Annotated in this window: 48 protein-coding genes, 1 other RNA gene and 2 pseudogenes (1 of these 51 cut by a window edge); 34 read left to right on the top strand and 17 right to left on the bottom strand. The window is 38.0% G+C overall.

Translation table 11 applies throughout. The annotated features are described in order from the left end of the window. Positions 1-25 precede the first annotated feature (25 nt). Entirely contained in the window at positions 26-838 is an 813-nt protein-coding gene (locus HT698_RS02655) for a Cof-type HAD-IIB family hydrolase (protein ID WP_173218040.1), read from the bottom strand. 189 nt (positions 839-1,027) lie between these two features. Here HT698_RS02655 and HT698_RS02660 point away from each other — a divergent pair, with 189 nt between their 5' ends. The 6 genes from HT698_RS02660 to folK all read left to right on the top strand — a co-directional run bounded on the left by HT698_RS02660 (position 1,028) and on the right by folK (position 7,267). Then, a complete protein-coding gene (locus HT698_RS02660) occupies positions 1,028-2,446 on the top strand; it encodes an NCS2 family permease (protein ID WP_050365257.1) in 1,419 nt (472 codons plus the stop codon). A 104-nt stretch (positions 2,447-2,550) separates the two neighbouring features. Next, entirely contained in the window at positions 2,551-3,258 is a 708-nt protein-coding gene (locus tag HT698_RS02665) for a type II CAAX endopeptidase family protein (RefSeq protein WP_173218038.1), read from the top strand. Between the two features lie 198 nt (positions 3,259-3,456). After that, positions 3,457-4,437: a dihydropteroate synthase gene (folP, locus tag HT698_RS02670; protein ID WP_173218036.1), complete on the top strand. Its 981-nt coding sequence runs from the start codon at positions 3,457-3,459 to the stop codon at positions 4,435-4,437. Position 4,438: 1 nt separating this feature from the next. Beyond that, a complete protein-coding gene (locus tag HT698_RS02675) occupies positions 4,439-5,761 on the top strand; it encodes a folylpolyglutamate synthase/dihydrofolate synthase family protein (RefSeq protein WP_173218034.1) in 1,323 nt (440 codons plus the stop codon). Beyond that, entirely contained in the window at positions 5,742-6,296 is a 555-nt protein-coding gene (folE, locus tag HT698_RS02680) for a GTP cyclohydrolase I FolE (RefSeq protein WP_061827444.1), read from the top strand. The genes HT698_RS02675 and folE overlap by 20 nt, the downstream gene beginning before the upstream one ends. Positions 6,297-6,454: 158 nt before the next feature. After that, positions 6,455-7,267: a 2-amino-4-hydroxy-6-hydroxymethyldihydropteridine diphosphokinase gene (gene folK / locus HT698_RS02685; protein WP_173218032.1), complete on the top strand. Its 813-nt coding sequence runs from the start codon at positions 6,455-6,457 to the stop codon at positions 7,265-7,267. Between the two features lie 45 nt (positions 7,268-7,312). Here the strand turns inward: folK and HT698_RS02690 are convergent, their stop codons facing one another. Further along, positions 7,313-7,630, bottom strand: coding sequence for a DUF960 domain-containing protein (locus HT698_RS02690; protein ID WP_000886037.1), 318 nt, complete (start codon positions 7,628-7,630; stop codon positions 7,313-7,315). Positions 7,631-7,820: 190 nt separating this feature from the next. Further along, positions 7,821-8,186 (bottom strand): annotated as a pseudogene (locus HT698_RS02695) (helix-turn-helix domain-containing protein); the annotation flags it as partial. 281 nt (positions 8,187-8,467) lie between these two features. On the opposite strand from HT698_RS02695, the gene rplM reads away from it, so the two are divergent. Then, a complete protein-coding gene (rplM, locus tag HT698_RS02700) occupies positions 8,468-8,914 on the top strand; it encodes a 50S ribosomal protein L13 (RefSeq protein WP_001044624.1) in 447 nt (148 codons plus the stop codon). 18 nt (positions 8,915-8,932) lie between these two features. Further along, the gene (rpsI, locus tag HT698_RS02705) at positions 8,933-9,325 is read left to right on the top strand and encodes a 30S ribosomal protein S9 (RefSeq protein ID WP_000075973.1); all 393 of its coding nucleotides are present in this window, start codon (positions 8,933-8,935) and stop codon (positions 9,323-9,325) included. A gap of 106 nt (positions 9,326-9,431) precedes the next feature. Here the strand turns inward: rpsI and HT698_RS02710 are convergent. Beyond that, positions 9,432-9,629 (bottom strand): annotated as a pseudogene (locus HT698_RS02710) (site-specific integrase); the annotation flags it as partial. Between the two features lie 222 nt (positions 9,630-9,851). Between HT698_RS02710 and HT698_RS02715 the strand changes: the two are divergent. After that, a complete protein-coding gene (locus HT698_RS02715; protein WP_173218030.1) occupies positions 9,852-10,967 on the top strand; it encodes a hypothetical protein in 1,116 nt (371 codons plus the stop codon). Positions 10,968-11,049: 82 nt separating this feature from the next. After that, the gene (locus HT698_RS02720; protein WP_173218028.1) at positions 11,050-12,492 is read left to right on the top strand and encodes a HEPN domain-containing protein; all 1,443 of its coding nucleotides are present in this window, start codon (positions 11,050-11,052) and stop codon (positions 12,490-12,492) included. A gap of 337 nt (positions 12,493-12,829) precedes the next feature. On the opposite strand, the gene HT698_RS02725 is transcribed toward HT698_RS02720, so the two are convergent. From HT698_RS02725 to HT698_RS02735, 3 genes are all read right to left on the bottom strand, one after another. Further along, on the bottom strand, positions 12,830-14,041 hold the full coding sequence (locus HT698_RS02725; RefSeq protein ID WP_173218026.1) for an ATP-binding protein: 1,212 nt from the start codon (positions 14,039-14,041) through the stop codon (positions 12,830-12,832). A 396-nt stretch (positions 14,042-14,437) separates the two neighbouring features. Next, positions 14,438-15,976 (bottom strand): helix-turn-helix domain-containing protein, encoded by a 1,539-nt coding sequence (locus HT698_RS02730; protein WP_173218024.1) that lies wholly within the window; start codon positions 15,974-15,976, stop codon positions 14,438-14,440. Then, positions 15,957-17,627, bottom strand: coding sequence for a histidine kinase (locus HT698_RS02735; protein ID WP_173218022.1), 1,671 nt, complete (start codon positions 17,625-17,627; stop codon positions 15,957-15,959). Before HT698_RS02735 ends, HT698_RS02730 begins: the two co-directional genes overlap by 20 nt. Before the next feature lie 202 nt (positions 17,628-17,829). On the opposite strand from HT698_RS02735, the gene HT698_RS02740 reads away from it, so the two are divergent. The 6 genes from HT698_RS02740 to HT698_RS02765 all read left to right on the top strand — a co-directional run bounded on the left by HT698_RS02740 (position 17,830) and on the right by HT698_RS02765 (position 26,270). Next, positions 17,830-18,747: an ABC transporter permease subunit gene (locus HT698_RS02740; RefSeq protein WP_000861540.1), complete on the top strand. Its 918-nt coding sequence runs from the start codon at positions 17,830-17,832 to the stop codon at positions 18,745-18,747. A gap of 17 nt (positions 18,748-18,764) precedes the next feature. Continuing rightward, positions 18,765-19,661 carry a carbohydrate ABC transporter permease gene (locus HT698_RS02745; protein ID WP_000870790.1) on the top strand — a complete coding sequence of 299 codons (897 nt, stop codon included), beginning with the start codon at positions 18,765-18,767 and terminating at the stop codon, positions 19,659-19,661. A gap of 9 nt (positions 19,662-19,670) precedes the next feature. Beyond that, positions 19,671-21,236 carry an extracellular solute-binding protein gene (locus tag HT698_RS02750; protein WP_173218019.1) on the top strand — a complete coding sequence of 522 codons (1,566 nt, stop codon included), beginning with the start codon at positions 19,671-19,673 and terminating at the stop codon, positions 21,234-21,236. 205 nt (positions 21,237-21,441) lie between these two features. Then, on the top strand, positions 21,442-22,086 hold the full coding sequence (locus tag HT698_RS02755; protein ID WP_173218017.1) for a YesL family protein: 645 nt from the start codon (positions 21,442-21,444) through the stop codon (positions 22,084-22,086). Next, a complete protein-coding gene (locus HT698_RS02760) occupies positions 22,083-24,296 on the top strand; it encodes a TIM-barrel domain-containing protein (RefSeq protein ID WP_173218016.1) in 2,214 nt (737 codons plus the stop codon). The genes HT698_RS02755 and HT698_RS02760 overlap by 4 nt, the downstream gene beginning before the upstream one ends. A 501-nt stretch (positions 24,297-24,797) precedes the next feature. Then, positions 24,798-26,270 carry a peptide MFS transporter gene (locus tag HT698_RS02765; RefSeq protein ID WP_173218014.1) on the top strand — a complete coding sequence of 491 codons (1,473 nt, stop codon included), beginning with the start codon at positions 24,798-24,800 and terminating at the stop codon, positions 26,268-26,270. Positions 26,271-26,614: 344 nt separating this feature from the next. Here the strand turns inward: HT698_RS02765 and HT698_RS02770 are convergent, their stop codons facing one another. The 6 genes from HT698_RS02770 to HT698_RS02795 are packed head-to-tail and all read right to left on the bottom strand — an operon-like array spanning position 26,615 to position 29,031. Then, positions 26,615-27,091, bottom strand: coding sequence for a glutathione peroxidase (locus tag HT698_RS02770; RefSeq protein ID WP_173218012.1), 477 nt, complete (start codon positions 27,089-27,091; stop codon positions 26,615-26,617). Beyond that, complete coding sequence (locus HT698_RS02775; RefSeq protein ID WP_173218010.1) at positions 27,088-27,666, bottom strand: DUF3278 domain-containing protein; 579 nt, start codon at positions 27,664-27,666, stop codon at positions 27,088-27,090. The genes HT698_RS02770 and HT698_RS02775 overlap by 4 nt, the downstream gene beginning before the upstream one ends. 26 nt (positions 27,667-27,692) lie before the next feature. After that, positions 27,693-28,016, bottom strand: coding sequence for a hypothetical protein (locus HT698_RS02780; protein WP_050203691.1), 324 nt, complete (start codon positions 28,014-28,016; stop codon positions 27,693-27,695). A gap of 10 nt (positions 28,017-28,026) precedes the next feature. Further along, entirely contained in the window at positions 28,027-28,269 is a 243-nt protein-coding gene (locus tag HT698_RS02785; RefSeq protein WP_000711739.1) for a hypothetical protein, read from the bottom strand. Between the two features lie 9 nt (positions 28,270-28,278). After that, positions 28,279-28,821, bottom strand: coding sequence for a DUF3278 domain-containing protein (locus HT698_RS02790; protein WP_173218008.1), 543 nt, complete (start codon positions 28,819-28,821; stop codon positions 28,279-28,281). A gap of 15 nt (positions 28,822-28,836) precedes the next feature. After that, a complete protein-coding gene (locus tag HT698_RS02795) occupies positions 28,837-29,031 on the bottom strand; it encodes a helix-turn-helix transcriptional regulator (RefSeq protein WP_001082472.1) in 195 nt (64 codons plus the stop codon). Between the two features lie 165 nt (positions 29,032-29,196). Here HT698_RS02795 and rsmH point away from each other — a divergent pair, with 165 nt between their 5' ends. The 5 genes from rsmH to HT698_RS02820 all read left to right on the top strand — a co-directional run bounded on the left by rsmH (position 29,197) and on the right by HT698_RS02820 (position 36,363). After that, the gene (gene rsmH, locus HT698_RS02800; RefSeq protein WP_050105838.1) at positions 29,197-30,147 is read left to right on the top strand and encodes a 16S rRNA (cytosine(1402)-N(4))-methyltransferase RsmH; all 951 of its coding nucleotides are present in this window, start codon (positions 29,197-29,199) and stop codon (positions 30,145-30,147) included. An 11-nt stretch (positions 30,148-30,158) separates the two neighbouring features. Continuing rightward, entirely contained in the window at positions 30,159-30,476 is a 318-nt protein-coding gene (ftsL, locus tag HT698_RS02805) for a cell division protein FtsL (RefSeq protein ID WP_000840840.1), read from the top strand. Positions 30,477-30,479: 3 nt separating this feature from the next. Beyond that, positions 30,480-32,732: a penicillin-binding protein PBP2X gene (pbp2X, locus tag HT698_RS02810; protein WP_173218006.1), complete on the top strand. Its 2,253-nt coding sequence runs from the start codon at positions 30,480-30,482 to the stop codon at positions 32,730-32,732. A 1-nt stretch (position 32,733) separates the two neighbouring features. Then, on the top strand, positions 32,734-33,714 hold the full coding sequence (gene mraY, locus HT698_RS02815; protein WP_173218004.1) for a phospho-N-acetylmuramoyl-pentapeptide-transferase: 981 nt from the start codon (positions 32,734-32,736) through the stop codon (positions 33,712-33,714). A gap of 543 nt (positions 33,715-34,257) precedes the next feature. After that, positions 34,258-36,363, top strand: coding sequence for an ATP-dependent Clp protease ATP-binding subunit (locus tag HT698_RS02820; protein WP_173218002.1), 2,106 nt, complete (start codon positions 34,258-34,260; stop codon positions 36,361-36,363). 61 nt (positions 36,364-36,424) lie between these two features. Here HT698_RS02820 and HT698_RS02825 read toward each other — a convergent pair whose 3' ends face one another. Then, complete coding sequence (locus tag HT698_RS02825) at positions 36,425-36,907, bottom strand: S-ribosylhomocysteine lyase (protein ID WP_173218000.1); 483 nt, start codon at positions 36,905-36,907, stop codon at positions 36,425-36,427. A 94-nt stretch (positions 36,908-37,001) separates the two neighbouring features. Beyond that, a complete protein-coding gene (locus HT698_RS02830) occupies positions 37,002-38,486 on the bottom strand; it encodes a DUF1846 domain-containing protein (protein ID WP_173217998.1) in 1,485 nt (494 codons plus the stop codon). A gap of 152 nt (positions 38,487-38,638) precedes the next feature. On the opposite strand from HT698_RS02830, the gene HT698_RS02835 reads away from it, so the two are divergent. From HT698_RS02835 to HT698_RS02855, 5 genes are all read left to right on the top strand, one after another. Further along, entirely contained in the window at positions 38,639-40,246 is a 1,608-nt protein-coding gene (locus HT698_RS02835) for an alpha-glucosidase (protein WP_173217996.1), read from the top strand. Between the two features lie 195 nt (positions 40,247-40,441). Further along, entirely contained in the window at positions 40,442-42,400 is a 1,959-nt protein-coding gene (locus HT698_RS02840; protein WP_173217994.1) for a peptide ABC transporter substrate-binding protein, read from the top strand. 332 nt (positions 42,401-42,732) lie between these two features. Then, complete coding sequence (glf, locus tag HT698_RS02845; RefSeq protein WP_173217992.1) at positions 42,733-43,833, top strand: UDP-galactopyranose mutase; 1,101 nt, start codon at positions 42,733-42,735, stop codon at positions 43,831-43,833. Positions 43,834-44,067: 234 nt separating this feature from the next. Further along, on the top strand, positions 44,068-46,047 hold the full coding sequence (locus HT698_RS02850) for a peptide ABC transporter substrate-binding protein (protein WP_173217990.1): 1,980 nt from the start codon (positions 44,068-44,070) through the stop codon (positions 46,045-46,047). 405 nt (positions 46,048-46,452) lie between these two features. Next, positions 46,453-47,709: an ISL3 family transposase gene (locus HT698_RS02855; RefSeq protein WP_173217988.1), complete on the top strand. Its 1,257-nt coding sequence runs from the start codon at positions 46,453-46,455 to the stop codon at positions 47,707-47,709. Positions 47,710-47,757: 48 nt separating this feature from the next. Here the strand turns inward: HT698_RS02855 and pbp1a are convergent, their stop codons facing one another. Beyond that, entirely contained in the window at positions 47,758-49,914 is a 2,157-nt protein-coding gene (pbp1a, locus tag HT698_RS02860; RefSeq protein WP_173217986.1) for a penicillin-binding protein PBP1A, read from the bottom strand. Continuing rightward, entirely contained in the window at positions 49,911-50,507 is a 597-nt protein-coding gene (gene recU / locus HT698_RS02865) for a Holliday junction resolvase RecU (RefSeq protein ID WP_000248774.1), read from the bottom strand. The genes pbp1a and recU overlap by 4 nt, the downstream gene beginning before the upstream one ends. A gap of 66 nt (positions 50,508-50,573) precedes the next feature. On the opposite strand from recU, the gene HT698_RS02870 reads away from it, so the two are divergent. The 8 genes from HT698_RS02870 to cbpF all read left to right on the top strand — a co-directional run. Beyond that, entirely contained in the window at positions 50,574-51,101 is a 528-nt protein-coding gene (locus HT698_RS02870; protein WP_173217984.1) for a DUF1273 domain-containing protein, read from the top strand. Between the two features lie 69 nt (positions 51,102-51,170). Then, positions 51,171-51,512 (top strand): cell division regulator GpsB, encoded by a 342-nt coding sequence (gpsB, locus tag HT698_RS02875; protein ID WP_173217982.1) that lies wholly within the window; start codon positions 51,171-51,173, stop codon positions 51,510-51,512. A 20-nt stretch (positions 51,513-51,532) separates the two neighbouring features. Further along, an RNA gene (gene rnpB / locus HT698_RS02880) (RNase P RNA component class B) lies at positions 51,533-51,913 on the top strand. Positions 51,914-51,997: 84 nt separating this feature from the next. Continuing rightward, positions 51,998-53,155 carry a class I SAM-dependent RNA methyltransferase gene (locus HT698_RS02885; RefSeq protein ID WP_000711397.1) on the top strand — a complete coding sequence of 386 codons (1,158 nt, stop codon included), beginning with the start codon at positions 51,998-52,000 and terminating at the stop codon, positions 53,153-53,155. A 12-nt stretch (positions 53,156-53,167) separates the two neighbouring features. After that, positions 53,168-54,580, top strand: a complete 1,413-nt coding sequence (gene mapZ / locus HT698_RS02890; RefSeq protein WP_173217980.1) for a mid-cell-anchored protein MapZ — start codon at positions 53,168-53,170, stop codon at positions 54,578-54,580. Positions 54,581-54,655: 75 nt separating this feature from the next. Then, positions 54,656-56,080, top strand: a complete 1,425-nt coding sequence (gene gndA, locus HT698_RS02895; RefSeq protein ID WP_173217978.1) for an NADP-dependent phosphogluconate dehydrogenase — start codon at positions 54,656-54,658, stop codon at positions 56,078-56,080. Positions 56,081-56,091: 11 nt separating this feature from the next. Next, positions 56,092-56,781 (top strand): response regulator transcription factor, encoded by a 690-nt coding sequence (locus HT698_RS02900; RefSeq protein ID WP_033689345.1) that lies wholly within the window; start codon positions 56,092-56,094, stop codon positions 56,779-56,781. A 99-nt stretch (positions 56,782-56,880) separates the two neighbouring features. Then, positions 56,881-57,671, top strand: the 5' portion of a protein-coding gene (gene cbpF, locus HT698_RS02905) for a choline-binding protein CbpF (protein ID WP_173217976.1). It continues 298 nt past the right edge of the window; the window shows 791 of its 1,089 coding nt (coding positions 1-791); it begins with the start codon at positions 56,881-56,883; its stop codon lies off the right edge, out of view.

Below are 57,671 nucleotides of genomic sequence, written 5' to 3' on the forward strand. Positions count from 1 at the left end.
GATTTTCATTGAGTATCAGTATAGGTTATAAGAATAAGTCTTGCAGGGTTTTGGCAACTCCGTCTTGGTCATTGGTCAAGGAAATTTGCTCATCTGCATAGGGGAGTAGCTCTGAGTTGGCATTTTTCATTGCATAACCTTTCCCGGCAAAAGCAAGCATTTCGGTATCATTGTGCTCATCTCCAAAAGCAATCAAATCTTTTTTGTCACGGTTCATTACCTTGAGCAAGTAGTCCAAAGCAAAGGCTTTGTTGACACCTTTTGGTGTACACTCAAGGATATTGAGCGGACCTCCCCAGGTATTGATAGACAGTTGATGCTGGTAGAAGGAGTTCATTTCTTTTGCCAAGGCATATTTGTCACTGGCTCTGGTCTGCAACAGAATACAGTTAGGATCCTTGGTCACCAATTCAGGCTGGAATTGATTTTCAGGCTGGAAAGCTTCTACACCAAATAGTTTGGGATTGGCAATTTCTTCATTAGGATTTGTAATGTAGAATTTTTTACGGTATTCTCCAGCGATAAAATCGGCTTGAATGTCCTCTGAACGTCGAACCATATCTAAAAGATATTTTTTGTCTACAGTAAAACACTTTTCAAAGTCCCAAACTTGGTCTGGCAAATGAGTAAGGGAGCCGTTGAAATTAATCATAGGAGTGTCTAAGCCTAGTTCACGGTAGAAATCTTTTGACATGCGGTAAGGGCGACCTGTCGTAATAATAACCTGATGGCCTTTTTCAGTAACTTTTTTAATGGTTTCTTTGGTAAAGTCAGAAATCTGACTGTCTGAGTTGAGCAGGGTTCCATCCAGGTCTAGTGCAATAATTTTTTTCGTCATATGAACCTTTCTAGTGTCTTTCCAGATAAGATGTCTTCTATTATAACAAAAAGCAGACAGAAAAGCAGATTCCAAACAAAAAATGAAATTCCATCAAATTCTTAAATAAATTAAACAAAGATATTGAAAAAGTGAATGATAAATGATATAATTCTGTTATTGTTCGTAAAAATTAAAAGGAGATTGATAATGGACAAATTATTTAAACTAAAAGAGAACGGTACAGACGTTCGTACAGAGGTTCTCGCTGGTTTAACGACTTTCTTTGCAATGAGTTATATTCTCTTTGTAAACCCACAAATTCTTTCGCAAACAGGGATGCCTGCTCAGGGTGTCTTCCTAGCAACGATTATTGGTGCAGTAGCGGGTACCTTGATGATGGCTTTTTATGCTAACTTGCCATACGCTCAAGCGCCAGGTATGGGGCTGAATGCCTTCTTTACCTTTACAGTTGTATTTGGACTTGGTTATTCTTGGCAAGAAGCCCTAGCTATGGTCTTCATCTGTGGGATTATTTCATTGATTATTACCTTGACAAATGTTCGTAAAATGATCATTGAATCGATTCCAAATGCCCTTCGCTCAGCTATTTCAGCTGGTATCGGTGTCTTCCTTGCCTATGTAGGAATTAAGAATGCTGGACTTTTGAAATTCACGATTGATCCAGGCAACTATACTGTTGTAGGAGAAGGGGCTGACAAAGCTCAAGCAACGATTGCGGCAAACTCTTCAGCAGTTCCAGGATTGGTCAGCTTTAATAATCCAGCTGTTTTGGTGGCTCTTGCAGGACTTGCCATTACTATCTTCTTTGTCATCAAAGGGATTAAAGGGGGAATTATCCTCTCTATCTTGACAACAACTGTTCTTGCTATTGCAGTTGGTTTGGTAGATTTGTCAAGCATCGATTTTGCTAATAACCATGTTGGTGCAGCTTTTGAAGATTTGAAGACAATCTTTGGTGCAGCTCTTGGTTCAGAAGGTTTGGGAGCTTTGATTTCAGATACAGCTCGCTTGCCTGAAACTCTGATGGCCATTCTTGCCTTCTCATTGACAGATATTTTTGATACAATTGGTACTTTGATCGGTACAGGTGAAAAAGTTGGTATCGTAGCGACAAATGGTGAAAATCACCAATCAGCTAAGTTAGACAAGGCTCTTTACTCTGACTTGATTGGTACTTCAATTGGTGCCATCGCAGGTACTTCGAACGTAACGACTTATGTTGAGTCTGCTGCTGGTATCGGTGCAGGTGGACGTACTGGTTTGACAGCCTTGGTTGTAGCTATCTGTTTTGCGATTTCAAGCTTCTTTAGCCCACTTCTAGCGATCGTACCAACAGCTGCTACGGCTCCAATCTTGATTATCGTTGGGATTATGATGTTGGCTAGCTTGAAAAATATCCATTGGGACGATATGTCTGAAGCGGTTCCTGCTTTCTTCACATCTATCTTTATGGGATTCAGCTACTCTATCACTCAAGGGATTGCAGTTGGTTTCTTGACTTACACTTTGACTAAGCTTGTCAAAGGTCAAGCTAAAGATGTTCATGTCATGATTTGGATTTTGGATGCCTTGTTTATCCTTAACTACATCAGCATGGCCCTATAAATGCTATAATATAAAAAGGGGTTCTCCCCTTTTTATATTATAGTTACTTGAAAATTGCTTCAAACTAGGTAGGTGATTTTGATTGAATGGTAGGAGTATAATTGATGATAAAAAAGAATATTTGGGATGAAGTATTAAACAGGGGGAAGTGGTTAATAATCTTTCTAGTAGGGCTTTTGTTTTCTCAGTTTCCTTTAGCTCTAGCAACTTTTCTAACTAGCAGAAAATTTCCACTGCTTCAAACTGGACTATTAGTAGGGACCTTATCTCTTGTGGTTTTAACTGTATTTATAATAGGTGCTAGGAAAACACAGTTGACTAGTTTTGGTTTATCGTTTTTCAAGGTTAAGGATTTGGCTAGATTGGCCTTAAGCTATCTAGTGATTCTTGCCTTTAATATTCTTGGTGTGGTCTTACTGCGTTTGATGAATGAAACAACAACCAGCAATCAATCAAATATTAATGATTTGGTCCAGAATAGTTCCTTAATTTCCAGTTTTTTCTTACTGGTTCTAATAGCTCCTATTTGTGAGGAGATTTTATGTCGAGGAGTGATTCCTAAAAAACTCTTTCGTGGTAAAGAAAATGTGGGTTATATAGTCGGTGCTATTATCTTTGCCTTGCTTCATTTACCGACAAATCTACCTTCTCTTCTTATCTATGGAGGAATGTCAACTGTGCTAACTTGGACAGTTTATAAAACCCAACGTTTGGAAATGTCTATCTTACTTCACATGATTGTGAATGGGGTTGTTTTCTGTTTGTTGACTCTCGTGGTAATTTTGAGTCGGACATTAGGGATTTCTGTTTAATACTCAATGAAAATCAAAGAGCAAACTAGGAAACTAGCCGCAGGCTGTACTTAAGTACGGCAAGGCGACGTTGACGCGGTTTGAAGAGATTTTCGAAGAGTATAAGATTATTGACAATTGCTTACTTGTTTCTACTGGGAAAAAGATGAATGCAATCGTGTCCATCTTTTTCTTTTTATGGTAAAATAGAGAAATAATATGGTGAAAAGCCTTGAGGGAGTGACCGATATGTCAACTAAAGTAAATCATGCAAAGACAGCTATTTGCGGAATTATCAATGTAACCCCAGATTCCTTTTCGGATGGTGGTCAATTTTTTGCGCTTGAGCAAGCGCTCCAGCAGGCTCGTAAATTGATAGCAGAAGGAGCCAGCATGCTAGATATCGGTGGAGAATCAACTCGGCCTCGGCCGGGAAGTAGCTATGTTGAGATAGAAGAGGAAATCCAGCGTGTTGTTCCAGTGATTAAAGCGATTCGCAAGGAAAGTGATGTCCTCATCTCCATTGATACTTGGAAGAGTCAAGTAGCAGAAGCTGCTTTGGCTGCTGGTGCCAATCTAGTTAATGATATCACGGGTCTCATGGGTGATGAAAAAATGGCCCATGTGGTTGCAAAGGCTGGAGCGAAAGTAGTCATTATGTTTAATCCAGTCATGGCGCGACCTCAGCATCCTAGCTCGCTCATATTTCCTCATTTTGGCTTTGGTCAAGCTTTTACAGAGGAAGAGTTAGCTGACTTTGAAACATTGCCAATCGAAGACTTGATGGAGGCTTTCTTTGACAGAGCCCTATCGAGAGCGAATCAAGCTGGGATCGCACAAGAAAATATCCTGTTGGATCCAGGGATTGGATTTGGTCTGACCAAGAAAGAAAGTCTGCTTCTTTTACGGGATCTGGATAAACTACATCAGAAGGGCTATCCAATCTTTCTTGGAGTATCGCGCAAGCGGTTTGTCATCAATATCCTTGAAGAAAATGGCTTTGAAGTCAATCCTGAGACAGAACTTGGTTTCCGCAATAGGGACACGGCTTCGGCTCATGTAACCAGTATCGCTGCGAGACAGGGTGTGGAAGTGGTGCGCGTGCATGACGTAGCCAGTCACAGGATGGCAGTTGAAATTGCCTCCGCCATTCGTCTGGCTGATGAAGCGGAAAATCTAGATTTAAAACAATATAAATAAGATGAAAGAAATTGAAAACAATCAGTGGATTGCCCACTATCGGACGGATCAACCGCATTTTGGCTTGGAACGAATGGTGGAACTGTTAGCTTTGCGTGGCAATCCCCATCTCAAACTCAAGGTTATCCATATCGGAGGGACCAATGGCAAGGGTTCGACCATTGCTTTTTTGAAAAATATGCTAGAAAAGATGGGGCTGAGAGTTGGGGTGTTCAGCTCGCCCTATCTCATTCATTACACAGACCAGATTAGCATCAATGGAGAATCTATCCCAGAAGCGAGGCTAGAAGCCCTCATGGCAGACTATCAGTCTTTGCTGGAGGGAGAAACGGCCGCCAATTTGCAGGGGACAACCGAGTTTGAGATTATCACAGCTATAGCCTATGATTACTTTGCCTCGGAGCAAGTAGACGTGGCTATCATGGAAGTCGGCATGGGTGGACTTTTAGATAGTACCAATGTCTGCCAGCCCATTTTGACAGGCATCACCACTATTGGACTGGATCATGTGGCCCTACTTGGTGACACCTTGGATGCCATAGCAGAGCAGAAAGCAGGTATTATCAAACAAGGGATTCCCTTGGTAACAGGGCGTATTGCTCCAGAAGCTTTGGCTATGATTGACTGCATTGCGGAAGGGAAAGATGCACTGAGATTTGCCTACGGGACAGATTATCAGGTCAGCCATCAAGAAAGTGTGGTGACAGGGGAAGTCTTTGACTATACAAGTGCTGTCAGACAAGGTCGCTTCCAGACTAGCCTGCTTGGCTTGCACCAGATAGAGAATGCTGGGATGGCCATAGCTTTACTTGATACTTTTTGTTTAGAAGATGGTCGAGAGCTAGCAAGCAATGACCTACTTGGTCAAGCCTTGGAAGAAGCAAGTTGGCCAGGGCGTTTGGAAGTTGTGTCGAGAGACCCCCTGATGATTTTGGATGGGGCCCACAATCCCCATGCTATCAAGGCCTTATTGGCAACCTTGCAAGAACGCTTTGCGGATTATCATAAGGAAATCCTCTTTACTTGTATCAAAACCAAGGCCTTGGAGGATATGTTGGACTTGCTGGGGACAATGCCAGATACCGAGCTTACTCTGACACATTTTGAAGATAGTCGGGCGACTGATGAAAGCGTGTTGGAAGAGGCAGCTAAGTCTAGGAATCTCAACTACCAAGGTTGGCAGGATTTTCTAGAGCAGAAATTGACAGATAAAAAAGAAGAGAAACAAACAGTTAGGATTGTCACGGGTTCCTTGTATTTCTTGAGCCAAGTGAGAGCCTATCTGATGGAGAGGAAGAATGAGAATGGATACACAAAAGATTGAAGCAGCTGTAAAAATGATTATCGAGGCTGTCGGAGAGGACGTTAATCGCGAGGGCTTGCAGGAAACACCTGCTCGTGTAGCCCGTATGTACCAAGAGATTTTTTCAGGTCTTGGTCAAACAGCGGAGGAACATTTGTCAAAATCCTTTGAGATTATTGACGATAATATGGTGGTAGAAAAGGATATTTTTTTCCATACCATGTGTGAACACCACTTCTTGCCATTTTATGGTAGAGCGCATATTGCCTATATTCCAGATGGCCGTGTGGCAGGTTTGTCTAAGCTAGCTCGTACGGTTGAAGTTTATTCTAAAAAGCCACAAATTCAAGAACGGTTGAATATCGAAGTGGCTGATGCCTTGATGGAGTATCTAGGCGCTAAAGGAGCCTTTGTTGTCATTGAGGCGGAACATATGTGTATGAGCATGCGTGGTGTCAGAAAACCGGGCACTGCCACCTTGACGACAGTAGCTCGTGGTCTATTTGAAACAGATAAGGACCTCCGAGATCAGGCTTATCGTTTAATGGGACTATAATACTCTTCGAAAATCAAATTCAAACCACGTCAGCTTCCATCTGCAACCTCAAAACAGTGTTTTGAGCAGCCTGCGGCTAGCTTCCTAGTTTGCACTTTGATTTTCATTGAGTATAAAAAGAATCCGCTTTGGGCGGATTTTTCTAGAAAGGAATCATTATGGATCAACTGCAGATTAAGGATTTGGAAATTTTTGCCTATCATGGTCTTTTTCCTAGTGAGAAGGAATTGGGGCAGAAGTTTGTCGTTTCAGCCATCCTATCCTATGATATGACCAAGGCGGCGACAGACTTGGATTTAACGGCTTCTGTCCATTATGGAGAACTGTGTCAGCAGTGGACGACTTGGTTTCAGGAAACAACTGAGGATTTGATTGAAACGGTAGCTTATAAACTGGTGGAACGTACTTTTGAGGCCTATCCTCTTGTCCAAGAAATGAAGCTGGAACTGAAAAAACCTTGGGCGCCAGTGCATTTGCCACTAGATACTTGCTCGGTAGCCATTCATCGCCGCAAGCAACGATCCTTTATCGCCCTAGGAAGCAATATGGGAGATAAACAAGCAAACTTGAGACAAGCCATTGAGAAAATGCGAAATCGAGGTATCCATATTCTCAAAGAGTCCAGTGTCTTGACGACGGAGCCTTGGGGTGGTGTGGAGCAAGATAGCTTTGCTAATCAAGTGGTTGAAGTAGAAACATGGTTGCCTGCCCCAGTGCTATTAGAAACCTTGTTAACCATTGAAGCAGAGATGGGACGGGTGAGAGAAGTGCATTGGGGACCTCGTTTGATTGATTTGGACTTGCTCTTTGTGGAGGACCAGATTCTTTATACAGACGACCTCATCTTGCCTCATCCTTACATAGCGGAACGCTTTTTTGTTCTTGAGTCTCTACAAGAAATTGCGCCTCATTTTATCCATCCGATATTAAAGCAACCTATTCGCAACTTGTATAATGCTTTGAAACAATAGAAAAAACTCTAGTTTTCAGTCACTTACAACTGAAGGCTAGAGTTTTTAAAATAGGTCATTTTCTTCTGGGAGGAGGATAGTCTCTCTACCATCCATATCTAAAACCAGAACTCTCGGGGGATAAAGAGGGTCGAAAGGGTGGTTAAAATCAAAATCAATGGCTGTAGGGAGGTGTTGACTTGAGAAGTGGAAGGTAATTTTTCCTTGGTTATTGAGCAATTGAAACTCAAGTTCTTCTTCCAATTCAAAGACATTTTTTAAGAAGTGGTCAATAATATACCAAAAAGAGTCAATGACATCATCAGGCAAGCTGGTAACAATGCCAAAACTAGCCGACCGCATCTGGGTATTGGTAAAAGCCATATTTCTGCCCCCTTTCTTTTCCCTTATCATACAGCAAATAGGATTAAAAATCAAGAAAAGGTGATTTTTTGAAAAGGATTTTAGCTACAGGGAGAAATAAGGAAAAAATCCCAAAAATCTCCCGAAGTTAATAGGTAAATTCCCAAATTAACTTGATTATATAACTTTCAGTTACTTTGAGAAGTTACGCATTAGAAATGACTTTGTCCATGTCCCAGAAGGTCTTGGAATTGAGGGGAGTTCCTTCACGAGATTCAACAAGAGTTTGTTCGTATTGTTTTTGAGCTTGTTTAGCAAGGTAGAAGATTTTCTGATAGCCACAATTCTGTCTTCTTTTAGGGCATCCATTACAGACAAAGGGAGCTTTGTCGAGTAGAGGGCAAGGAAGGTTATCACAAGTAGATTCTCTAACTTGTCTGTTTCGTTTGACTTCTTTAGAAACAGTAGTTGGGTCTTTTAGAATGGACTGTCCAATAGCTTTGAAGGTTTCACCGCGCTCTAAGCCTAATTGGATATCATTACGGTCTGAAAGGGCAAGGTGTTTATGTTTTGTCATAGTAGACCTCATTTCTAACTCAAACGTCTCACACTTAATTCCACCATAAAAATCCGTTTTAGACTAATTTCCACTTTGGTCAGGCAAGTGGAAGTTACTTTGAGAAGTTACGTTTAGAAAAATATTTTTCATATCTATTGACTTTTAGGGGTGAAATTTGGTATTATAGTAGGCGGTATTGTTTACCCCATTTGAAAGGCCCCGGAACCTTCCAAATACTTTTCGATGGGAAGGAACACCCATCACCGTAAACAAAAATCGAACTATATATAGGAGAAATCATGAACAAAACAACATTTATGGCTAAACCAGGCCAAGTTGAACGTAAATGGTACGTAGTTGACGCAACTGATGTACCACTTGGACGTCTTTCTGCAGTAGTTGCTAGCGTACTTCGCGGAAAAAACAAACCAACATTTACACCACACACTGATACAGGTGACTTTGTGATTGTTATCAATGCTGAAAAAGTTAAATTGACTGGTAAAAAAGCAACTGATAAAATCTACTACACTCACTCAAACCACCCAGGTGGATTGAAACAAATCTCTGCAGGTGAACTTCGTTCTAAAAATGCAGTACGTTTGATCGAGAAATCAGTTAAAGGTATGCTTCCACACAATACTCTTGGACGCGCTCAAGGTATGAAGTTGAAAGTATTTGTTGGAGCTGAGCACACTCACGCTGCACAACAACCAGAAGTTCTTGATATTTCAGGACTTATCTAAGGAAAGGAACAATAAAGTATGTCACAAGCACAATATGCAGGTACTGGACGTCGTAAAAACGCTGTTGCACGCGTTCGCCTTGTTCCAGGAACTGGTAAAATCACTGTTAACAAAAAAGATGTTGAAGAGTACATCCCACACGCTGACCTTCGTCTTGTCATCAACCAACCATTCGCAGTTACTTCAACTGTAGGTTCATACGACGTTTTCGTTAACGTTGTAGGTGGTGGATACGCTGGTCAATCAGGAGCTATCCGTCACGGTATCGCTCGTGCCCTTCTTCAAGTAGACCCAGACTTCCGCGATTCATTGAAACGCGCAGGACTTCTTACACGTGACTCACGTAAAGTTGAACGTAAGAAACCAGGTCTTAAGAAAGCTCGTAAAGCATCACAATTTAGTAAACGTTAATCAATACGATCATATCAACGTTTCAAAGCACTCAAAAGTTTACCTTATGGGTGCTTTTTTCGTATTTTTTTGAAAAGCTTACCTCAAAGTTTACCTTATTTTTACCTTATTGTTTTAGAGACTTTAAAGCAAATTCACCAACTGCCATAGGAACTACATTAGGAGTATTGACATAAATTTGAGTTGTACCTGTATGTCGTAGTTTATGAAGTGTAGCATGTGCCAGCTCTTTATGTCGCTTTCTAATGCTTTTCATTTTATTGTTCAGATAGTCAGCATGTAAAGGCTTGTTGGTGTTTCCTTTTGCTATATCGACACTATAATATGACTGGGAGGGCAAAGTCAGTTGCTTTAAAACGTTAATTGATACGATTATATCAATATTTCAAAGCTATTTGCAAAGTGCTTTTCTAGGTTTACACTTAAAATAATTGTTAAGTTATATAGGAACCTTCTAGATAAAGACTGAGTACTTTTAGAGTATAATATAGTTATGTAGAGTTAAAAAGAATTGAGGAAAGTAATATTGGCTAAATCTCACATATCAGAATTATTACCAACTAAGTATAGAAAACGTCATCAATTAATGCTATATTTGTATGATATACTAGTTGATATTTTAGTTAAAGCTGATAAATATCAATTATCCAGTCTATCTTTTAGATTTACTAATGAGATAAATGATGAAATTGACTTGTTTGATGAACTAGATAGACAAAAAGATTTAGATATTTCTGAATATGTATATATACCTCACATCTTTTTTTCAATTTTACGTGATTTAAATTACTACCTATTTGAATCTCTGAGTTGTATAGAGAGGGGAAAAGTTACTGTTGCATTTTCTCTTGCTAGGAAACCTTTTCAAGATAATTTATTTTATTTAAGTTGGATATTGGTTCAACCACATGATTTCTTAGAAAAAATACAATATGGAGAGCTTAGGGAATATGACGTAAGTGATTTGAAGGGTAAAAAAGAATTTGTTATTGACCTACTTTTAAAAGCAAAAGAATCGATTCAGTATGAAAATGGTTTTTTGGATTTTAGTAGAGAATTACTTGATCCTGAATTACTATATGACATTATATATAATCGAAAGGCAGAAAATAGTTTAACAAGTGTATTTGATCAATCTATTCATTTGGTGACAAAGAATAAAAATTATCCTACGGAAAAGCGAAATCTTAATTTTATATTTTCTGATGATAAGATTTGGGATGATTTTTGGCATTTGTTCTATGAGAAAACACCCTACATTCTCATTTATTTAGTAGAAGTAGCTATTGCTATATTTGAGAAATATTTTGATATTGATTTAGAAATAGTTACCCTTAACCGGTATATTAGAAATTTAAAGATAATTTTAGCTTTATCTGGAGAAGAAAATAAAGAATTAGAAAGTATTTTTGATTTCATATTTAATGGTGATAATCTTAGCATGACATGTGAAGAATGCGGGAGGATATATAAGTTCAATATCAATTTAGTGAGGGAAATAAAAGAAGATTATCTATATACTTGTCAGAATTGTGGTTTTGTAGAGAGACTAGGGCAATATTTTGTGAGTGATGAATTATTGAGTAATAAAAGAAATACTCTGATTGATAACTCGAATGATGAGAATTGGAAGCTGGTCTAATACAATTAAAAGGTAGTACCGACATAAAAATCATAGTTTAGAAAGTTGTGAAGATTTTTGAAAAGCAATCAGAAAGGATAATATGAAATTTAAAGATTACACTTGGAATAAAGAGTTTGAAATAAAAGGGTATTTTTCAGAACGTTCCGACGATATAGTTAGTAAGGATAACTTGAGCGGTATTTTACATTATTCTTCTAGTGAAATTGTATTAGAATTATTTGGTGGATTTGAAGAGGAATCAGGTATTTCATTCGGTTTTGGTAAGTGTTTGGAAAAGATATATGGTTTCTCCAGTAATGGTAATATTTTAATTTTAAATACTTATGGTGAACCAATGGTACATTCCTCATCTCCTGGATTTCCGATAACTAGATATAGAGTAAAAAATTTTAAAATTTACAGTGTATTTTATAATGAGCTTGGAAATTTTGATTATAGTTCTGAGGCCTTTAAAGATTTAATTAATGAATTAGATTCTGAAAAAATCAAGGAATATAATTTTAGCTTTGAACATATTGAGGAATGGATTGAAAAATCATTGGTAACTGTTAAATATAGAGACAATCAAACTATTTTTGAAAGTGCAGTAAGTGAATATCAACCAACAAAAGTGTCAATAAGATCACTAGGAATGAACTTTGAAGATGTGGCAATACTCCATTCTTCATATACAACTACGTCATTTACCAGTGATTATTTTATTAAACTTATTTCAGCTGATTTAAATATAAGATATTTTGATGAATTTTATCAAGCTTCACATAAGTTTAAGGAATTTATTGAGATTTTATCAAATATACCATTGTCTTTTACTAATATTGAATTTCTTGTTCTTTATAAAATGATAGATGGTAAGCGTATGCCACTTATAAAAGGCAAATTCTTTGTTCAGCATTCTAGAAAATCCCAAAAATGGAAATCGTATTCTCAGCAAGATATTTCTTTGAGGGCATTAGAAGATAATTTTGAACATATTTTAAATCATTGGTTTGATAAATCTGAGGAACTTGAATTTATAGTGAGACAATTTTCAAAAAATCTTCATGGTGATTTATATTTGGAAGATCAGTTGGTTGATGCTATTAGGAATTTGGAAGTTTACTCTAGAAATTTTAAGAATTTTAAAAATCCGAAATGTTTATCTGATGTTGAAGAAAAAGCTAGACAATCTTTGTTTGACTTTATAAACACACATCTTTTAGAAGAGGTAAGAAGAAAATTTAGAAATAAATTGAAATTTAATCAAAAAGAGCCTAACCTTGCCGAACGTTTAAAAAATTTATTCGATTCAATTGATGAGCTTAATCTGTCTAAAATTTTTTCGAATAGTGAGAGAGAATTACTAATAATAAAATTAATTCAAACACGAAATTACTATACTCATGGTGATTCGAAAGATAACTATCCAGAAATGATAACAGATATCAGGGAGATGTATGAAACAAAATTGTTTCTTCAAGAAGTGCTGAGATATTATATTTATCAAGAATTGGATATGAAATATAAATATAAAAAATTCTAAACCTCAAGCCATTAGCTCAATGATTTAGGATGTTTTCATGGAAATTGGAACAATTGACACAGTTGTTGAGACTTTAGTCGCTTATAAATGTGGCTGCAACCTGACAAGGTCAGTTGTCTGTAAACGTTAATCAATATGAGTATATTAACGTTTACAGACATTCAAGAATTTTCTCTTGGATGTCTTTTTTGTATAGAAATCAAGAGTTTCCATCATTGATTTTTAGTCTAGTATTAGTTTCTACTGAATAAGCTTTTTCGGCCATAACAAAACACTCCTGTTCATAGTTTCACTAGATTTTGACAGGAGTGTTTTTCTTGTGTATCAATTTATAGGTTCAGTATTTTTCTAGTAACCAATCTATGATATTTTTCTTTTCAATTCCATTGTAATTTGCTGTTGGCTGAATCGTATCCATTGTTAATAGATATTTTGGGAATTGATCTTTAATGGCTTCTAGTGGTCTAAGTTCTTTTTCTAGTGTTTCTGGAGCAAGTGTTGTTTCACTGACTTGATAATAAGCGTAGTGGCCAAGATCAGTTACAACAACAAAATCAACCTCATACTTATCTAAATTACCAACATATACTTGTGAATATCTACGTCTTAATTCCAAATATACAATATTTTCCAAGATATGCCCAATGTCTTCCTTGTGGTCTGGTAATAAGAGATGTCGTAAACCTAAATCAACGGGATAATATTTTTCTAAGCGTTGCAATAATGCTCTGCCTTTTACATCAAAACGTGGAACAGAATAAAAAAGTAAACTATCTGTCAAAGTTGTCAAATAATTTTCTAAAGTATTATGGGATATTGAAACATTTTGGCTGACCAAGGTATTGCGAATCTTATTTGTTGATATTAAGCTACCTGTACTACTGAGAAGGGTTCGGACAATGCGCTCAATAATAGTAGGATTTGGATTTCCCAATCTAGTGACAATATCATTTAACAGTATTGAGTTATATATTCCTCTGAGATAGTCAATTTTTTCAGCGTAAGATGATGTTTGCAATAAGTAAGGGAAAGCACTAAAGAGATAATTGTTAAAAATTTCTGTTGTATTCAGATTCTCTGAGAGAGATTGACCTGATAGGTATTCTTCAAATGACAAAGGAAGGACCTCTATCTCAACATACCGACCAGTCAAGTTTGTTGCTAATTGGCTGCTCATAAAGTAGGCGTTTGATCCAGTCAAATAGAGGTCAACATTTGGTAGGATGAATAGACTATCTGCTACCAGTTCAAATTTCTCAACATGTTGAATTTCATCTAAAAAGATATAGTATGTTTTCTCGCTAACTAATTGATCTTTTATATAAGCGTATAATGTTTGAAAATGTCGGAGGTCATAGTAACTCAGATCCTCAAAATTGATGGATATGATTTGATCCTCGTCTACCCCAGTTGCTAGTAACTCTTCTTTATAGAGTTGAAAGAGAACAGATTTACCAGCTCGTCTAACTCCACTCACAACCTTAATGATTTGTCGGTCACGATGTCTTCTTAAAAAGTCTAAATAATGTGGTCTTTTAATATAGTTCATAATAGATACCTCAAAGATAGTATAATACAAATAAAGATTATTTTCAAATATTTATAAATAATATTTAATTCGTTTGATTATTTCTAAGTATTTAGAAATAGTGTTTTTCTGCAATTAAAAAATAGTCCATTTTGGTATGGCATGATAGTAAATCTTGTGAGGTTTTGTAGCAAGTATTCAAATAAAAAGCGCATACTATCAGGCGTGTAAAAGCTTGATAGTATACGTTTCATCCTAGAAATATTTACGGGCTGTTTTTCTCAAACTGACTTTTTAAGAAGTTACCTTATTAGCAATTTCAAATAAGTTTATGGGGCTATCTTTGGAAAAACTGTAGAATTTCAAAAATTACTACAGACCTTGAATTTTACTTATCATTTCAATGATTTAGATTGCTTACATTTTGTTTTGATAAGTTTTACGGTAATCTCCAGGAGAAAGTCCAGTCCTTTGTTTAAAAATTTTAGTAAAGTAAGAATAATTATCATACCCTACTTGACAGGATACTTGTGATATCGAGATATCTGTTTGAGATAGGAGAGATTTAGCAGCATTAATGCGCTTATCCGTTATATATTTAACAAGAGTTTCTCCAGTTTCTTTTTTAAAAATTCTAGCCAAATGATCTGCGCTGAGATAAACCATATCTGCTAATATAGAACGATTTATATCTTCATAGTAGTGATGATCTATGTATTCGACAATGCGTTGAATACTATTTTTCTGGTTTTCAATGTTTGTTGCAAATTTCTTAGCATGCGACCAGTAATAATCAAAGTAATCCTGAAAAGATTCAATTGAATGAAAGCGTCGTTGGAATAAGAAATCATGAGTGCTGTTTTGGAATAATTTATGTGCCGAGATTCCATTTTGATCTAGATATATTCCTATTTGTTGAATCCAATCTAGTAAAATTTGCTGTAGTGTGAAAGTAGGAATTTGAGAATTATAGGCAAGTGAATTAATTTTTTCTCTTAATTCGTATTCACTTAAGCTATCTAAAAAAGTAATTGAAAGAGTTTCTGTTTTAAAGGAAGTTGGAAAACTATGTGGAACACATGTAATAGTATTCCAATAAGAAACATATTGTTCATTATAAGTGTAGAGTTCTTTGGTATGAAATAAAATATCGGATAGTTTGTGGCAGCTTTTATATATAATGTTTGAGTATTTACTAAAATTATTAGAAATTTGAGAATGAATTTCATATGCCAATTTGTCACTACGTTTGGATGAGTCTACTCTAAAGAGACAAACATATTGATCAACCTGGCTTTCCATCTTGAACAAACTTATCAGCTTATAAGAAGGTTGTGAAATTCTTTGAAGTTCTCTTTTTAGTTGAGAAGTCCATGATGGAGTTTCTGCAGAATAATCTTCTTCATTAAGATTGATTGTTAAAACTGCAAGGAAAAAATATTGGTGTTTTTTAAGAATAAAACCTTGTTTGCTTGCTATGTTTTCTAGCTCATCAATGCGAGAAATTTGAGGTTTTCTAAGGTAATCATACCAGAAATTATCTTCTATTTGTAAAAGTGCATCATTTTTCCCGTTTGAGTTATGATTCTCAATTTTACTAATGGCTTTTTGAATAATAAATTCTAATTTTTCAAAGTTAATGGGTTTTAGATAGTATTCGAAGCTTTGTAATTCAATTGCTTTTTGAGCATAGTTGAAGTCGGCGTAATTGGTTAAAAAAATTGTTTTTATATCATATTTTTCATTTCTAATCCAAGATAAGAGTTCGAGGCCACTACCTTGAGGCATTTCTATATCGCTTATCATGAGATCAATAGGATTCTCTCTAATAATATTTTGAGCTTGAGTGAGGCTATAGGCAACATAAACAGTGTCAATGTGTAGTTTAGCCCAATTTATTTTCTCTCGTAAAGCTTCAATGATAAAACGATCGTCATCAACTAATAAGATGTTCATTATAACCTCCGTCTATAATCTTGTATGGAATAAGTAAAAGAATTTTAGCCCCACCTTCTTCATTATTTTCAAATGCAATACTATAGTCATTAGGATAGAGAAGATTTAAACGTTCGATGGTGTTTGTGATCCCAATATGATGTCCATCTTCTGTTATTAGAGACTGTTTCTGATTTAGTTTTGATAAAATTTCTTCAGAGAAACCTGGACCATTATCCTCGATACAAATCTGAATATAATCTGAGTTCTCAGTTTTTACTTTTTTTATCGATAGCAAAATTGTAAATAAATCCTGAAATGAAAAACCGTGTTTGATTGTGTTTTCAATAAATGTTTGTAAAAGTAATGATGGGATAAGAGTATTTTGTAGGTCATCATTGTAGTTTAGTGAAAAGTAGATGCTATTTCCATATCGAATTTGTTGTATTTCTAAATAATCTTTAATATGCTGAACTTCATCTTTAAGTTCTGAAAAATCTTGATTAGCCATAAATAAATGACGGAGATAATTTGAAGTTAGGATAGTTAACTCTTCAATTTCTTTATAGTTTTTTGTTTGAAGCATACTATGAATCATTGATAACATATTTAAGTAGAAATGCGGACGAATTTGGTTCTTAAGATAATTAAGCTCAATCTTCTTAAGTTCTAGTTGTGAATGGTATTCTCGTATTTTTAATTCTTGCATGTCAAATATTACTTTATTAAGTTTATCATTTGCCTTATCAATTTCTAGTATACCTTCAGATATAAAAAATTCAGAAGGGGGGATGGAGCCCCCAAGTTGAGAGAGCCGTTCAGTGAGTCTTGTTATTGGTTTAATCATCCATTGACGAATATACAGGATAATGATGATTGATAAAATGGTGATAATGATAGGAACAGCTGATAAAAATACTTCTAAGAGTGTGATATTTCTAAAGACTTCGACATAATCGACTAAAACATAAATATCGAAAGGTAAATGCGTTTTTTCATTTTGAGCATGAATCAGGTAGTTTTCGGAGGGTATATTGTTAGGCTCTTTTAGGGAAAGTTTACCATTATTTCCAATATTGAGTTTTTTGAGAGGTTTTAGGATATCTTCTGAAGATATGACGGCATAAATGATTTTTCCTTCGTAATGAACAGATTTAACTAAGTATTCGCTGTTTTTAGTAGTTACATTTTTCCATTTACGGTCACTTATATCACTACGCAATGATTTTAGATTTGATTTTAACAGTAGATAATCTTCATATGGAATATAAAGATTGGAGACATTTATAAAATAATCAGTACTATCGGTTTCTAATAAGAATGTCATATGAGTTTCATTTTGATATTCAAACTCTGCAAAGCTAGTTTGAACTTTTTTAAGATTTTCTTGATACTCAAGAAACGTTTGTACATGATTTAAGTTCTCTAAAGATTCATTATGCGTTATTGTTGAGTACATAAAGCGTTCTACAGAATGTAATTTCTCATTAACAGAATCAGCATAAATTTCAATTGAACTACGTAAGTGTACTATATTTTGGTTTTTAATAAAATTTCTGGTTATGTTACTCATAGCAATATTGATTAAAATATTTATCAATAGTAGTACAAGTAGGAGTTTAAAGAAAAAATGAATGGAATGTTTTTTTGATAAGTCGTGATTTAATTTCATATACTATTCTCCTCTTAAAATTATAGCACTTTGAAAATACGATATCATGTAACAAAACAGATATGTTTTATCAAGATGTCGGAAAAGTAATAGTTTTTAAAATTAAAAAACTGAAAAATTGATAAACCTAGTCCAAAAAGTTCTATTAAGGGAATTCTATATGGTGTAAAATAATCGTAGAAAATCAAATAGGAGGAAAAACATGAAAGTAGCATCTCAACTTCATAAAATAAAATTAAAGCATAGTATTCCGTTATATATATTACTTTTTCCTTCAATATTGCTATTGATTTTATTTTCCTATATTCCCATGTTGGGACTAATTATTGCATTTAAAGACTATTCACCAGCCAATGGTATCTTTGCTAGTCAGTGGGTAGGATTTAAGTACTTTACTCAATTTTTCTCATCATTCCAATTCGGGACAACTATGTTCAATACATTAAAAATTTCACTTTATAGTATTGTAGTAGGATTCCCCTTACCTATTATACTAGCTATCATTAGTAATCAGTTAAGAGTTGGGAAATTTAGAAAAATATTTCAAGTGACAACTTACTTACCTCATTTTATCTCTACAATGGTTATGTGTGGGATGATTATCTTATTTTTATCTCCTACTAGTGGTTTGTTAGCGAATGTATTTAAGTCTGTTGGAATCACTATTCCAGATTTTTTATCAAAACCTAGTCATTTTGCAGGTGTTTATGTTTGGAGTGATGTATGGCAACATATTGGTTGGGATAGTATTATTTATCTGGCGGCGCTTTCTGCAATTGATCCTACATATTATGAGGCTGCAACTATGGATGGTGCCTCTAGGTTACAAAAAATTCGGCATATAGAATTACCATTGCTTTTGCCGACTGCTATGATTTTATTAATATTAAGAGCAGGTAGTTTATTAAGTGTAGGGTTTGAGAAAGTGTTACTACTACAGAATCCTCTTAATTTAGCAGGAAGTGAGATAATTTCGACCTATGTTTATAAAGTTGGTATGGTGAACTTTCAGTATAGTTATTCGACAGCTATAGGGTTATTTAACACGGTAGTTAATCTAATAATTTTGTTATCTGTTAACTGGTTCTCAAAAAGATATACTAGAACGGGTCTTTTTTAAAGGAAGGAGTGCTCAAGGTGAAATGGTTTCATAAATCAAGAAAAACAAACTCTGAATTATTATTTGATATAGTTACCTATGGTTTAGCAATTTTCCTTATCCTGTTAATTGTTTATCCGTTATGGTTTGTAGTGATTGCATCTTTTAGTAATCCTTCAGATGTTGCAAACGGGAAGGTATGGTTTATTCCAAGAGAATGGAAATTAGATGGATATTTACGTCTTATTCAACAACCTTTATTTTTGCGTAGCTATCTAAATACAATTTTATATACTGTTGTTGGTACCTTGGTTGCTTTAGTAGTCAATATTCCAGCTGGTTATGCTTTATCTAGAAAAGAATTAGTTGGTAGAAAGTGGATGAGTATTCTATACATAATCCCTATGTTCGTATCAGGTGGCTTGATTCCTACCTACTTAACAGTAAAGAATGTAGGCTTGATTGATACATTTTGGGTAATGGTAATACCTTTTGCGGTTTCATCATACAATATTATTGTTGCTAGAACTTTCTTTAATAATAGTATTCCAGACGGGATGTGGGAGGCTGCGCAAATTGATGGATGTGGTACAATTCGTTATTTTATTAAGATAGTCGTTCCTTTATCAAAAGCTATTATAGCAGTTATTGGACTTTGGACTGCAGTTGGTATTTGGAATTCGTGGTTTAATGCTTTAATTTATTTAACGAATGAAAATTTACAACCATTGCAATTAATTTTACGACGTTTACTAATTAGTAATCAAATGTTACAATCGCAAGCAACAGGAGAAGTTGCATCAGATCTTCGTATCAAAGCCGATATGATGAAATATGCAGCAATTGTTATTTCAACTGCTCCGATTATGTTGTTGTATCCCTTTGTTCAAAAATATTTTAATCAAGGCGTAATGATTGGCGCCTTGAAAGAATAGGAGAAAAACATGAAAAATAAATCATTTACATATTTGTTCTTAGGAACAGTTACACTTGCTGGCTTAACAGCCTGTGCAAATTCCAATAATGCGAATAAGGACGATAAGTCTGGAGAAGATTCTTATAAAATCACAACTGTTCGTTGGTCTGACTGGGGAGAAGATTATCATAAAGGTTTTCTAACAGATTCTGCCAAGGAAGCAGGTATTGATGTTAAATGGGATACACTTGTAGCCGCAGATTGGGCAGATAAGAAATCTGTTTTGGTTGCTAGCGGAGATTTACCAGATGCATTTTTGGGTTCAAATGCATTTACAGATTCAGAAATTGCTCAGAACCAATCTTTGTTTATTCCATTGGAAGATTTAATCAAGGAAAACATGCCTAATTTAACTAAGGCTATGGAGAAAGAACCTAAGATTAAAGCTATGATTACTGCACCAGATGGTCATATCTACAGTCTACCTAAAAAATTACCGATGCGTCCTACTGTAGCTAATCAGCTATTTATTAATAAAAAGTGGCTGGATAATTTAGGATTAAAGGTTCCAGAAACGTATGATGATTTAGTAAAAGTACTACAAGAATTTAAGGATAAAGATGCGAACGGAAATGGAGACGCTTCTGATGAAATTCCATTCGGAGCAGGAAACTTTGATCCAACATTCTCATATATTCTTCCGTTCAATAATCGTTTAGGGGCAGATAATACATATGAAATGTCTGTAAAAGATGGGAAACCAGTCTACCTTCGTACAGAAGAAAGTTATAAACAAGGGATTGCAGCAATGCACGAATCTTATAAAAAAGGTTTGATTGATCCGGAAATCTTTACAGAAGATACCTCTATGAGTGTTGCGAAACGTATGGATAAGGGAGTATCTAGAGTAGGTGTTTCTAGTGGTTGGACAGCAGATGCAACGTTTGGCTTACATTCAAGTGAATATATTGCTCTACCTGCTTTAAAAGGTATGGATGGTAAACAATATGTCTTTTCTGATCCAGATCATTACAACTATGGTCGAAATGAAATTTTGATTACAAATAAGAGCAAAAACCCTGCTAAATTATTGAAATGGTTGGATAAATTATATACAGATGAAGCAAGTATTCAGAATTTCTATGGATCATTTGGAATAGCTACTGAAAAGAATGGTGATAAGTTTAAAGTGTTACCTCCTAAAGATGGTAAATCAGCTGATGAATGGGCATGGATTAATTCACTTCGAGATTTTGGTCCTAAATACGTAAGCGATGATATCAATAGTCGCGTAGAAATCGATCAAACACAAGGTGATGGATTGAAATTGAAGATGGACCAAGATTTGAAACAATTTGCGTTGCCAGCTTACCCTAATGTGATTTATTCACAAGAAGAACTTAACAAATTATCATCAATCTATGTGAGTATTGAATCTTATGTCAAACAACAAGCATCTAAATGGGTAGTTGAAGGTGGCATAGAAAAAGAATGGGACTCATACAAAGAAACTCTTAAGAATATGGGATTGGACGAATTTATGAAGATTCAACAGGAAGCATATAATCGTTACCAAAAAGAAGTAAAAGAGTAATATTTTATATGAACTCTTGGTTGTATGAACAAGGGACTAGCTAATTATAGGAAGCGAGACTGATAACATCAAATTATCTCGCTTCCTTTATTCTAATTTTTAAAGAAATTTGGAAATGTTTTTTAAATAATTTAGGTAATATTTTTGTGCAACTGACATTCTAAAATATAGAGTTAAGACGATTGATTTTATGGAGATATCTATTATGCAAAAATTATTTTCATTAGATGGAAAAGTGGTTAGAATTTTAACTTTTTTGACAGATTTAATTATTTTAAATACTCTATTTATTGTTAGTTGTATTCCAATAGTTACAATTGGGGCATCACTAACTTCTCTTACGACAATGTGGTATCGTATTTTAAAAGGTAAAGATACCGATATTGCTTATCATTATTTTCGGATCTTTAGACAAAATTTTAAACAATCAACTTTTATTTGGTTGTTTATCCTCCTAATAGAATTACTTTTATATGTGAACTATTGTCTTTGGGGCTATTCAAGTTTACTTTCAGAGTATAGTTTATTGTTAGTGTTGCCCTTTTTATTTGTTATAATACTTTTTATGAGTGTTGTTTTTCCCTATATTGGTCTATTTAAAGATAATCTAAAAAATAGTATTGTAAATAGCGTATTAATTTGTATTTTAAATCCAATACAAGCTATCATGTTGGTTTTATTTAATATTTCTGTACTGTATATGAGTTTTAGTAGTCCAGAACGAGTTTTAACAGCTATTTACGTATTTACATTTGGGGGATTTGCTTTTTGCGGATTGATGAATGTAACGATAACAAATAAAATGTTTGATAAGGTAAAGAAATTTACTAAAAGGAGGAAACCAAATTGAAAATTTTTAAGGGAGAGTTTTATCGAATCTCTGTATTAACAGACAAGTTAGTAAGGTTAGAATACTCTCAAACTGGAAGTTTTGAGGATAGAACGACACAACTTATCTATAATAGAGATTTTGGTCAAGTTTCGTTAGATTATATCGAGACATCAAATGTACTAGATATTATGACGGACTATTTTCATCTGCACTTTAATAAAGGAGAATTTAACGCCGAAAATCTATTTATAGAATTAAAAGGAAATTTTGCCGTATATGGTAGTCGCTGGTATTTTGGTGAATCTATTGAAACATTAAAAGGAACAGCTCGGACTCTGGATGAGGCAGATGGAGCAATCTCGTTAGAAGATGGAATTATTAGCCGAAATGGTATAGCCTTATTGGATGATTCTAAAGGATTTATTTGGGATGAACAGTCTGGTTATATTGAGAGAGAAAATCAAATTGACCTCTATTTCTTTGCCTATGGGCATGATTATAGAGGAGCAATCAGAGACTTTTACCATTTGACTGGTTCGACACCCTTGTTGCCACGATATGCTTTAGGCAATTGGTGGAGTAGATATTGGCCTTATACGTCGGATGAATACTTGAATTTAATAGACAGATTTGAAACAGAGAACATTCCATTATCTATCGGTGTTTTAGATATGGATTGGCATATAACTGACATTCCAGCTCGTTTTGGAAGTGGCTGGACAGGATATAGTTGGAATAAAAACTTAATACCTAATCCAGAACAGTTATTGCAACAACTTCATGATAGAAAGTTAAAACTCTCCTTAAATGTCCATCCTGCTGATGGTATACGGGCTTATGAAGAAGCTTATCCTCGAGTTGCCAAACGATTAGGGTTAAATGTAGAACTAGAAGAACCTGCCATTTTTGATTTTTTTAATCCTTCTTTTAGGGAAGCTTACTTTAAAGATGTTCATTATGAGCTAGAAAAGCAGGGAGTAGATTTTTGGTGGATTGACTGGCAACAAGGGACTCAAGGTATGTTGGATCCACTGTGGCTTTTAAACCATTATCACTATCAGGATAGTTGTAAAAATGCAGAAGGTGGCTTAATTTTATCAAGGTATGCAGGTCCTGGTAGTCATCGCTACCCTGTTGGTTTTTCAGGGGATACTATTATTAGTTGGAATTCCTTAAGATTTCAACCTTATTTTACAGCGACAGCATCAAATATCGGTTATAGTTGGTGGAGCCATGATATTGGTGGGCACATGCTGGGGGATTATGACGAAGAGCTACAAACTAGATGGCTACAGTTTGGTGTTTTTAGTCCGATTACTCGCTTACATAGTTCAAGAAGTCCCTTTAATAGTAAAGAACCTTGGTTTTTTTCAGAAACAACATCTAAGATTATGAAGAAATACCTTCGTTTGAGACATCAGATGATTCCATATCTATATACCATGAATGTAAAGACACACGAGGAAGGTACCCCTTTAATCAGCCCAATGTATTATTTCTACCCAGAGAATGATGAGAGTTATAATGTTCCAAATCAATACTTTTTTGGAACAGAACTGATGGTGGCTCCCATTGTAGAAAAGATGGATTTGGCATTCCAATCTGCAAAAGTGGATGTATGGTTCCCTGAAGGTGAATGGTATGACTTCTTTTCAGAGAAAAAATATACAGGTGGTGTGAAGTTGAGTGTTTATAGAGATATTTCGACGATACCTGTGTTCGCAAAAAGTGGTGCAATCATTCCCTTGGTTGGTTCTGAGATAGATATGGGTGTTGATTTACCTGAAGTTGTAGATTGGTATGTATTCCCAGGCAAGCAACATTCTTTTGAAATGATTGAAGATCAAAATGGTCAAAGATATAAAACAAGATTATCAATCGATTGGGAAATGGGAATGGTAGAGTTGGCATTACAAGGAGATTCTAGTATCGTTCCAAGCAATAGAAAACATAGAATTCATTTTAAAGGAACGAATGTGTCTATGATTGAATTGCCAAATAAGAATGATACAGCTAGATTTGAATGGAAAGATAATAAAACAATATCTTTAAATGATGAAGTTTTTAGACTACTAAAGACGGCCTCTCTTCCATATGAATTAAAAGATAGATTGTTAAATCAATTCATTAATGCCAAAAATTCTCATGAGTTAATGAATATCTTGCATCATCAGGATAAGGAATTGAGAGGGCGTTTGTTGGAAATGATATTTACTAGCGAAAACTAATTGAGACATTTCGTACACAATTTCTATTCTTTAATTACTAATTATTTATTTTTTAATGTGTAATAGTTTTACATCTCTATGCTTATTGATACTCTTCGAAAATCAAATTCAAACCACGTCAACGTCGCCTTGCCGTACTCAAGTACAGCCTGCGGCTAGTTTCCTAGTTTGCTCTTTGATTTTCATTGAGTATGACTTGTATTTTAGTAATTACAAGTTTGTCATAGGGATTTTTTGTTTATTGAAGAGAAAAGGATAAATATATTTCAAGGTTTAAAACATTTTTCAACTAAATAAGAGCAAATTTTTAGAGGTGATTTTTCAAAGTAACTTCCACTTGCCTGACCGAAGTGGAAGTTAGTCTGAAATGGATTTTTATGGTGGAATTAAGTATGAGACGTTAGATTTTTTCAAAAAATTTTCTAAAACAAACAGGATTTGTTTGACATTTATTTGAAAATTCTGTAAAATGAATTATTATATCGTTAAAGGAGAATATATATGGAAAAACAGAAAACATTTTTTGGACATCCTATTGGTTTGTCCACCCTCTTCTTCACAGAGATGTGGGAGCGCTTTTCTTACTATGGGATGCGAGCTATCCTACTTTACTATATGTACTATAGTGTGCAAGATGGTGGGTTGGGGATGGATAAGACCACGGCTGCATCGATTATGGCGATTTATGGCTCGCTGGTATTTTTGTCCGCGGTTATCGGTGGTTTTGTCAGTGACCGTATTTTAGGAAGCCGTAAGACCGTCTTTTACGGTGGGATTCTGATTATGCTAGGGCATATTGCTTTGGCAACACCTTTTGGACAAGTGGCTCTCTATCTTTCTATTGCCTTGATTATCTTAGGAACTGGATTTTTAAAACCCAATATCTCAGATATGGTTGGGGGAATTTATGAGAAAGAGGATGATAGACGGGATGCAGGTTTTAGTATCTTTGTCTTTGGTATTAACTTAGGTGCCTTCGTTGCCCCTTATCTAGTGGGTTATCTAGGTCAGGAAGTCAATTTCCATCTAGGTTTCTCATTAGCTGCCGTTGGGATGTTCTTTGGTCTGGTGAAGTATGTTTTAGATGGGAAGAAATACCTGCCTGAATCAAGTCTTTACCCTACTGATCCACTTTCACAGAAGGACCAGCAGACCTTGATTAAACGCTTGCTGATTACACTTGTCATAGTTATTCTCGTGGTTATAGGCTTAGTCTTAATTCACCAGTTTAACGTGGATATGATTGTTAATATCTTTACAGTGATTGCGGTAATCATTCCAATCTACTATTTCTTTAAGATTTTATCTAGTCAGAAAATAACTGCTACTGAGAGATCCCGAGTATTTGCCTACATTCCTCTATTTATCGCTGGAGTACTCTTCTGGTCGATTGAGGAGCAGGGTTCTGTTGTTCTCGCTCTATTTGCGGATGATCAAACTCGACTTTACATTAATGTATTTGGGAATCAGATTCATTTCCCATCTAGCTTTTTCCAAAGTATCAATCCACTTTTCATTATGATTTATGTGCCAATTTTTGCGTGGTTGTGGGGGAAAATGGGTAAAAAGCAACCGTCCTCTTCTAAGAAATTTGCTTACGGTTTATTTGCGGCAGGTTTATCTTTCTTGTGGATGATGTTACCAGGGATGTTCTTTGGGACAGATGCTAAGGTCAGTCCTTTCTGGTTGATTATGAGTTGGGCTATTGTGATTGTGGGTGAAATGTTGATTTCGCCGATTGGTCTATCAGTCACTAATAAGCTAGCACCAAAGTCCTTTCAAGCACAAATGATGTCTATCTGGTTCTTGAGCGATGCTGCTGCCCAAGCTATCAATGCTCAAATTGTAAAATTTTATACAAGCGAAACTGAAGTTGCTTACTATGGAATTGTTGGAGGAATTACGATTGTATTCAGTATTATCTTACTCTTCTACGTTCCACGTATTGAAAAACTAATGTCTGGTATCAAATAGAGAAAAACTGGAATTTCTGTAGGGATTCTAAAAGTTAGATCAATTATTTATTCAAAGGATTTAGTTCTGTATTGTACAGGGCTAAGTCCTTTTAGTTTGATTAAAACTCACGATGTTTATGATATTCCTAGTAGACATTTGTCCACTTTTCTATTTAATACTCAATGAAAATCAAAAATCAAACTAGGAAACTAGCCGCANNTTGTAGATGAAACTGACGAAATATATATGGCAAGGCAACGTTGACGCGGTTTGAAGAGATTTTCGAAGAGTATAAGTCAAAGCCAATCAAAAAATCTCACTATTCTTAGGCTAAAGAAACCTAATCATAGTGAGATTGTGAATTATAGTAGTTTTTGTATTGCCTCTTCAATTTGTTTTGGGTCTGTTTTTGAAGAGAAGCGTTCAAAGACTTGCCCATCACGACCGATGAGAAATTTAGCGAAATTCCATTCAATTCGTTTTCCTAGTGGGCCAGATTTCTGGTCTTTCAACCAAACATAGAGGGGATCTGCCTCCTTACCGTTGACCTTGATCTTGGCAAAACGTGGGAAAGTGGTTTGATAGTGTAGGCTACAGAAGGCGTTGATTTCCTCTGCGCTACCTGGTGCTTGTCCCATAAACTGATTGCAAGGGAAGTCTAAAATCTCAAAACCTTGTTCTTGATAGCGATCATAGAGTTCTTGAAGTCCTTGGTACTGGGGCGTTAAACCACATCCAGTAGCAGTATTGACAACCAAGAGAACTTTCTCACGATAGCTCTCCAAGGGAGTTGATTGGTTGTTTTGGTCTAAAACGGAAAAATCATAAAGTGAAGTCATTGCTTGCTTTTCTCCTTCTGTTTGGTATTTTTAGGAGTTTTCTCCTCCTGTAGGGATAGAAAGCCGTAGGTCAGGGTTCCGAAAATGCTACCGATAATCAGGCCATACATTAGGAAAGGACCACTTTTATCAAATTGCATGAGGAGCTTCACAAAATCTGAAAAGGACATCTGCTGAACGAAGACTTTATGAAAGATGAGTAGGGTAAAGAAGCCAATCTGAAGACCGATAAACACAACCCAGCTTCGAAATTTGATTTGGGCTTTGCTGTAGGTTTTGAGGATGATTTCTGACTTGTCATCTTTTTCAAGATGGAGTTCTTTGACGGCTCTTTGAGTTTTTAAAGTAATGAAAAAAATGAGTCCAGAGTAAAGGTAGGGCATGGCATAGCGAACGGCCTCTATGAAGCGTCCAAATAACAGATAAAACAAGAAGAGGAAGAAGGAAGAATAAACGATTTGAACCATAGAACGGGCACAAGCTTTGTAGATAATCTCTTGTCTGCATTCATCAAAAGGGCCTTGGATGTGAAAGAGATTTCGAAGTAAGCGAGTGGTTAAGTCATCTTTTTTCATACTAGTAACCTCCTAAATGAGCAGTTTTACTGATTTTCTTTTACGAATTGATAGAGATAATAAAGATAAGTGATAGAAGAAAGGCTAGCGATAGTCAGCAGTAAATAATATTTCCAATCGCTTGAGATGAGCATCAGTTGTGGTAAAGATAGAATCATAAAGCATAGTGCTAAGTTGAGTATGCGTGTTTTTTGGGAGTCAATCTTTAGATAAGTCAGTCCTTTGTTAAGGGCTGGAACAAAGACTAGCACGAGGAATATCTCTCTGATTAAGTTCCCTGAAACGATGATGAAGATGAGCAGAGAACTGAACAAAAGATGATAGGTAAGTAAAGTTAGTAATGATTTCATAGGGCACCTCTTAATCCTGGTCTTTTTTAGCTCTTGCAATACGAAGTGAGTCGACAATATGTATCATCACTCCGAAAAAGAAAGCTCCCAGTATAGTTTTAAAAATATGTTTTGTATTTAGAAGAGAACTGATAAAATTTGGATTTTCACTTGTTAGGGTATCAATGAGTGGAATTATAAAAAATATCACTGTTCCATAAATCGAACCTGCTTTCAGACCAGGATAACGTAACTGTTTCTTTTCTTTTTTCATAGTTTCCTCCTAATCCTCATCCGGATCTTTCTTAGTTTTTGCAATGCGACGGGAGATGATAATTTGTATAATCACTCCGAAGAAGAAAGACTGGAGAATACTTGAAAAAATATTTTTAAAAGCGAGAAGTGACTGAAGATAGTCCTGACTCTCACCTAGCAGTATATGGAGAAGAGGGGTTGTAAAAAAACTCATTAATCCATAGACTATTCCAGCTTTCAGACCAGGGTAATGTAGTTGCTTACTTTCTTTCTCACTCAGCATATCTGGATCAATAGCTGTAATCCCTGTTTTTTTGGTTTGGGAGAGCACATAGAGAGCAGAAATCATCGAAATGCCGAATACCACAATAGGATAGCCGATAGCGATAATTTGCGGGTATTTATAAGCGAGGACAAAGGGGATGAGATTTCCAAATGTCATCAGATAAAAGAGGATGATAAAGACTTGATTGCCGATACGATCAGCCTCGCGTCGTTTGTGTTCATCAAGTGGTCCTGAAATGCCATAAATGCGTTTGATCAGTTTTTCCGTGAAGGTTTCTTTTTTCATGAGTTTGCTCCTTTTTTAAAAATCTTCCTCCCAAAAGAGACTGTTGAGGTCAGTTTGGAGGCTGCGGGCGAGATTGAGACAGAGTTCCAGGGTTGGATTGTACTTGTCGTTCTCAATCATATTGATGGTCTGTCTCGAGACACCGATATCCTTGGCTAGCTCTAGCTGGGAAATACCCAATTCCTTGCGAAATTCTTTCACACGATTCATCTGGTCTCCTTTCTGATTTGTGTCGTATATATTTGACTATATTATAGTCTTTTAAATATGAAGTGTCAAGTATTTTTGACATATTTTTTGAAGAAATAGTAGTCTCCTTGTCCGATTTGTCTGACTAGTGCAAGCTGGTCGGATTTGTGGTAAAATAGATAAGATATGACAAAAGAATTTCATCATGTAACGGTCTTACTCCACGAAACGATTGATATGCTTGACGTAAAGCCCGACGGTATCTACGTTGATGCGACTTTGGGTGGAGCAGGCCATAGCGAGTATTTATTAAGTAAATTAAGTGAAAAAGGTCATCTCTATGCCTTTGACCAGGACCAGAATGCCATTGACAATGCGCAAAAACGCTTGGCACCTTACATTGAAAAGGGAATGGTGACCTTTATCAAGGATAATTTCCGTCATTTACAGGCACGTTTGCGCGAAGCTGGTGTTCAGGAAATTGATGGAATTTGTTATGACTTGGGAGTGTCTAGTCCTCAATTGGACCAGCGTGAGCGTGGTTTTTCTTATAAAAAGGATGCGCCACTGGACATGCGCATGAATCAGGATGCTAGTCTGACAGCCTATGAAGTGGTTAACAGTTATGACTATCATGACTTGGTTCGTATTTTCTTCAAGTATGGAGAGGACAAATTCTCTAAACAGATTGCGCGTAAGATTGAACAAACTCGGGAAGTCAAGCCAATCGAGACAACGACTGAGCTGGCAGAAATTATCAAGTCGGCCAAACCTGCCAAGGAGCTCAAGAAGAAGGGCCATCCTGCCAAGCAGATTTTCCAGGCTATTCGAATTGAAGTCAATGATGAACTGGGAGCGGCAGATGAGTCCGTCCAGCAGGCTATGGATATGTTGGCTCTGGATGGTAGAATTTCAGTGATTACCTTTCATTCCTTAGAAGACCGCTTGACCAAGCAATTGTTCAAGGAAGCTTCAACGGTTGAAGTTCCCAAAGGTTTGCCCTTCATCCCAGATGATCTCAAGCCTAAGATGGAATTGGTGTCCCGTAAGCCAATCTTGCCAAGTGCAGAAGAATTAGAAGCCAATAACCGCTCGCACTCAGCCAAGTTGCGCGTGGCCAGAAAAATTCACAAGTAAGAGGGAAAAAGATGGCAGAAAGAATGGAAAAAACAGGTCAAATACTACAGATGCAACTTAAACGGTTTTCGCGTGTGGAAAAAGCTTTTTACTTTTCCATTGCTGTAACCACTCTTATTGTAGCCATTAGTATTATTTTTATGCAGACCAAGCTCTTGCAAGTGCAGAATGATTTGACAAAAATCAATGCGCAGATAGAGGAAAAGAAGACCGAATTGGACGATGCCAAGCAAGAGGTCAATGAACTATTACGTGCAGAACGTTTGAAAGAGATTGCCAATTCACACGATTTGCAATTAAACAATGAAAATATTCGAATAGCGGAGTAAGATATGAAGTGGACAAAAAGAGTAATCCGTTATGCGACGAAAAATCGGAAATCGCCGGCTGAAAACAGACGCAGAGTTGGAAAAAGTCTGAGTTTATTATCTGTCTTTGTTTTTGCCGTTTTTTTAGTCAATTTTGCAGTCATTATTGGGACGGGCACTCGCTTTGGAACAGATTTAGCGAAGGAAGCTAAGAAGGTTCATCAAACCACCCGTATAGTTCCTGCCAAACGTGGGACTATTTATGACCGAAATGGAGTCCCAATTGCTGAGGATGCAACCTCCTATAATGTCTATGCGGTTATTGATGAGAACTATAAGTCAGCAACGGGTAAGATTCTTTACGTAGAAAAAACACAATTTAACAAGGTTGCAGAGGTCTTTCATAAGTATCTGGACATGGAAGAATCCTATGTAAGAGAGCAACTCTCGCAACCTAATCTCAAGCAAGTTTCCTTTGGAGCAAAGGGCAATGGGATTACCTATGCCAATATGATGTCTATCAAAAAAGAGTTGGAAACTGCAGAGGTCAAGGGGATTGATTTTACAACCAGTCCCAATCGTAGTTACCCAAACGGACAATTTGCTTCTAGTTTTATCGGACTAGCTCAGCTCCATGAAAATGAAGATGGCAGCAAGAGCTTGCTGGGAACCTCTGGGATGGAGAGTTCCTTGAACAGTATTCTTGCAGGGAAAGATGGTATTATTACCTATGAAAAGGATCGTCTGGGTAATATTGTACCTGGAACAGAACAAGTTTCCCAACAGACGGTGGATGGCAAGGATGTTTATACAACATTGTCTAGTCCGCTCCAATCTTTCATGGAAACTCAGATGGATGCCTTTCTAGAAAAAGTAAAAGGTAAGTATATGACCGCGACTTTGGTTAGTGCTAAAACGGGGGAAATTCTTGCAACGACGCAGAGACCAACCTTTGATGCCGATACTAAGGAAGGACTTACCAAGGACTTTGTTTGGCGTGATATTCTTTATCAAAGTAACTATGAACCAGGATCAGCCATGAAGGTTATGACGTTAGCTTCTTCTATTGATAATAATACCTTCCCAAGTGGAGAATACTTCAATAGCAGTGAATTCAAAATAGCGGATGCGACGACTCGAGATTGGGATGTTAATGAGGGTTTGACTACTGGTGGGATGATGACTTTCTTACAAGGTTTCGCTCACTCCAGTAATGTTGGAATGAGTCTACTTGAACAAAAAATGGGAGATGCTACTTGGTTGGATTATCTAAAACGCTTTAAATTTGGGGTTCCAACTCGCTTTGGCTTGACAGATGAATACGCTGGTCAACTTCCAGCTGATAATATTGTTAGTATTGCTCAAAGCTCATTTGGGCAAGGAATTTCAGTGACACAAACACAAATGCTTCGTGCCTTTACAGCTATTGCTAATGATGGAGTTATGCTGGAGCCAAAATTTATAAGTGCTATTTATGATACTAACAATCAGTCTGTACGTAAGTCACAAAAAGAAATAGTAGGAAATCCTGTTTCCAAAGAGGCAGCAAGCACAACTCGAAATCACATGATCTTAGTTGGGACGGACCCTCTATATGGAACTATGTATAATCACTACACAGGAAAGCCAATTATAACAGTTCCTGGACAAAATGTAGCAGTTAAATCCGGTACGGCTCAAATCGCTGATGAGAAAAATGGAGGATACTTGGTTGGTTCTACCAATTATATTTTCTCAGCTGTGACTATGAATCCTGCTGAAAATCCTGATTTTATCTTGTATGTAACGGTTCAACAGCCTGAGCATTATTCAGGTATCCAGTTGGGAGAATTTGCCACCCCAATCTTGGAGCGGGCTTCAGCTATGAAAGAATCTCTCAATCTTCAATCTCCAGCCAAAAATTTAGATAAAGTTACGACAGAATCTTCTTATGCAATGCCTAGCATCAAGGATATTTCACCTGGTGAGTTGGCGGAAGCCTTACGCCGAAATATTGTGCAACCAATCGTTGTAGGTACTGGAACAAAGATTAAAGAGACTTCTGTAGAAGAAGGGACCAATCTTGCACCAAACCAACAAGTTCTCCTTTTATCGGATAAGGTAGAAGAAATTCCAGACATGTATGGCTGGAAAAAAGAGACTGCCGAGACCTTTGCTAAATGGTTGGATATTGAACTGGAATTTGAAGGTTCAGGTTCCGTTGTTCAGAAGCAAGATGTTCGGACTAATACAGCTATCAAAAACATTAAAAAAATTAAATTAACTTTAGGAGACTAATATGTTTATTTCTATTAGTGCTGGAATTGTGACATTTTTACTAACTTTAGTAGGAATTCCGGCCTTTATCCAATTTTATAGAAAGGCGCAAATTACAGGCCAACAGATGCATGAGGATGTTAAACAGCACCAAGCAAAAGCTGGGACTCCTACAATGGGAGGTTTGGTTTTCTTAATTACTTCTGTTTTGGTTGCTTTCTTTTTTGCCCTATTTAGTAGCCAATTCAGCAATAATGTAGGAATGATTTTGTTTATCTTGGTCTTGTATGGCTTGGTCGGATTTTTAGATGACTTCCTTAAGGTCTTTCGTAAAATCAATGAGGGGCTGAATCCCAAGCAAAAATTGGCTCTTCAGCTTCTAGGCGGAGTTATCTTCTATCTTTTCTATGAGCGTGGGGGCGATATGCTTTCAGTATTTGGTTACCAAGTGCATCTAGGGATTTTCTATATTTTCTTCGCTCTTTTCTGGCTAGTCGGTTTTTCAAATGCAGTCAACTTGACAGATGGTATTGACGGTCTGGCTAGTATTTCCGTTGTGATTAGTTTGTCTGCCTATGGCGTTATTGCCTATGTGCAAGGTCAGATGGATATTCTTCTAGTGATTCTTGCCATGATTGGTGGTTTGCTCGGTTTCTTCGTCTTTAACCATAAGCCTGCTAAGGTCTTTATGGGGGATGTAGGAAGTTTGGCTCTCGGTGGGATGTTGGCAGCAATCTCTATGGCCCTCCACCAAGAATGGACTCTCTTGATTATTGGAATTGTTTATGTCTTTGAAACAAGTTCAGTTATGATGCAAGTCAGTTATTTCAAAATGACTGGTGGCAAACGTATTTTTCGTATGACACCTGTCCATCACCATTTTGAGCTTGGAGGATTGTCTGGTAAAGGAAATCCTTGGAGCGAGTGGAAGGTTGACTTCTTCTTTTGGGGAGTGGGACTTCTAGCAAGTCTCCTGACACTAGCAATTTTATATTTGATGTAAGAACGGCACCCTGATTTTTCAGGGTGTTTTTGCTTTTTAAAAAATATTGGTCAATTAAAGTCAAAATCCTTGACCTTTTCTGACTAATGTAGTATATTATGAACGTAAGGTAAATGAAAACCTTACGTGAACACTTATACTCAATGAAAATCAAGAACAAACTAGGAAGCTAGCTTTAGGCTGCTCAAAACACGGTTTTGAGGTTGCAGATAGAGCTGACGTGGTTTGAAGAGGTTTTTGAAGAGTATAAAAAATATTGGTCAGTCAAAGTCAAAATCCTTGACCTTTTCTGACTAATGTAGTATATTATGAACGTAAGGTAAATGAAAGCCTTACTAGAACGCTTATTTAAAGTAAAAAAGAAAGAGGTGGGTCTATGTTTCATCTAGAAATCTTTAGAAGTAAAGATAGTCTACTCCTGCTTGAAAAAGAAAAACCAGAAATAGTACCTAGAGTAGCGATTTAGCTAGTCTAAATTTTTTAAAACAAAGGTCAAAGATAGTCAATATCAGTAATAATAAATAACAAAAAGAGGTAAAGAATATGAACAACAACTTTAATAATTTTAACAACATGGATGATTTATTTAACCAATTGATGGGTGGTATGCGCGGATACAGTTCTGAAAATCGTCGTTACTTGATTAATGGACGTGAAGTCACACCTGAGGAATTTGCTCACTATCGTGCAACTGGTCAATTACCAGGAAATGTAGAAGTTGATGGCAAAATGCCACAACAGGCTTCAGGTATGAAACAAGATGGTGTCCTTGCTAAACTAGGGCGAAACTTGACAGCAGAAGCTCGCGAGGGCAAGCTGGATCCTGTTATCGGACGAAACAAGGAAATTCAAGAAACATCTGAGATCCTCTCACGTCGTACCAAGAACAATCCTGTTCTGGTCGGAGATGCAGGTGTTGGTAAGACAGCTGTTGTCGAAGGTCTTGCTCAAGCAATTGTGAACGGCGATGTTCCAGCTGCTATTAAGAATAAGGAAATTATTTCCATTGATATTTCAGGTCTTGAGGCTGGGACTCAATACCGTGGTAGTTTTGAAGAAAACGTTCAAAATTTAGTCAATGAAGTGAAAGAAGCAGGGAATATTATCCTCTTCTTTGATGAAATTCACCAAATTCTCGGTGCTGGTAGCACTGGTGGAGATAGTGGATCTAAGGGACTTGCAGACATTCTCAAGCCAGCCCTCTCTCGTGGTGAATTGACAGTGATTGGGGCAACAACTCAAGACGAATACCGTAACACCATCTTGAAGAATGCAGCTCTTGCTCGTCGTTTCAACGAAGTGAAAGTAAATGCTCCTTCAGCAGAGGATACCTTTAAAATCCTTCAAGGAATTCGTGACCTTTATCAACAACACCACAATGTCATCTTGCCAGACGAAGTCTTGAAAGCAGCGGTGGATTATTCTGTTCAGTATATTCCTCAACGTAGTTTGCCCGATAAGGCTATCGACCTTGTCGATGTAACGGCAGCTCACTTGGCAGCTCAGCATCCAGTAACAGATGTTCATGCTGTTGAACGTGAAATTGAGGTAGAAAAAGACAAGCAAGAAAAAGCTGTTGAGGCAGAAGATTTTGAAGCAGCTCTAAACTATAAAACACGTATCGCAGAATTGGAAAAGAAAATCGAAAACCACACAGAAGATATGAAAGTGACTGCAAGTGTCAACGATGTGGCTGAATCTGTAGAACGAATGACCGGTATTCCAGTGTCACAAATGGGAGCATCAGACATCGAGCGTTTGAAAGATATGGCTCATCGTCTGCAAGACAAGGTGATTGGTCAAGATAAAGCCGTAGAAGCTGTTGCTCGTGCTATCCGTCGTAACCGTGCTGGTTTTGATGAAGGCAATCGCCCAATTGGTAGCTTCCTCTTTGTAGGTCCAACTGGAGTTGGTAAGACAGAACTTGCTAAACAATTGGCGCTTGATATGTTTGGAACTAAGGACGCAATCATCCGTTTGGATATGTCTGAATACAGTGACCGCACAGCTGTTTCTAAGTTAATTGGTACAACAGCAGGATATGTGGGTTATGATGATAATAGCAATACCTTGACAGAACGTGTTCGCCGCAATCCATACTCTATCATTCTCTTGGATGAAATTGAAAAGGCTGATCCTCAAGTCATTACCCTTCTCCTCCAAGTTCTAGATGATGGTCGTTTGACAGATGGTCAAGGAAATACAGTAAACTTCAAGAACACTGTCATTATCGCAACATCAAATGCTGGTTTTGGCTATGAAGCCAACTTGACGGAAGATGCGGACAAACCAAAATTGATGGACCGTTTGAAACCATTCTTCCGTCCAGAGTTCCTAAACCGCTTTAATGCAGTTATCGAGTTCTCACACTTGACCAAGGAAGACCTTTCTAAGATTGTGGATTTGATGTTAGCTGAAGTCAACCAAACCTTGGCCAAGAAAGAGATTGATTTGGTAGTCAGTCAAGCAGCTAAGGACTATATCACAGAAGAAGGTTACGATGAAGTCATGGGTGTTCGTCCTCTCCGTCGCGTGGTTGAACAAGAAATTCGTGATAAGGTGACAGACTTCCATTTGGATCACCTAGATGCCAAACACCTAGAAGCAGATATGGAAGATGGTGGTTTGGTTATTAGTGAGAAAGCTTAACTAGAGATTTTGAGAATAAAAAAAGAAGGAACCAGCTGAAAAACTGGTTCCTTTTTTGTGTTTAGATCACATGACGTTCAAAAGCATCGTCTGAAATCCCTTGTTCTAGGATGAGTTTAGCCCATTCTTTAGCAGAAAAGAGGCTGTGATCCTTGTAGTTTCCGCAAGATTCGATTGTTGTTCCAGGGACATCTTCCCAAGTAATAGTCTCAGCGATTTCCTTGAGCGAATCCTTGATAACTGCTGCAATATCAGCGCTAGTATGACGTCCCCACATAATCATGTGGAAGCCTGTGCGGCAGCCAAATGGTGAACAGTCAATCATACCGTCGATGCGGGTACGGATGAGTTTGGCTAAGAGGTGCTCGATAGTGTGAAGGCCAGCGGTAGGGATCGAATCTTCATTGGGTTGCACTAAACGAATATCATAATTGGAGATGATGTCTCCCTTTGGCCCTATTTCTTCCCCAATCAAGCGAACATAGGGTGCTTTAACAATGGTGTGGTCAAGTTCAAAACTTTCGACAATAACTTCTTTTGACATGGTAAATCCTTTCAGTTTTCTTCCTTCATTATATCATAAAGGTTGCTCCTGAGACAGAGAGAAAACCTCTCCGAGAGTGGAGAGGTTCAAATCTTTATTTACGATACAAGCGGTCGTATTGGTAGTAAGGGTCAAAGGTTACGTTGATACCCAATTTACGAAGGACATTCTTGTCTTCATCTGTCAAGATGATAGTTGAGTGGGCTTCGCTTCCTTTGAGGTTACCAAGCTCTTCCATAGCGCGGGCAGCATCAGGATTTTCTGTAGCTGTGATAGCAAGTGCAATCAGGATTTCATTTGAATGAAGGCGTGGATTGAGGCTACCCAGATGATCGATTTTAAGACCTTGGATTGGCTTAACAACTTCAGGTTCGATTAGTTTTACTTCTTTAGCAATGTCAGCTGATTTCTTGATAGCGTTGATAAGAGCAGCTGCTGTAGGGCCAAAGAGTTCTGAGTTCTTACCAGTGACAATTTCCCCGCTAGGCAATTCAAGGGCTAGGGCTGGTCCGCCAGTTTCTTCTGCTTTTTGACGGGCAACGACAGTAACCTTGCGGTCTGCAGGTGTGATACCGAGGTCGTTCATAAGCAACTCGATTTTCTTGACAGCAGCTTGGCTAACTTTTTCGGCTTTGAAATCAAGAACAGTCTGATAGTAGCGACGGATGATTTCTTGTTTAGAGGCTTCAATAGCTGCTTCATTGTCTGTAATAGCAAAACCAACCATGTTGACACCCATGTCTGTTGGTGAAGCGTATGGAGATTCACCAAGGATACGTTCTAACATGCGTTTGAGAACTGGGAAAATTTCAATATCACGGTTGTAGTTGACAGTGGTTTCTCCATAGGTTTGAAGATGGAAAGGGTCAATCATGTTGACATCATCAAGGTCAGCTGTGGCAGCCTCGTAGGCCAAATTGACTGGGTGATGAAGGGGAAGATTCCAAACTGGGAAGGTTTCAAATTTAGCGTAGCCAGACTTGATGCCATTGATTTGGTCGTGGTACATATTGGACATACAGGTTGCCAATTTTCCAGAACCAGGTCCAGGAGCGGTTACGACAATCAAGTTGCGACTGGTTTTAATGTAGTCATTTTTCCCCATACCTTCTGGTGAAATGATGTGATCCATATCTGTCGGATATCCTTTGATTGGATAATGAAGATAAGAATCAATTCCGTTTTTTTCAAGTTGATTTCGGAAGGCATCTGCAGCTGGTTGGCCAGCGTACTGTGTGATGACAACGGAACCAACAAAAATCCCTAATTCATTAAATTTGTCAATCAAACGAAGAACTTCTTGGTCATAAGAAATGCCCAAGTCACCACGTGCTTTGGAATGCTCGATATTACTTGCATTAATAGCAATCACAACCTCAACCTGCTCTTTCAATTCTTGCAAGAGCTTGATTTTGTTGTCAGGCTCATAACCAGGAAGGACACGAGCAGCATGGAAATCTTCTAACATTTTACCACCAAACTCCAAGTAGAGCTTGCCGTCAAATTGATTAATGCGCTCCAAGATGTGGTCGCGTTGTAGATTCAAATAGTTTTCAGAACTAAAAGCTTGTTTTTTCATTTTTTTACCTCTGACCTCTATTATAATAAAAAATTGGAAGTTAGGAAACTATGGAGTCAAAAAAGAAATTAAAAAGATTAGGCAAACGCTTGCACAAAATTCTAAAAAGCGCTATCATAGACTATAGATTATTAAAATAATGAGGTAAGAAGATGCAAGAAAAATGGTGGCACAATGCCGTAGTCTATCAAGTTTATCCTAAGAGCTTTATGGATAGCAACGGAGATGGAATTGGTGATTTGCCAGGTATTACCAGTAAGTTAGACTATCTAGCTAAGTTAGGAATCACAGCGATTTGGCTTTCTCCCGTTTATGACAGCCCTATGGATGATAATGGCTACGATATTGCTGATTATCAAGCAATTGCAGCTATTTTCGGAACCATGGAGGATATGGACCAACTGATCGCAGAAGCCAAGAAGCGTGATATTCGTATCATCATGGACTTGGTGGTCAATCATACCTCAGATGAACATGCTTGGTTTGTCGAGGCCTGTGAAAATCCTGATAGTCCTGAGAGAGACTACTATATTTGGCGGGATGAACCCAATGATTTGGATTCTATCTTTAGTGGTTCTGCTTGGGAATACGATGAAAAGTCAGGTCAATATTATCTCCACTTTTTCAGTAAGAAACAGCCCGATCTCAACTGGGAAAATGAAAAACTTCGTCAGAAAATTTATGAGATGATGAACTTCTGGATTGATAAAGGCATTGGTGGTTTCCGCATGGATGTCATTGACATGATTGGCAAAATTCCTGACGAGAAAGTAGTCAATAATGGTCCTATGCTCCATCCCTATCTCAAGGAGATGAATCAGGCGACCTTTGGAGATAAGAATCTCTTGACAGTAGGGGAGACTTGGGGAGCAACGCCAGAGATTGCCAAGCTCTACTCGGATCCAAAGGGGCAAGAATTGTCTATGGTCTTCCATTTTGAACATATCGGTCTTCAGTATCAGGAAGGTCAGCCTAAGTGGCACTATCAAAAAGAGTTGAATATTGCTAAGTTAAAAGAGATTTTCAACAAATGGCAGACAGAGTTAGGAGTTGAGGATGGCTGGAATTCGCTCTTCTGGAACAATCATGACCTTCCTCGTATCGTCTCAATTTGGGGAAATGACCAAGAATACCGCGAAAAATCTGCCAAAGCCTTTGCCATTTTGCTTCATTTGATGAGAGGGACACCTTATATCTACCAGGGTGAGGAGATTGGGATGACCAATTATCCATTTGAAACACTGGACCAAGTAGAAGATATTGAATCCCTCAACTATGCGCGTGAGGCTCTTGAAAAAGGTATTCCGATGGAAGAAATTATGGACAGTATTCGTGTCATTAGTCGCGACAATGCCCGTACTCCAATGCAATGGGATAATAGTAAAAACGCTGGTTTCTCAACAGGTCAACCTTGGTTGGCAGTTAATCCAAACTATCAAGCAATTAATGTTCAAGAAGCGCTGGCAAATCCAGATTCTATTTTCTATACTTATCAGAAGTTGGTCCAAATACGTAAGGAAAACAGCTGGCTGATTCGAGCTGACTTTGAACTCTTGGAAACAACTGACAAGGTCTTCGCCTATATCCGTAAGGACGGTGCCCGCCGTTTCCTAGTTGTGGCTAACTTGTCCAATGAAGAGCAAGACTTGACCGTAGAAGGAAACGTCAAATCTGTCTTGATTGAAAACACCACGGCTCAGGAAGCCTTTGAAAAACAAGTCTTAGCTCCATGGGATGCTTTCTGTGTGGAATTACTATAAATATTTTTTACAGAAAAATCTAAAATTGAAATCGCATAAAAACAAGGGAGGACTGTATGAAAGGCAGAAATCCTTTGTTTTTTTATGACTAAAGTTTATAAACTTTCATTCTCAAAATTCAATTAGCTTTACAAATTCCCACTATTTTGGTAAAATAAACTTATGTTATAAAAACTAACATAAAGGAGAGAGAAGATGAATACAAAAAAGCGTGTCCTTAGTGCAGGCCTGACTTTTGCGGCTACCTTGCTTTTAGCTGCTTGCGGACAATCAGGTTCAGATACAAAAACTTACTCATCAACCTTTAGTGGAAATCCAACTACATTTAACTACTTGTTAGACTACTATGCTGATAATACAGCCATCATTACTAATCTAGTTGATGGTCTGCTTGAAAATGACAATCATGGAAACCTAGTTCCATCTTTGGCAGAGGACTGGTCTGTTTCAAGCGATGGTCTGACTTATACCTATAAATTAAGAAAAGATGCCAAATGGTTCACGGCTGACGGGGAAGAGTACTCCCCAGTCAAGGCACAAGATTTTGTGACAGGTATCAAGTACGCAGTGGATAATAAATCACAGGCCATTGATTTGATTCAAAACTCGATCAAGGGCTTGAATGATTATATTACAGGAGCGGATTCTGACTTTTCTAAGGTTGGAGTGAAAGCCATTGACGACCAGACTGTTGAGTATACTTTGGCACGCCCAGAACCTTACTGGAATTCAAAAACAACCAACAGTATTCTTTTCCCAGTAAACGAAGAGTTTTTAAATTCAAAAGGCAAAGATTTTGGGACCCTATCTCCAGATAGCATTCTCTACAGCGGACCTTATTTGTTAAAAGATTTCACATCGAAATCATCAATCGAGTATGTGAAGAATCCGCATTACTATGATCATGACAAAGTATCAATTGAACATGTGAAATTGGCTTACTTTGATGGTTCAGACCAAGAATTGACTATCCGTAACTTTGAAAGTGGAGCTTATTCTATCGCTGGGGTTTATCCAAATAGTTCTAACTTTGCTAAGACCAAGGAGAAATATAAGGATAATATCGTCTATAGCTTGCAGGACAAGACTTCTTGGTACTTCAATTTCAACGTCAACCGTAAGGCCTACAATCACACTGCTAAAACGACAGATGAGCAGAAGAAGTCAACTGAGACAGCTGTCTTGAACAAAAACTTCCGCCAAGCGGTGAACTTTGCCTTGGACCGTACAGCCTATTCTGCCCAGTCAAATGGGGAAGAGGCGGCTAGCAAGACCCTTCGTAACACCTTGGTGCCTCCTACATTTGTCCAAGTTGGAGACAAGACCTTTGGAGAAGTAGTCGCTTCTAAATTGGTCAACTATGGTACAGAATGGTCAGGTATTAACTTGGCAGATGCTCAGGATGCCTATTTCAACAAAGAAAAAGCCCAAGCAAAATTTGCGGAAGCTAAAAAAGAATTGACAAGTCAAGGTGTGACCTTCCCAATTCACTTGGATGTGGCTGTTGATCAGACAAGTAAAAATGCTGTGACAGGCATGAACTCAGTTAAGCAGACCCTTGAGTCAGTTTTGGGTGCTGATAACATTGTCATTGATGTTCAGCAACTTTCAACAGATGATTTTAATAATGTAGCCTTCTTAGCGCCAACAGCAGCTGATCGAGACTACGATTTGAACTTTGATGGTTGGGTAGGTGACTATCAGGATCCATCAACTTATCTCAATCCTTTCAATGCAGAGGATGGCTTCTATCTCAAGATTTTTGGACTAGATGTCAAGGAAGATAAGGAAAAAATCACTAGCCTAGGTCTGGATACCTACACTAAGATGCTCAAAGATGCAGATAGTGAAAACAAAGATGTAGCCAAACGCTATGAAAAATATGCTGAAGCACAGGCTTGGATGATTGACAACTCTCTGATTATGTCAGCTATGTCAAGTGGTGGAACAGCATCTGTAACCAAAGTAACGCCATTTACAAGAGGCTATTCATTGGTTGGTATCAAGGGTGATGGCAATAACTACAAGTACATGAAACTGCAAAAAGACACTGTGACGACCAAACAGTTTGAAGAAGCTAAAAGTAAATGGGAACAAGAAAGCAAAAAAGCAATTGAAAAAGCTCAAAAAGAAGCAGAAAAACATGTTAAATAGTTAGAAATAGCCTTTTCAAGCAAAATCATAAAGACAAACATCAGTTTTGGTGCTTGTCTTTTTAAATCACTCGGCTATTGAAAACTAAGAAATGATTTGTTTTGTGCTAAAATAGATTGAAACGAATACTCAATAAAAATTAAAGCGTAACTGGGAAGTCAGCTCAAAGTACAGCTTTGAGGTGGTAGATAGAACTGATGAAGTCAGCTCAAAATACTGTTCTGAGGTTGTAGATGGACGCTGACGTGCTTTGAAGAGATTTTCGAAGAGTATAAGATTCTCTCTTTTACTATAGTTAAGGAGATGTAAAGATAAGTGATAAGGAAGAGACTATGTACGACTATCTAATCGTTGGTGCTGGTTTGTCGGGAGCAATTTTTGCTTATGAAGCAACCAAGCGTGGGAAAAAAGTAAAAGTTATTGATAAACGTGACCACATTGGTGGGAATATCTACTGTGAGAATGTAGAAGGAGTTAATGTTCATAAATACGGTGCCCATATCTTCCATACTTCTAACAAGAAAGTTTGGGATTATGTGAATCAATTTGCTGAGTTTAACAACTATATCAATTCGCCTCTAGCTAATTACAAGGGTAGTCTTTATAATCTACCTTTTAATATGAATACTTTCTATGCTATGTGGGGGACAAAAACTCCTCAAGAGGTCAAAGATAAGATTGCTGAGCAAACGGCTCACATGAAGGACGTTGAACCTGAAAACTTGGAAGAACAAGCTATCAAGTTGATCGGTCCAGATATTTATGAAAAGTTGATTAAAGGATATACTGAAAAGCAATGGGGACGTTCTGCGACTGACCTTCCACCCTTTATCATCAAACGCTTACCAGTTCGTTTAACCTTTGATAATAACTACTTCAATGACCGTTACCAAGGAATTCCAATCGGTGGCTATAATGTCATTATCGAAAATATGCTCAAGGATGTGGAAGTAGAACTTGGAGTTGACTTTTTTGCTAATCGTCAGGAATTAGAAGCTTCTGCTGAAAAGGTTGTCTTCACAGGGATGATTGACCAATACTTTGATTATAAACATGGTGAGTTAGAATACCGTAGTCTTCGTTTTGAGCATGAAGTTCTTGATGAAGAAAACTATCAAGGAAATGCTGTTGTCAACTATACAGAACGAGAAATTCCTTATACTCGCATTATTGAGCATAAACACTTTGAGTATGGTACACAAGCTAAAACGGTCATTACTCGTGAATACCCAGCTGATTGGAAACGTGGAGATGAACCTTATTATCCAATCAATGATGAGAGAAACAATGCTATATTTGCCAAATATCAGGAAGAAGCGGCAACAAATGATAAGGTTATTTTCTGTGGTCGTTTAGCAGATTATAAATACTATGACATGCATGTGGTCATTGAACGGGCTTTGGAAGTGGTCGAGGAAGAGTTGGGACAATAATGCAAGGATTCCGTTATTTTAGAATCTTTGCTACTTAAGATTTTTAGAAGTAAGGTCAACAAGATTCTTTTCTGCTTATCAGAAGAGAACCTATGTTGGCTTTTTTAGCATAAATGAACAATTTTATTTTTCAGAATATATCAAATATAACAAATAACTCTTAAAATTCAGAAAATTCTATTGACAGGACTTGAAAAAGAGTCTATAATGAATAAAAAAACAAAGGAGAATACTATGAAAACAAGAAAAGTATTGGCTCTTGCGGGAGTAACCTTATTAGCAGCTGGTGTTTTAGCTGCTTGTTCTGGGGGTTCAGGCGCTCAAGGTGAAAAGACCTTTGCATTTACCTACGAGACACATCCAGATAATCTCAACTATTTGACAACTGGTAAGGCAGCAACTTCTGAGATTACTAGTAATGTGATTGATGGACTACTTGAAAATGATAAATACGGGAACCTTGTTCCTTCATTGGCAGAAGACTGGTCAGTCTCTAAGGATGGCTTGACTTATACTTATAAGATTCGTCAGGATGCCAAGTGGTATACATCTGAGGGAGAAGAGTACGCTCCTGTTAAGGCTCAGGACTTTGTAACAGGACTTAAATATGCAACAGATAAGAAAGCAGAAGCCCTTTACTTGGTACAGGATTCAATCAAAGGTCTGGATGCCTATGCCAAAGGTGAAATCACAGACTTCGCTCAAGTCGGGATTAAAGCGCTTGATGACCAAACAATCCAATACACCTTGAACAAACCTGAAACTTTTTGGAACTCAAAAACAACCATGGGTGTGCTTGCGCCAGTCAATGAAGAGTTTTTGAATTCAAAAGGGGATGATTTTGCCAAAGCTACGGATCCAAGTAGTCTCTTGTATAACGGCCCTTATTTGCTGAAATCCATTGTGACCAAATCCTCTGTTGAATTTGCGAAAAATCCGAACTACTGGGATAAGGACAATGTGCATATTGACAAAGTTAAATTGTCATTCTGGGACGGGCAAGATACCAGCAAACCAGCAGAAAACTTTAAAGATGGTAGCCTTACAGCAGCTCGTCTTTATCCAACAAGTGCAAGTTTCGCAGAGCTTGAGAAGAGTATGAAAGACAATATCGTCTATACGCAACAAGACTCTACGACTTATCTAGTAGGGACAAATATTGACCGTCAATCTTATAAGCACACATCTAAGACTAGCGAAGAACAAAAGACATCAACTAAAAAGGCTCTCTTAAACAAGGATTTCCGTCAGGCTATTGCCTTTGGTTTTGACCGTACAGCCTATGCCTCTCAGTTGAATGGAGAAACTGGAGCAAGCAAAATCTTGCGTAATCTCTTTGTGCCACCAACATTTGTTCAAGCAGATGGGAAGAACTTTGGCGATATAGTCAAAGAAAAATTAGTGACTTATGGGGATGAATGGAAGGATGTCAATCTTGCAGATTCACAAGATGGTCTTTACAATCCAGAAAAAGCTAAAGCAGAATTTGCCAAAGCCAAATCAGCCCTACAAGCTGAGGGAGTACAATTCCCAATTCACCTAGATATGCCTGTTGACCAGACAGCAACTACAAAAGTTCAACGTGTCCAATCTATGAAACAATCCTTGGAAGCAACTTTAGGAACTGATAATGTCGTTATTGATATCCAACAATTGCAAAAAGATGAATTGCTTAATGTAACTCTATTTGCCGAAAATGCTGCTGGCGAAGACTGGGATTTATCAGATAATGTCGGTTGGGGTCCAGACTTTGCCGATCCATCAACCTACCTTGATATTATCAAACCTTCTGTAGGAGAAAGTACTAAAACATATTTAGGATTTGACTCAGGGGAAGATAATGTAGCTGCTAAAAAAGTAGGTCTATATGACTACGAAAAATTGGTTACTGAAGCTGGTGATGAGGCTACAGATGTTGCTAAACGCTATGATAAATACGCTGCTGCCCAAGCTTGGTTGACCGACAGTGCTTTGATCATCCCAACAACTTCTAAAACTGGTCGTCCAATCTTGTCTAAGATGGTACCATTTACAATACCATTTGCATTGTCAGGAAACAAAGGCACAAGTGACCCAGTCTTATATAAATACTTGGAACTTCAAGACAAGGCAGTTACTGCAGATGAATACCAAAAAGCTCAAGATAAATGGATGAAAGAAAAAGCAGAATCCAATAAAAAAGCGCAAGAAGAACTTGCCAAACATGTCAAATAAAGGTAAGGGAGTTGGTTTGTAGCCGACTCCTTTATATTCTTCGAAAATCTATTCATACTCTTCGAAAATCTCTTCAAACCACGTCAGCTTCCATCTGCAACCTCAAAACAGTGTTTTGAGCAAGCTGCAGCTAGCTTCCTAGTTTGCTTTTTGATTTTCATTGAGTATGATTTGAATTTCCCAATCAATTTGCTTAGTTTTTATTTCAATCTACTTTACTTGATTTCTGTATTTTATTTTGAAAATGAAAAAATCCTGAGTTTAGAGTTCTCAGGATTTTCGGCTCTATAATATTTGTAGTGGGTAAATCCCCTATAGATATTATGGAGCCTATTTTGTTGTAGAAAAAAAGTCCCATATGACCTATAATGAAAAGCGACAAAACAACTCATTAGAAAGAATCATATGGAACAATTACATTTTATCACAAAATTACTAGACATTAAAGACCCTAATATCCAAATTATGGATGTTGTTAATATGGATACCCACAAAGAAATCATTGCTAAACTAGATTGTGAGGCCCCATCTTGCCCTGAGTGCGGAAGTCAAATGAAGAAATATGATTTTCAAAAACCTTCTAAAATTCCTTATCTTGAAACGACTGGTATGCCTACTAGAATTCTCCTTAGAAAGCGTCGATTCAAGTGCTATCACTGTTCAAAAATGATGGTCGCCGAAACCTCTCTCGTCAAGAAAAATCACCAAATCCCTCGTATTATCAACCAAAAAATTGCGCAAAAATTGATTGAAAAGTCTTCTATGACCGATATTGCTCATCAGCTGGCTATTTCAACTTCAACTGTCATTCGTAAGCTCAATGATTTCCGTTTTAAGTCTGATTTTTCTTACCTCCCTGAGATTATGTCCTGGGACGAGTACGCCTTTACAAAGGGAAAGATGAGCTTTATTGCGCAAGATTTTGACAAGCTCAATATCATCACTGTTCTTGAGGGGAGAACACAAGCTATCATCCGAAATCACTTTCTGCGCTACGATAGAGCCGTTCGTTGTCAGGTGAAAATCATTACTATGGATATGTTTAACCCCTACTATGACTTGGCTAAACAGCTTTTTCCAAACGCTAAAATCGTGTTGGATCGTTTCCATATTGTCCAACACATGAGCCGTGCTATGAGTCGTATGCGTGTCCAAATCATGAATCAGTTTCATCGAAAATCCCATGAATACAAGGCTATCAAACGCTACTGGAAACTCATCCAACAAGATAGTCGGAAACTCAGCTATAAACGTTTTTATCGCCCTACTTTTCGCATGCACTTGACGAATAAAGAAATTCTAGACAAGCTTTTGAGCTATTCAGAAGACTTGAAACATCACTACCATCTCTATCAACTCTTGCTTTTTCACTTTCAGAATAAGGAACCGGATAAATTTTTCGGGCTCATTGAGGACAATCTAAAGCAGGTTCATCCTCTTTTTCAGACTGTCTTTAAAACCTTCCTCAAGGATAAAGAGAAAATTGCCAACGCCCTTCAACTACCCTATTCCAACGCCAAACTGGAAGCCACCAATAATCTCATCAAACTTATCAAGCGCAATGCCTTTGGATTTCGGAACTTTGAAAACTTCAAAAAACGGATTTTTATCGCTCTGAATATCAAAAAAGAAAGGACGAAATTTGTCCTTTCTCGAGCTTAGCTTTTCTTCAACCCACTACAGTTGACAAAGAGCCGGATTTTCTTCATCTTACTGTTGTGGTTGTTGTTGGACTTGAGGAGTCTGTGGAGCTGGATTTTGATTGGCTCCTGGTGCATTTGGTGCTTGATTTTGACCATTAGTACTAGCATCAGGACTTGTTACTGGTGCTTGACTAGTAGAGCTTTCTGCACTTGTTGATGAGCTTTCGGTTGAAGATGATTGGGATGTCGTTTCAGTCCAAGTCGGTCTTGCTCCATTTTGGAAAACAAACTGCCCATTTCGATAGATGCCATCTGGCATATTCCAATCCTCTGGATTGTTTCCTTCAGACAGGTAGGTCATCATAGAGCGATAAACCTTAGCAGCAACTAGGAAACCATCTCCAACAATTGGAGTTAAACGATTTGAGTAACCAGTCCATACAGCCATAGAATACTTACGAGTATAACCTACAAACATTTCATCTGGAGCTACGTAACCAGTGTTCTTGATATACTTTTCAATTTCTTCGTCAGTATAGTTAGAAGTACCTGTTTTACCTGCTTGTGGAAGCCAAGGTAGGTAGGCTCCACGTCCGATTCCGTATACTAAGACAGTTTTCATCATGTCGGTCATCATATAGGCTGTCGTTTCCTTCATGGCACGAGTTCCGACATTAGAGAACTCTTTTTCACTCCCATCACTAAAGACGACTTTATGGATATACATTGGTTTATAGTAAGTTCCACCATTTGCAAAGGCAGCGTAAGCAGCAGCCATCTTTTCACTACTTGCTCCATATTTTTTGTCTGACTCGGTTGTGTTACTTGAAATGGCATTTGAGTAGTGAAGACTTGGGTAGTCGATTCCGAGACCATTTAGGAAAGTCTTGGCACGGTTGAGTCCGACCTTGTTTAGCGTTTCCACGGCTGGGACGTTTCGCGATTGTTGCAGGGCGTATTGCAAGGTGATATTGCCAAAGTAGCCCCTATCCCAGTTGTAGAGTGGAGTATCAGTGCCAGGATAGTTATAAGGGACATCATGTACAATAGAAGCAGTAGAGTCATAGACTCCATATTCTAAAGCGGGAGCATAGTCAGTGATTGGTTTCATTGATGATCCCCAGTCACGATTGGTTTCTACGGCCTGGTTGGTACCGAATGAAACATTACTTGACTGATGGCGTGCTCCTAGCTGGGCAATGACTTTACCGTTAGAAACATCAACAATGGTAGAAGCGACTTGCAATTCATCGTCTGGATAGGCAACGTATTCGTCTGTATTGTAAATATCCCACAGATGTTTTTGAGCTTCTTGGTCTACATTTGTGTAGACGTCCATTCCAGTTGTGAGCAGGTTATAGCCTGTTTCTTCTTCAACTTGATTGATGACCTCCTTGAGGTAATTATCCATGTAAGCAGGGTAATTACTTGCTGATTTGAGACTTTGTAGTCCATCAGTAATTGGTGTGTTGACTGCTTTCTCATACTGTTCAGCAGAGATGTAGCCTTGATTTTTCATTTCAGATAAGACCAAGTTTCGGCGGTCTTGGGCTGCTTCTGGATGTGAATAGGGGTCATATTGGTTTGGTGCCTGAGGCATTCCAGCCAGCAAGGCTAACTGAGGTAAATTTAAATTATTGAGGTCTTTACCATAGTAGTTTTGAGCTGCTGTCTGCATTCCATAGTTCCCATTAGACATGTAGACCTTATTTATATAGTAGGTCAAGATTTCTTGCTTGGTTGCTTTTTGTTCTAACTGAATCGCTAACCAAGCTTCCTGAGCCTTACGAGAAATAGTCTGGTCGGAAGTCGAGGTTGAAAAGTAAGTCAACTTAATCAACTGTTGGGTGAGAGTTGATCCACCTTGGAGGGAATTGCTTTGCAGATTGCGCAAGAAAGCTCCCAGGATACGGATGGTATCAATCCCCCTGTGGTCGAAGAAGCGATGGTCTTCGATAGAAACGATTGCCTTAACCAAATCTGTGGGAATATCATTAGCTTGGGCATTGACGCGGCGTTCAGAACCCAAGTCAGCAATGAGTTGATTTTTATTGTCGTAGATTTTACTAGAGGTTGTTGCAACTAGTTTACTCTCGGATAGGCTAGGAGCCTTGCTAACATAGTAGAAAAAAACTCCTCCGCCTAAGACAATGGCTGCGATAACCAAGCTTAAGAAGCTAATGCTCAGATACTTGATTAGGCGCAGAATCGTTGGTTTGTTCATCTTGTTTTACCACCTAATAAATGTTCTTTGATAACATTGAGATAAGGAATTTGAGGGAAGGCACCAGCCTTGATTTCATATCCATATTCTCGAATATATCCAAGTGGCATTGATTTTTGTCCCTTATCTTGATGATAGAAGCGAATCAAATCGAATGCCGGCAATAAGTAGGTTTCTTGCTGAGAAGAAAAGTGAAGAAGGACAAAGCAGATTCCTTGTTGGGCAAGGACTTGTTCCATATGCTGAATCTGATGTGGATGAAAATTTTTCATCGGAATCGCACGTTTTTGTTTTGTTTCCTTGGCTTCAAAGTCGATGTAATATCCATTATAAACGCCAGAATAGTCCGTCGTTGAAGCTTGTCGAAAATAGGCCTCAACAATCTTGGCACGACTTCGTTGTGGATAGTCCACTCGTACAATTTGAATAGGGGTTGGTTTCTTGTGTATAACAGCCAAGCCCTGAGACAAATAGTAGTCGTTGGTAGCATTGATCATCTTTTCAAAAGACATTCCTCGATTTGCGAAATTTTTGGGTTGAGAAAGAGATGGTTGTCTTTTTTGTGATGAAAGTTTATGTGGATAGTTGACCATAATTCTCCTTATTGGTACAATAACATCACTCTATTATACCATAAATTTGCACAGAAAGGGTTAAAAATGGCTACAGCTTTGGTTTTAGGCTATTCTGCTTTTGATTTGGGTTTATTTTCTGATAAGGATCCTCGTCTTAAACTGATTAAAAAAGCGATACGTAAAGATTTAGAGGCTATGGCAGCAGATGGGGTGACTTGGCTTGTATTTACAGGAAGTTTGGGCTTTGAATGTTGGGTTTTAGAGGTTGCTCAGGAGATGAAAACCGAGTACGGTTTCCAGTTGGCTACCATTTTTGCTTTTGAAACCCATGGGGAAAATTGGAATGAAAGCAATCAGATGAAACTGAGCCGCTTTAAGCAGGTAGACTTTGTCAAATATGCCTATCCTCGCTATGAACACAAGGGGCAGTTAAGAGATTACCAGCAGTTTTTGCTGGAAAATACGAACAGTTCCTATCTTTTTTATGATGAAGAAAATGAAACGAAACTAGCTTATTTTTACCAAAAGATGAAAAATCAAGAGGACTATTTTATAAAGAGATTAACATTTGATCAATTAAATGAACTTGCTGAAAATTTTTCCGAAAATTGAAGCTTTGACCTTGATTTTTGTTTGCCTTTTTTTATATAATAATACTAGCAAGCGAGAATGGAGAGAGACATGGCAAGTATTATTTTTTCAGCGAAAGATATTTTTGAACAAGAGTTTGGACGTGAAGTCCGTGGCTATAGTAAAGTAGAAGTTGACGAGTTTTTAGACGATGTCATCAAGGACTATGAAACCTATGCTGCCTTGGTCAAGTCACTTCGTCAGGAGATTGCGGATTTGAAGGAAGAATTAACTCGTAAACCGCAAGTGAGTTCGGCTCCAAGTCCTAGTCACCCAGAACCAATTGATGTGGCAGCTTCATCTTCTATGACGAATTTTGATATTTTGAAACGCTTGAATCGTCTTGAAAAAGAAGTATTCGGTAAACAAATTTTAGACAATACTGATTTGTAATTCAGGTCTTGTTACATGCAATTTTTGGATAATCGCGTGAGGAGAGTTGCTTCTCATGAGGAAAGTCCATGCTAGCACAGGCTGTGATGCCTGTAGTGTTTGTGCTAGGCGAAACCATAAGCCTAGGGACGAGAAATCGTTACGGCAGTTGAAATGGCTAAGTCCTTGGATAGGCCAGAGTAGGCTTGAAAGTGCCACAGTGACGGAGTCTTTCTGGAAACAGAGAGAGTGGAACGCGGTAAACCCCTCAAGCTAGCAACCCAAATTTTGGTCGGGGCATGGAGTACGCGGAAACGAACGTAGTATTCTGACTGCTATCAGCTAGAGCTGCTAGTGGTAGACAGATGATTATCGAAGGAAGTGGTCCTAGTCACTTCTGGAACAAAACATGGCTTATAGAAAATTGCATATAGGTTGGGGCTGAGAAATTTTCTCAACCTCATTTTTTAAAGTGGACATATAGAAAGGTCTTGCAAGACTGTAACATGAAAAAAGAATTTAATTTAATTGCAACTGTGGCAGCAGGTCTTGAAGCTGTTGTGGGACGAGAAGTGCGAGAGTTGGGCTACGATTGTCAGGTTGAAAATGGTCGTGTTCGTTTTCAAGGAGACGTGAGAGCTATTATCGAAACCAACCTTTGGCTTCGGGCAGCAGATCGTATCAAAATCATCGTAGGAACGTTCCCAGCTAAGACTTTTGAAGAGCTGTTTCAGGGAGTTTTCGCCCTAGATTGGGAAAATTATTTACCACTTGGAGCTCGGTTCCCGATTTCAAAAGCCAAATGTGTTAAATCTAAACTTCACAATGAACCGAGTGTTCAGGCTATTTCTAAGAAAGCTGTTGTCAAGAAATTGCAGAAACACTATGCTCGCCCAGAAGGGGTTCCTTTGATGGAGAATGGCCCAGAGTTTAAGATTGAGGTCTCTATTCTCAAAGATGTGGCAACTGTCATGATTGATACGACAGGGTCTAGCCTCTTTAAACGTGGTTATCGTACGGAAAAGGGTGGCGCTCCTATCAAGGAAAATATGGCGGCAGCTATTTTGCAACTCTCTAACTGGTATCCAGACAAGCCTTTGATTGATCCGACCTGTGGTTCGGGGACTTTCTGTATTGAGGCAGTTATGATTGCTCGAAAGATGGCACCAGGACTTCGTCGCTCTTTTGCCTTTGAGGAGTGGAACTGGGTCAGCGATCGCTTGATTCAGGAAGTGCGTACAGAAGCGGCTAAGAAAGTAGACCGTGAGCTGGAGCTGGATATCATGGGCTGTGACATTGATGCTCGCATGGTGGAAATTGCTAAAGCTAATGCTCAGGCAGCTGGTGTTGCAGGAGACATTACTTTTAAGCAGATGCGCGTGCAGGATTTGCGTTCCGATAAAATCAATGGTGTGATTATTTCCAATCCGCCTTATGGTGAACGCTTGTCAGATGATGCAGGGGTGACCAAGCTCTATGCTGAGATGGGGCAAGTATTTGCACCACTGAAAACTTGGAGCAAATTTATCCTGACTAGTGATGAAGCTTTTGAAAGCAAGTATGGTAGCCAAGCAGATAAGAAGCGTAAGTTATACAACGGAACCTTGAAAGTGGATCTGTATCAATATTTTGGTCAGCGTGTCAAACGGCAAGAGGTAAAATAGAAAGGGATACTCATGAGTAAGAAAAGACGAAATCGTCATAAAAAAGAAGGTCAAGAACCGCAATTTGATTTTGATGAAGCAAAAGAGCTAACAGTTGGTCAAGCGATTCGTAAAAATGAAGAAGTGGAAGCAGGAGTCTTGCCTGAGGATTCCATTTTGGACAAGTATGTTAAACAACACAAAGATGAAATCGAAGCAGATAAGTTTGCGACTCGTCAATACAAAAAAGAGGAGTTAGTTGAAACTCAGAGTCTGGATGATTTAATTCAAGAGATGCGTGAGGCTGTAGAAGAGTCAGAAGCTTCTTCGGAGGAAGTTCCATCTTCTGAAGACATCTTACCACCCTTGCCTCTGAACGATGAGGAGCAAGGCTTGGATCCTCTATTGCTAGAGGATGAAAATCCAACAGAAATGACTGAAGAAGTGGAAGAGGAGCAAAACCTTTCTCGTCTGGAACAAGAGGACTCAGAAAAGAAAAGCAAAAAAGGCTTTGTTTTGACCGCTTTGGCGCTTGTATCAGTGATTATCTGTGTCAGTGCTTATTATGTCTATCGTCAAGTGAATCGCTCGACCAAGGAAATTGAAACTTCTCAATCAACTACAGCCAATCAATCGGATGTGGATGATTTTAATACACTTTATGATGCCTTTTACACAGATAGCAATAAAACGGCTTTGAAAAATAGCCAGTTTGATAAACTGAGTCAACTCAAGACCTTACTTGATAAGCTGGAAGGTAGTCGTGAACATACGCTTGCCAAATCGAAGTATGATAGTCTAGCAACGCAAATTAAGGCCATTCAAGATGTCAATGCACAATTTGAAAAACCAGCTATTGTGGATGGTGTGTTGGATACCAATGCCAAAGCCAAATCGGATGCTAAATTTACAGATATTAAAACTGGAAATACGGAGCTTGATAAAGTGCTAGATAAGGCTATCAGCCTTGGTAAGAGCCAGCAAACAAGTACTTCTAGCTCTAGCTCAAGTTCAAGTCAAACTAGTAGCTCAAGTTCAAGTCAAGCAAGCTCAAATACGACTAGTGAGACAAGCCCAAGTAGTTCAAATGCTGCCTCAAATGAGACTAGAAGTTCTCGTAGCGAAGTCAATATGGGCGTATCAAGTGCAGGGGTTGCTGTTCAAAGAAGTGCTAGTCGTGTTGCCTATAATCAGTCTGCTATTGATGATAGTAACAACTCTGCTTGGGATTTTGCGGATGGTGTCTTGGAACAAATTCTAGCGACTTCACGTTCACGTGGCTATATCACTGGAGACCAATATATCCTTGAACGTGTCAATATTGTTAACGGCAATGGTTATTACAACCTCTACAAGCCAGATGGAACCTATCTCTTTACCCTTAACTGTAAGACTGGATACTTTGTTGGAAATGGTTCTGGACATGCGGATGACTTGGACTACTAAGCAGTCGTTACAAAATTCTTTCTTTTCAAAAGTAAAAATGATAAAATAAAACAAATTAAACAAGAGGAGTGTCAAATGACAAAAGCTAACTTTGGTGTTGTTGGTATGGCCGTAATGGGTCGTAACCTTGCCCTTAATATTGAATCTCGTGGTTACACAGTTGCTATTTACAACCGTAGTAAAGAAAAAACGGAAGATGTGATTGCTTGCCATCCTGAAAAGAACTTTGTGCCAAGCTATGACGTGGAAAGTTTTGTGAACTCAATCGAAAAACCTCGTCGTATCATGCTCATGGTTCAAGCTGGACCTGGTACAGATGCTACAATTCAAGCCCTTCTTCCACACCTTGACAAGGGTGATATCTTGATTGACGGTGGAAACACTTTCTACAAAGATACCATCCGTCGTAATGAAGAATTGGCAAACTCAGGTATCAACTTTATCGGTACTGGGGTTTCTGGTGGTGAAAAAGGTGCCCTTGAAGGTCCTTCTATCATGCCTGGTGGACAAAAAGAAGCCTATGAATTGGTTGCGGATGTTCTTGAAGAAATCTCAGCTAAAGCACCAGAAGATGGCAAACCATGTGTGACTTACATCGGTCCTGACGGAGCTGGTCACTATGTGAAAATGGTTCATAATGGTATCGAGTATGGTGATATGCAATTGATCGCAGAAAGCTATGACTTGATGCAACACTTGCTAGGCTTTTCTGCAGAAGACATGGCTGAAATCTTTACTGAGTGGAACAAGGGTGAATTGGACAGCTACTTGATCGAAATCACAGCTGATATCTTGAGCCGTAAAGACGATGAAGGCCAAGATGGACCAATCGTAGACTACATCCTTGATGCTGCAGGTAACAAGGGAACTGGTAAATGGACTAGCCAATCATCACTTGACCTTGGTGTGCCATTGTCACTCATCACTGAGTCAGTATTTGCACGTTACATCTCTACTTACAAGGAAGAACGTGTGCATGCTAGCAAGGTTCTTCCAAAACCAGCTGCCTTCAAATTTGAAGGGGACAAGGCTGAGTTGATCGAAAAGATTCGTCAAGCCCTTTATTTCTCAAAAATCATTTCATACGCACAAGGTTTTGCGCAATTGCGTGTAGCTTCTAAAGAAAACAACTGGAACTTGCCATTTGCAGACATCGCATCTATCTGGCGTGATGGCTGTATCATCCGTTCTCGTTTCTTGCAAAAGATTACAGATGCTTACAACCGTGATGCAGACCTTGCTAACCTTCTTTTGGATGAGTACTTCTTGGATGTTACTGCTAAGTACCAACAAGCAGTGCGTGATATCGTAGCTCTTGCTGTTCAAGCTGGTGTGCCAGTGCCAACTTTCTCAGCAGCGATTACTTACTTTGATAGCTACCGTTCAGCTGACCTTCCAGCTAACTTGATTCAAGCGCAACGTGACTACTTTGGTGCCCACACTTACCAACGTAAAGACAAAGAAGGAACATTCCACTACTCTTGGTATGACGAAAAATAAGTAGGTCTGCCATGGGGAAACGGATTTTATTACTTGAGAAAGAACGAAATCTAGCTCATTTTTTAAGTTTGGAACTCCAAAAAGAGCAATACCGAGTTGATCAGGTTGAGGAGGGACAAAAAGCCCTCTCCATGGCTCTTCAGACAGACTATGACTTGATTTTATTGAATGCTCGTCTGGGGGATATGACGGCCCAGGATTTTGCAGACAAGCTGAGTCGAACTAAGCCGGCTTCAGTCATCATGGTCTTGGACCATCGCGAAGAATTGCAAGATCAGATTGAGACAATCCAACGTTTTGCCGTTTCTTACATCTATAAGCCAGTTATTATTGAGAATCTGGTAGCTCGTATTTCAGCGATTTTCCGAGGTCGAGACTTCATCGACCAACACTGTAGTCAGATGAAGGTTCCAACGTCTTATCGCAATCTGCGTATGGATGTAGAACATCATACCGTTTATCGTGGCGAGGAGATGATTGCTCTGACGCGTCGTGAGTATGACCTTTTGGCCACTCTTATGGGAAGCAAGAAAGTTTTGACTCGTGAGCAGTTGTTGGAAAGCGTCTGGAAGTATGAAAGTGCGACAGAGACCAATATCGTGGATGTCTATATCCGTTATCTACGTAGCAAGCTTGATGTAAAAGGTCAAAAAAGCTACATTAAAACAGTACGTGGTGTTGGTTACACCATGCAAGAATAGAAAAGCAGTTGCAGTTATGTAACTGCTTTTTATATGAGTTCTTTATATGTTGACATGCGATTTTGTATTTGCTACAATCAGTTATGGAGGATAGGTCTAATGAAAATAATAAAAAAATTGATGCAAATTGCATTAGCAGTTTTTTTCTTTAGCTTACTGGCAACAAGTGCAGTATTGGCGGATGATGCTGATTCAGAAGGCTGGCAATTTGTCCAAGAAAATGGTAGAACCTACTACAAGAAGGGGGAACTCAAAGAAACCTACTGGCGAGTGATTGATGGAAAATACTATTATTTTGATCCTTTATCCGGAGAGATGGTTGTCGGCTGGCAATATATACCTGCTCCACACGAAGGGGTTACGATTGGTTCTTCTATAAGGCAAGATATTGCTTTTAGACCAGATTGGTTTTACTTTGGTCAAGATGGGGTCCTACAAGAATTTGTTGGTAAGCAAGTTTTAGAAGCAAAAACAGCTACAAATGTCAACAAGCATCATGGGGAACAATATAATAGTCCAGCAGAGAAACGAGTCTATTATTTTGAAGATCAACGTAGTTATCACACCTTAAAAACTGGTTGGGTTTATGATGAGGGGCACTGGTATTATTTACTGAAGGATGGTGGCTTTGATTCTCGCATCAACAGATTGACTGTTGGGGAGCTAGCACGTGGTTGGGCTAAGGATTTTCCTCTTACATATGATGAAGAGAAGCTTAAAGCGGCTCCATGGTACTATCTGGATCCAACAAGTGCTGCAATGCAAACTGGTTGGCAATATCTAGGCAATAAGTGGTACTACCTCCGTTCATCAGGTTCCATGGCAACTGGTTGGTATCAAGAAGGCTCAACTTGGTACTATTTAGATGCTGAAAATGGTGATATGAAAAC

This window comes from Streptococcus sp. 3109, from assembly GCF_013276905.1.
GTDB lineage: Bacteria > Bacillota > Bacilli > Lactobacillales > Streptococcaceae > Streptococcus.

Bases quoted from the DNA above. Each gene is read 5' to 3' on its own strand.
- folE (WP_061827444.1), top strand. From the start codon at position 5,742: ATGGATACACAAAAGATTGAAGCAGCTGTAAAAATGATTATCGAGGCT.
- HT698_RS02825 (WP_173218000.1), bottom strand. From the start codon at position 36,907: ATGTCAAAAGAAGTTATTGTCGAAAGTTTTGAACTTGACCACACCATT.
- HT698_RS02775 (WP_173218010.1), bottom strand. From the start codon at position 27,666: ATGAAAAAAGATGACTTAACCACTCGCTTACTTCGAAATCTCTTTCAC.
- HT698_RS02655 (WP_173218040.1), bottom strand. From the start codon at position 838: ATGACGAAAAAAATTATTGCACTAGACCTGGATGGAACCCTGCTCAAC.
- pbp1a (WP_173217986.1), bottom strand. From the start codon at position 49,914: ATGAACAAACCAACGATTCTGCGCCTAATCAAGTATCTGAGCATTAGC.
- recU (WP_000248774.1), bottom strand. From the start codon at position 50,507: ATGGTCAACTATCCACATAAACTTTCATCACAAAAAAGACAACCATCT.
- HT698_RS02720 (WP_173218028.1), top strand. From the start codon at position 11,050: ATGAAATTTAAAGATTACACTTGGAATAAAGAGTTTGAAATAAAAGGG.
- folK (WP_173218032.1), top strand. From the start codon at position 6,455: ATGGATCAACTGCAGATTAAGGATTTGGAAATTTTTGCCTATCATGGT.
- HT698_RS02765 (WP_173218014.1), top strand. From the start codon at position 24,798: ATGGAAAAACAGAAAACATTTTTTGGACATCCTATTGGTTTGTCCACC.
- gndA (WP_173217978.1), top strand. From the start codon at position 54,656: ATGACAAAAGCTAACTTTGGTGTTGTTGGTATGGCCGTAATGGGTCGT.
- pbp2X (WP_173218006.1), top strand. From the start codon at position 30,480: ATGAAGTGGACAAAAAGAGTAATCCGTTATGCGACGAAAAATCGGAAA.
- HT698_RS02780 (WP_050203691.1), bottom strand. From the start codon at position 28,016: ATGAAATCATTACTAACTTTACTTACCTATCATCTTTTGTTCAGTTCT.
- rplM (WP_001044624.1), top strand. From the start codon at position 8,468: ATGAACAAAACAACATTTATGGCTAAACCAGGCCAAGTTGAACGTAAA.
- HT698_RS02855 (WP_173217988.1), top strand. From the start codon at position 46,453: ATGGAACAATTACATTTTATCACAAAATTACTAGACATTAAAGACCCT.
- HT698_RS02820 (WP_173218002.1), top strand. From the start codon at position 34,258: ATGAACAACAACTTTAATAATTTTAACAACATGGATGATTTATTTAAC.
- HT698_RS02735 (WP_173218022.1), bottom strand. From the start codon at position 17,627: ATGAAATTAAATCACGACTTATCAAAAAAACATTCCATTCATTTTTTC.
- HT698_RS02665 (WP_173218038.1), top strand. From the start codon at position 2,551: ATGATAAAAAAGAATATTTGGGATGAAGTATTAAACAGGGGGAAGTGG.
- HT698_RS02730 (WP_173218024.1), bottom strand. From the start codon at position 15,976: ATGAACATCTTATTAGTTGATGACGATCGTTTTATCATTGAAGCTTTA.
- mapZ (WP_173217980.1), top strand. From the start codon at position 53,168: ATGAGTAAGAAAAGACGAAATCGTCATAAAAAAGAAGGTCAAGAACCG.
- HT698_RS02725 (WP_173218026.1), bottom strand. From the start codon at position 14,041: ATGAACTATATTAAAAGACCACATTATTTAGACTTTTTAAGAAGACAT.
- mraY (WP_173218004.1), top strand. From the start codon at position 32,734: ATGTTTATTTCTATTAGTGCTGGAATTGTGACATTTTTACTAACTTTA.
- ftsL (WP_000840840.1), top strand. From the start codon at position 30,159: ATGGCAGAAAGAATGGAAAAAACAGGTCAAATACTACAGATGCAACTT.
- HT698_RS02885 (WP_000711397.1), top strand. From the start codon at position 51,998: ATGAAAAAAGAATTTAATTTAATTGCAACTGTGGCAGCAGGTCTTGAA.
- HT698_RS02840 (WP_173217994.1), top strand. From the start codon at position 40,442: ATGAATACAAAAAAGCGTGTCCTTAGTGCAGGCCTGACTTTTGCGGCT.
- HT698_RS02795 (WP_001082472.1), bottom strand. From the start codon at position 29,031: ATGAATCGTGTGAAAGAATTTCGCAAGGAATTGGGTATTTCCCAGCTA.
- HT698_RS02830 (WP_173217998.1), bottom strand. From the start codon at position 38,486: ATGAAAAAACAAGCTTTTAGTTCTGAAAACTATTTGAATCTACAACGC.
- HT698_RS02790 (WP_173218008.1), bottom strand. From the start codon at position 28,821: ATGAAAAAAGAAACCTTCACGGAAAAACTGATCAAACGCATTTATGGC.
- rsmH (WP_050105838.1), top strand. From the start codon at position 29,197: ATGACAAAAGAATTTCATCATGTAACGGTCTTACTCCACGAAACGATT.
- HT698_RS02785 (WP_000711739.1), bottom strand. From the start codon at position 28,269: ATGAAAAAAGAAAAGAAACAGTTACGTTATCCTGGTCTGAAAGCAGGT.
- rpsI (WP_000075973.1), top strand. From the start codon at position 8,933: ATGTCACAAGCACAATATGCAGGTACTGGACGTCGTAAAAACGCTGTT.
- HT698_RS02770 (WP_173218012.1), bottom strand. From the start codon at position 27,091: ATGACTTCACTTTATGATTTTTCCGTTTTAGACCAAAACAACCAATCA.
- HT698_RS02660 (WP_050365257.1), top strand. From the start codon at position 1,028: ATGGACAAATTATTTAAACTAAAAGAGAACGGTACAGACGTTCGTACA.
- HT698_RS02690 (WP_000886037.1), bottom strand. From the start codon at position 7,630: ATGGCTTTTACCAATACCCAGATGCGGTCGGCTAGTTTTGGCATTGTT.
- HT698_RS02900 (WP_033689345.1), top strand. From the start codon at position 56,092: ATGGGGAAACGGATTTTATTACTTGAGAAAGAACGAAATCTAGCTCAT.
- gpsB (WP_173217982.1), top strand. From the start codon at position 51,171: ATGGCAAGTATTATTTTTTCAGCGAAAGATATTTTTGAACAAGAGTTT.
- HT698_RS02870 (WP_173217984.1), top strand. From the start codon at position 50,574: ATGGCTACAGCTTTGGTTTTAGGCTATTCTGCTTTTGATTTGGGTTTA.
- folP (WP_173218036.1), top strand. From the start codon at position 3,457: ATGGTGAAAAGCCTTGAGGGAGTGACCGATATGTCAACTAAAGTAAAT.
- glf (WP_173217992.1), top strand. From the start codon at position 42,733: ATGTACGACTATCTAATCGTTGGTGCTGGTTTGTCGGGAGCAATTTTT.
- HT698_RS02755 (WP_173218017.1), top strand. From the start codon at position 21,442: ATGCAAAAATTATTTTCATTAGATGGAAAAGTGGTTAGAATTTTAACT.
- HT698_RS02850 (WP_173217990.1), top strand. From the start codon at position 44,068: ATGAAAACAAGAAAAGTATTGGCTCTTGCGGGAGTAACCTTATTAGCA.
- HT698_RS02835 (WP_173217996.1), top strand. From the start codon at position 38,639: ATGCAAGAAAAATGGTGGCACAATGCCGTAGTCTATCAAGTTTATCCT.
- HT698_RS02675 (WP_173218034.1), top strand. From the start codon at position 4,439: ATGAAAGAAATTGAAAACAATCAGTGGATTGCCCACTATCGGACGGAT.
- HT698_RS02750 (WP_173218019.1), top strand. From the start codon at position 19,671: ATGAAAAATAAATCATTTACATATTTGTTCTTAGGAACAGTTACACTT.
- HT698_RS02740 (WP_000861540.1), top strand. From the start codon at position 17,830: ATGAAAGTAGCATCTCAACTTCATAAAATAAAATTAAAGCATAGTATT.